At 70.8% G+C, this 57,671-nt stretch carries 44 protein-coding genes (2 of these 44 running past the window's edge); 21 read left to right on the top strand and 23 right to left on the bottom strand.

Going from position 1 to position 57,671, the window contains the following annotated elements; all coding sequences use genetic code 11:
- The 6 genes from HHL10_RS08575 to HHL10_RS08550 all read right to left on the bottom strand — a co-directional run.
- Positions 1-284 carry the 5' end (the start) of a hypothetical protein gene (locus HHL10_RS08575; protein ID WP_169159925.1) on the bottom strand. 853 nt of this gene lie to the left of the window's left edge, so 284 of the gene's 1,137 nt are visible here — the first part of the coding sequence; it begins with the start codon at positions 282-284; the stop codon falls past the left edge of the window.
- 125 nt (positions 285-409) lie between these two features.
- Positions 410-715: a peptidoglycan-binding domain-containing protein gene (locus tag HHL10_RS31325; RefSeq protein ID WP_169159960.1), complete on the bottom strand. Its 306-nt coding sequence runs from the start codon at positions 713-715 to the stop codon at positions 410-412.
- A gap of 244 nt (positions 716-959) precedes the next feature.
- The gene (locus HHL10_RS08565; RefSeq protein WP_310734556.1) at positions 960-1,232 is read right to left on the bottom strand and encodes a hypothetical protein; all 273 of its coding nucleotides are present in this window, start codon (positions 1,230-1,232) and stop codon (positions 960-962) included.
- Positions 1,229-1,720 (bottom strand): GNAT family N-acetyltransferase, encoded by a 492-nt coding sequence (locus HHL10_RS08560; RefSeq protein WP_169159924.1) that lies wholly within the window; start codon positions 1,718-1,720, stop codon positions 1,229-1,231. The genes HHL10_RS08565 and HHL10_RS08560 overlap by 4 nt, the downstream gene beginning before the upstream one ends.
- A 36-nt stretch (positions 1,721-1,756) precedes the next feature.
- Positions 1,757-2,089 carry a chorismate mutase gene (locus tag HHL10_RS08555; protein ID WP_205832952.1) on the bottom strand — a complete coding sequence of 111 codons (333 nt, stop codon included), beginning with the start codon at positions 2,087-2,089 and terminating at the stop codon, positions 1,757-1,759.
- Between the two features lie 29 nt (positions 2,090-2,118).
- Complete coding sequence (locus HHL10_RS08550) at positions 2,119-3,936, bottom strand: serine hydrolase domain-containing protein (protein WP_169159923.1); 1,818 nt, start codon at positions 3,934-3,936, stop codon at positions 2,119-2,121.
- 173 nt (positions 3,937-4,109) lie between these two features.
- Here HHL10_RS08550 and HHL10_RS08545 point away from each other — a divergent pair, with 173 nt between their 5' ends.
- Genes HHL10_RS08545 through HHL10_RS08525 form a run of 5 tightly spaced genes read left to right on the top strand, consistent with a single transcriptional unit; the run spans position 4,110 to position 8,620 of the window.
- Positions 4,110-5,687: a COG3014 family protein gene (locus tag HHL10_RS08545; protein ID WP_169159922.1), complete on the top strand. Its 1,578-nt coding sequence runs from the start codon at positions 4,110-4,112 to the stop codon at positions 5,685-5,687.
- 28 nt (positions 5,688-5,715) lie between these two features.
- Positions 5,716-6,108 carry a YcfL family putative periplasmic lipoprotein gene (locus HHL10_RS08540; protein WP_169159921.1) on the top strand — a complete coding sequence of 131 codons (393 nt, stop codon included), beginning with the start codon at positions 5,716-5,718 and terminating at the stop codon, positions 6,106-6,108.
- Between the two features lie 29 nt (positions 6,109-6,137).
- On the top strand, positions 6,138-6,764 hold the full coding sequence (lpoB, locus tag HHL10_RS08535) for a penicillin-binding protein activator LpoB (protein ID WP_169159920.1): 627 nt from the start codon (positions 6,138-6,140) through the stop codon (positions 6,762-6,764).
- 46 nt (positions 6,765-6,810) lie between these two features.
- Positions 6,811-7,680 carry a hypothetical protein gene (locus tag HHL10_RS08530; RefSeq protein ID WP_169159919.1) on the top strand — a complete coding sequence of 290 codons (870 nt, stop codon included), beginning with the start codon at positions 6,811-6,813 and terminating at the stop codon, positions 7,678-7,680.
- Between the two features lies 1 nt (position 7,681).
- The gene (locus HHL10_RS08525; protein ID WP_169159918.1) at positions 7,682-8,620 is read left to right on the top strand and encodes an alpha/beta hydrolase; all 939 of its coding nucleotides are present in this window, start codon (positions 7,682-7,684) and stop codon (positions 8,618-8,620) included.
- A 1-nt stretch (position 8,621) separates the two neighbouring features.
- Here HHL10_RS08525 and HHL10_RS08520 read toward each other — a convergent pair whose 3' ends face one another.
- Both HHL10_RS08520 and HHL10_RS08515 read right to left on the bottom strand, forming a co-directional pair.
- The gene (locus HHL10_RS08520; protein ID WP_169159917.1) at positions 8,622-9,182 is read right to left on the bottom strand and encodes an IS1096 element passenger TnpR family protein; all 561 of its coding nucleotides are present in this window, start codon (positions 9,180-9,182) and stop codon (positions 8,622-8,624) included.
- A gap of 81 nt (positions 9,183-9,263) precedes the next feature.
- Positions 9,264-10,460 (bottom strand): MFS transporter, encoded by a 1,197-nt coding sequence (locus HHL10_RS08515; RefSeq protein WP_169159916.1) that lies wholly within the window; start codon positions 10,458-10,460, stop codon positions 9,264-9,266.
- Between the two features lie 128 nt (positions 10,461-10,588).
- Here HHL10_RS08515 and HHL10_RS08510 point away from each other — a divergent pair, with 128 nt between their 5' ends.
- The 7 genes from HHL10_RS08510 (at position 10,589) to HHL10_RS08480 (ending at position 20,876) form a co-directional block, all read left to right on the top strand.
- On the top strand, positions 10,589-11,551 hold the full coding sequence (locus HHL10_RS08510; protein WP_169159915.1) for a bifunctional riboflavin kinase/FAD synthetase: 963 nt from the start codon (positions 10,589-10,591) through the stop codon (positions 11,549-11,551).
- Positions 11,552-11,580: 29 nt separating this feature from the next.
- Positions 11,581-12,723 (top strand): J domain-containing protein, encoded by a 1,143-nt coding sequence (locus tag HHL10_RS08505; RefSeq protein ID WP_169159914.1) that lies wholly within the window; start codon positions 11,581-11,583, stop codon positions 12,721-12,723.
- A 264-nt stretch (positions 12,724-12,987) separates the two neighbouring features.
- Positions 12,988-15,861 carry an isoleucine--tRNA ligase gene (gene ileS / locus HHL10_RS08500; RefSeq protein ID WP_169159913.1) on the top strand — a complete coding sequence of 958 codons (2,874 nt, stop codon included), beginning with the start codon at positions 12,988-12,990 and terminating at the stop codon, positions 15,859-15,861.
- Between the two features lies 1 nt (position 15,862).
- Positions 15,863-16,408, top strand: coding sequence for a signal peptidase II (lspA, locus tag HHL10_RS08495; protein WP_169159912.1), 546 nt, complete (start codon positions 15,863-15,865; stop codon positions 16,406-16,408).
- Positions 16,409-16,508: 100 nt separating this feature from the next.
- Positions 16,509-17,639: a TIR domain-containing protein gene (locus tag HHL10_RS08490; protein ID WP_169159911.1), complete on the top strand. Its 1,131-nt coding sequence runs from the start codon at positions 16,509-16,511 to the stop codon at positions 17,637-17,639.
- The gene (locus tag HHL10_RS08485) at positions 17,636-19,825 is read left to right on the top strand and encodes an nSTAND1 domain-containing NTPase (RefSeq protein ID WP_169159910.1); all 2,190 of its coding nucleotides are present in this window, start codon (positions 17,636-17,638) and stop codon (positions 19,823-19,825) included. Before HHL10_RS08490 ends, HHL10_RS08485 begins: the two co-directional genes overlap by 4 nt.
- Before the next feature lie 187 nt (positions 19,826-20,012).
- Positions 20,013-20,876: a DUF2189 domain-containing protein gene (locus HHL10_RS08480; protein WP_169159909.1), complete on the top strand. Its 864-nt coding sequence runs from the start codon at positions 20,013-20,015 to the stop codon at positions 20,874-20,876.
- Here HHL10_RS08480 and HHL10_RS08475 read toward each other — a convergent pair.
- The gene (locus tag HHL10_RS08475) at positions 20,840-21,280 is read right to left on the bottom strand and encodes a GNAT family N-acetyltransferase (RefSeq protein WP_310734554.1); all 441 of its coding nucleotides are present in this window, start codon (positions 21,278-21,280) and stop codon (positions 20,840-20,842) included. The two genes, HHL10_RS08480 and HHL10_RS08475, sit on opposite strands and share 37 nt — an antisense overlap.
- Before the next feature lie 149 nt (positions 21,281-21,429).
- Positions 21,430-22,419: a quinone oxidoreductase family protein gene (locus HHL10_RS08470; RefSeq protein WP_310734553.1), complete on the bottom strand. Its 990-nt coding sequence runs from the start codon at positions 22,417-22,419 to the stop codon at positions 21,430-21,432.
- A gap of 158 nt (positions 22,420-22,577) precedes the next feature.
- Here HHL10_RS08470 and HHL10_RS08465 point away from each other — a divergent pair, with 158 nt between their 5' ends.
- The 5 genes from HHL10_RS08465 to HHL10_RS30970 all read left to right on the top strand — a co-directional run bounded on the left by HHL10_RS08465 (position 22,578) and on the right by HHL10_RS30970 (position 30,934).
- Entirely contained in the window at positions 22,578-22,895 is a 318-nt protein-coding gene (locus HHL10_RS08465) for a putative signal transducing protein (protein WP_169159907.1), read from the top strand.
- Positions 22,895-23,806: a DMT family transporter gene (locus HHL10_RS08460; protein WP_169159957.1), complete on the top strand. Its 912-nt coding sequence runs from the start codon at positions 22,895-22,897 to the stop codon at positions 23,804-23,806. Before HHL10_RS08465 ends, HHL10_RS08460 begins: the two co-directional genes overlap by 1 nt.
- A 190-nt stretch (positions 23,807-23,996) precedes the next feature.
- Positions 23,997-26,105 (top strand): calcium-binding protein, encoded by a 2,109-nt coding sequence (locus tag HHL10_RS31150; protein ID WP_169159906.1) that lies wholly within the window; start codon positions 23,997-23,999, stop codon positions 26,103-26,105.
- 313 nt (positions 26,106-26,418) lie between these two features.
- Positions 26,419-29,310, top strand: coding sequence for a calcium-binding protein (locus HHL10_RS08450; RefSeq protein ID WP_169159905.1), 2,892 nt, complete (start codon positions 26,419-26,421; stop codon positions 29,308-29,310).
- Positions 29,311-29,434: 124 nt separating this feature from the next.
- Entirely contained in the window at positions 29,435-30,934 is a 1,500-nt protein-coding gene (locus HHL10_RS30970; RefSeq protein WP_169159904.1) for a M10 family metallopeptidase, read from the top strand.
- Positions 30,935-31,062: 128 nt separating this feature from the next.
- Here HHL10_RS30970 and HHL10_RS08440 read toward each other — a convergent pair whose 3' ends face one another.
- From HHL10_RS08440 to HHL10_RS08410, 7 genes are all read right to left on the bottom strand, one after another.
- Positions 31,063-32,391 carry an HlyD family type I secretion periplasmic adaptor subunit gene (locus HHL10_RS08440; RefSeq protein WP_169159903.1) on the bottom strand — a complete coding sequence of 443 codons (1,329 nt, stop codon included), beginning with the start codon at positions 32,389-32,391 and terminating at the stop codon, positions 31,063-31,065.
- A gap of 13 nt (positions 32,392-32,404) precedes the next feature.
- Positions 32,405-34,234: a type I secretion system permease/ATPase gene (locus HHL10_RS08435; protein WP_169159902.1), complete on the bottom strand. Its 1,830-nt coding sequence runs from the start codon at positions 34,232-34,234 to the stop codon at positions 32,405-32,407.
- Between the two features lie 495 nt (positions 34,235-34,729).
- Positions 34,730-35,512, bottom strand: coding sequence for an SDR family oxidoreductase (locus HHL10_RS08430; RefSeq protein WP_169159901.1), 783 nt, complete (start codon positions 35,510-35,512; stop codon positions 34,730-34,732).
- On the bottom strand, positions 35,512-36,423 hold the full coding sequence (locus HHL10_RS08425) for a DMT family transporter (protein ID WP_169159900.1): 912 nt from the start codon (positions 36,421-36,423) through the stop codon (positions 35,512-35,514). The genes HHL10_RS08430 and HHL10_RS08425 overlap by 1 nt, the downstream gene beginning before the upstream one ends.
- Before the next feature lie 149 nt (positions 36,424-36,572).
- Positions 36,573-36,794, bottom strand: a complete 222-nt coding sequence (locus tag HHL10_RS08420) for a hypothetical protein (protein WP_169159899.1) — start codon at positions 36,792-36,794, stop codon at positions 36,573-36,575.
- 184 nt (positions 36,795-36,978) lie between these two features.
- Positions 36,979-41,262, bottom strand: a complete 4,284-nt coding sequence (locus HHL10_RS08415) for an OmpA family protein (protein WP_169159898.1) — start codon at positions 41,260-41,262, stop codon at positions 36,979-36,981.
- Positions 41,263-41,280: 18 nt separating this feature from the next.
- Complete coding sequence (locus HHL10_RS08410; protein WP_169159897.1) at positions 41,281-48,627, bottom strand: SdrD B-like domain-containing protein; 7,347 nt, start codon at positions 48,625-48,627, stop codon at positions 41,281-41,283.
- Here HHL10_RS08410 and HHL10_RS08405 point away from each other — a divergent pair.
- Entirely contained in the window at positions 48,610-48,804 is a 195-nt protein-coding gene (locus HHL10_RS08405) for a hypothetical protein (RefSeq protein ID WP_169159896.1), read from the top strand. The genes HHL10_RS08410 and HHL10_RS08405 overlap by 18 nt on opposite strands.
- A 98-nt stretch (positions 48,805-48,902) precedes the next feature.
- Here the strand turns inward: HHL10_RS08405 and HHL10_RS08400 are convergent, their stop codons facing one another.
- The 6 genes from HHL10_RS08400 to HHL10_RS08375 all read right to left on the bottom strand — a co-directional run bounded on the left by HHL10_RS08400 (position 48,903) and on the right by HHL10_RS08375 (position 55,568).
- A complete protein-coding gene (locus HHL10_RS08400) occupies positions 48,903-50,519 on the bottom strand; it encodes a gamma-glutamyltransferase family protein (protein WP_169159895.1) in 1,617 nt (538 codons plus the stop codon).
- 122 nt (positions 50,520-50,641) lie between these two features.
- Entirely contained in the window at positions 50,642-51,559 is a 918-nt protein-coding gene (locus HHL10_RS08395; protein WP_169159894.1) for a DMT family transporter, read from the bottom strand.
- Between the two features lie 226 nt (positions 51,560-51,785).
- Positions 51,786-53,300 (bottom strand): tripartite tricarboxylate transporter permease, encoded by a 1,515-nt coding sequence (locus HHL10_RS08390; protein WP_169159893.1) that lies wholly within the window; start codon positions 53,298-53,300, stop codon positions 51,786-51,788.
- 4 nt (positions 53,301-53,304) lie between these two features.
- A complete protein-coding gene (locus tag HHL10_RS08385) occupies positions 53,305-53,778 on the bottom strand; it encodes a tripartite tricarboxylate transporter TctB family protein (protein ID WP_169159892.1) in 474 nt (157 codons plus the stop codon).
- Between the two features lie 126 nt (positions 53,779-53,904).
- Positions 53,905-54,678: a class I SAM-dependent methyltransferase gene (locus HHL10_RS08380; protein ID WP_169159891.1), complete on the bottom strand. Its 774-nt coding sequence runs from the start codon at positions 54,676-54,678 to the stop codon at positions 53,905-53,907.
- A 119-nt stretch (positions 54,679-54,797) separates the two neighbouring features.
- Positions 54,798-55,568, bottom strand: coding sequence for a TatD family hydrolase (locus tag HHL10_RS08375; protein WP_310734557.1), 771 nt, complete (start codon positions 55,566-55,568; stop codon positions 54,798-54,800).
- On the opposite strand from HHL10_RS08375, the gene HHL10_RS31145 reads away from it, so the two are divergent.
- The 3 genes from HHL10_RS31145 to HHL10_RS08365 form a co-directional block, all read left to right on the top strand.
- Complete coding sequence (locus tag HHL10_RS31145) at positions 55,542-55,664, top strand: hypothetical protein (protein ID WP_310734558.1); 123 nt, start codon at positions 55,542-55,544, stop codon at positions 55,662-55,664. The two genes, HHL10_RS08375 and HHL10_RS31145, sit on opposite strands and share 27 nt — an antisense overlap.
- Positions 55,665-55,710: 46 nt before the next feature.
- Complete coding sequence (locus tag HHL10_RS08370; RefSeq protein ID WP_169159889.1) at positions 55,711-56,721, top strand: S1C family serine protease; 1,011 nt, start codon at positions 55,711-55,713, stop codon at positions 56,719-56,721.
- Between the two features lie 71 nt (positions 56,722-56,792).
- A protein-coding gene (locus HHL10_RS08365; protein WP_235971192.1) for an AAA family ATPase crosses the window boundary here: on the top strand, positions 56,793-57,671 show its 5' portion. The gene runs 129 nt beyond the window's last position; only the first 879 of its 1,008 coding nucleotides appear in the window; it begins with the start codon at positions 56,793-56,795; the stop codon falls past the right edge of the window.

Below are 57,671 nucleotides of genomic sequence, written 5' to 3'. Positions count from 1 at the left end.
TTAGAAGGACTGTCTACTTTTCCAGCTAACTCAGCAGCATATGCAGACAATGCATCGGGGCTCGGCTCAGCACACACCACAGTTCGTGAAACGGTTTCCATTCTCCCTTGATTCACAACTTTATCGCTTCGCTTTGATACAAGCACAGCACGCTGCTTGATGTCGATCATGGCCCCTTTACCGCTGTCAACATCAAGGTCGCGAAAAGCCGTGTTGAAGTTTGCACACCCTGAGATTGTTGCAAAAACCGCAACACACAAAATCCTGATTGACATGCTTTTCATTCGCTTCTCCACATATTTGAAATAAATCACAAGCATCCACCTTACAACCCTCAAACCCGACGCAAGCAGCATTCAAGTTAGCGATATGCACATTAGAAGAATGCCGATACCGGGTTTTCCACTCACTAACTAACCAAGCAATCCCAGTATTTCTTTGGTATTGAGCAGGTTTTCCGCCGCAGCCAGCCAGGGCAACAGGGGGCCTGGGGCGACACCGTCATGCCGCCACACAGTGCAGCCGAAGTTTTAGGACCGACAATCCCACCCATATCCAGTCCGGCGGCGGCTTGAAAATCCTTGACAACCGCGATAGTTCTTCGTCCCCATATGCCGTCCACCTCTCCAGGGATGAATCCCTTGTTAATGAGTGGAAGCTGGATCGCTTTCACGGTGTCACGGTTTATCAGCAAACCTCTACGACTCAAAACCATGCGTTTTCGGCGCAATGACATGATCCATGACGCTTGGCCCGAATTAACCCTAACTGCGATAAAGCGATCAAGCTTGGCACGGAGCGGGCGGCACCCTACCGCTGTACCGATCGGCATACGAGCACCGTACTGACTCGGCCCAGTCTGGGTAATGCGCCTTTCATGAAATTGACAAAAAATTTCGATTGGCCGACAGGACATACCCTGATTTGCTGAGGCGCCAGACTAGTTTAGGATTTACAATTTAGCGTTCATTCAGCATTGGCCAAGCCCTCAATCCCCGTCCACGAAACCCCGCTCCAGCGCCATGGACTCGTCCTCGAAAATCGCCATGGCCGTGCGCATGTTCCGGAATCCCAGGGAACGGTGGAAAGGCTCCCGACCAGCGGAACAGGCTGTTGGAAAAGGCGGTCTTCAATTTCTCGGGTGGTTTGTCGCCCAGCGGCGCGGCACGGTAGAGGTCGGACAGGGTTTGCCAATTCACCTTGTTCAAATCCACGGACCAGGCCAGTGTCATTTGGCGGCCCTTTCCAGCCGCATGGGCACATAAGCAATGCCCATGGTTTCCATGCGCGGGCCGGTGGCTCTGAATCCGAAATGTTCATACACCGGCACGGCCACGGGTGTGGCATTGACAGTGAAGCCCCCGGTATTTCCAGCCGCCTCGGCATGGGCCCGAGCATGCGCCCACAGCGCGCGCGCCAACCCACGGCCCTGGAATTTCTGGTCCACAAAGAGGTGATACAGGTGGCTGCCATCGCGCACCGCCACCACGCCGGTCAGTTCGCCGTCCACCACGCCTTTGAAATACGCGAAATTCGGTGCCTCGATATAGCGGCGGATGGCCTCAGGGCTGATACTGCTCATGAAACCCTCGGCACCCTGGCCGGCAGGGTCAAGGGTGAAGGCACCGGAGAGGCTTTTGATGAGGCGGCTGATGGTGTCGGCGTCCTCAGGCCGGGCGGCCTCAATATGAATATCAGGCTGGAATCTCTTGGTATTCATCGCAGCCAGGCATTGAGCTTTTGAAGAGGTAAGCGTTCAAGCTTTGGAGGCGCCGCTCGCCAACCCCGCATGCTCCCTCAACTCCGCCTCGATGAACCCCGCAATCATCGCCCTGTAAACCTTCTCCACCACCACCGCGTCCGCGCCCAGTTCCTGCGCCAGCCCCGTCACCTTGGCAATCACCTGCTCCACGCGCGCGGGCGCCTTCACGTCGTCGGTGCTTTTCTTGAATCGCGCCGCCTGCTTCACATACCCGCCACGCTCGGCCAGTAAGGCCACGATCTGGCGGTCGAGGCGGTCGATATGGGCGCGCACCTCTTCCAGCGAGGCGCAGTCCGCGACGGCACGGAATTCGTTTTCCATATTCATGCCCACGGGCTTCTCCAATCGGATTCGTTTCAGTCCTCGGCGCGGCGGAAGCGGTAGCCCGAGAAGCTGAAAGCCGGCCCGCCATCGCCGCCGGTGTCGATGCGGCGCACCACCTCGCCCACGTCGGCCAGCGGGCCAAGTAGCAGCGCCTCGGTGTCGGACAGCGGGCGCAGCACGCCCAGCGCGGGCTGGTCCATGAAGCGCGGCACATGCGCCCGCGCCAGCAGGTAACCGCCCTCTTCCAGCACCTCCACCGCTTCCATCAGCAGCGTCTCGCCCGGTGCCGCGTTGGGCACGTAGCGGCCGGCCAAGTGGCGCCACGCCGGCGGCAGCGGCGTGGGCTCGATGCGCTCGCCCGCCAGCAATTCGCTGCCGTTGAGGCGCGCCACCAGCACCTCGCGCCCGGCCAACCGGCGCCGCTCCAGGCCCAGCGCGTCCAGCTCCGGCAGCGACAGCGGGATCAAGCCCAGCAGCGCGTAGCGCGGGTGCAGCGCCCCGTCGGCTCCGGCGAACAGCGCCAATTCCTGGCCATGCAACCGCGCCTGCAACCGCTCGCCGTCGCGGCGCACCCGCACCAGGCCGGCCAGCGTGGTGTAGTCGCCCGGAAAGTCCGCCAGCGCCTGCGCCGGCATCGGCACCTCGGCGGGCCTGGCCGGCGCAGCCGCCTCGGCGCGTCGCAGCCCGGTCTTGACCTGCAGCGCCGCCTCCAGCGCGGCCAGGCCCAGGCGCAATACGAGCTTGCCCGCCGCGGCGTCGTTGGCGGCCACCGCCACGCCTAGCCGGTGCTCCGGCAGCGCCAGCACGTGCGCTCGGTAGTGCAGCGTGGCGCCGCCGTGGTGCGCCAGCCGCCCGGCGCCGGGCACGGGCAGCCATACCGGGCCGTCCAGCATCCAGCCCAGGCCCATGCGCTGCTCCAGGCCCAGCTCGGCGCCCGGGTGCTGCGGACGCAGCATCTCCGCCACCAGCGGGGGCGGCAGCAGCTCCCGGTCGCCGGCGCGCCCGGCGGTGAACAGCAGCATCAGGAAGCGGCCCAGGTCGGAGACGCTGGCATTGAGGCCGCCCGCCGGCAGGTCGCGCAGCTTCGGTTCGCGCGCGGGCCGGCCCTTCTCATGGGGCTGCGCCATCGCCGCCGAGGGCGACAGGCCGAGTTCGAAACTGGCGCCCTCCATGCCCAGCGGCTGCAGCAGCCCCTGGCGCACCCAGGTCTCGAACGGCATCCCGGCGCGGCGCTCCACCGCCGCGCCCAGCAGGTCGAAGCCCAGGTTGGAGTAGGACATCAGCAGCCCCGGCGGCGCGGCCAGGTCCAGGTCGCGCAGGGCGGCCACCGCCGCGCGGAAGTCATCGACCTGATCGCCCCACATGCCGCGCAGCAGGTCGCGCGGCAGGCCGGCGCGGTGCGTCATCAGCAGCCGCGGCGTGATGTCCACGGGGCTCCAGCGCGAGCGGATGGCGACCTCGGGCAGCACCGCCTGGATCGGCGTGTCCAGCGCCAGCCGCCCCTGCGCCACCAGCCGCAGCGCCGCGGCCGTGGTGAAGAGCTTGGACACCGAGCCGACGCGGTAGAGCGTGTCGGCCGTGGCGGCCACCCGGCGCTCGCGGTCGGCCCAGCCCGCGCCCTGGGCCCAGGCGATGCGCTGGTCGTCCACCACGGCCAGGCTCAGCCCCGCCACCCCCTCGGCCTGCAGCTCGCGCGCCATGCGCTCACGCAGGTAGCGCGCCAGGCCCTCGGCATCGCCCTGCGCCAGCGCGGGCGGCGGCTCCGGTGCGCCGGCGCAGCCGGGCAGCAGCGGCGCCAGCGCCAGGGCGGACAGGGACTTGAGGGCGGTGCGGCGTCGGAGCTGAGGCATCGGGGTCGGCGTGGCGATGGAGAGGCTGGCGCGTGGAACGAGCCGGCGCATTCGACCAGCGGGCCGTGCAAGGCTGTTGATCTCACGCAATGTCAATCTTGTTTATCGGACGTTTGTCAAGAAACTTTTGGATTCATTAAGTAAGTTGATGTTCGAAAAACAGGAGGCGAGCGATGGGGGGAAGAACCCGGGTTTCAGGGCTGAGCGTCCTGATGGTGGCGCTGCTGACGGGCTGCGCGGCGATGAAGAGCCATGACGAGCTGGCCGGCAAGGTGCAGAGCGCGCAGCGCGCGGGCGGACCGGCGGCGGCGCTGAAGGAGCTGGAAGCCTCGGCCACCAGCGACGAGGCGCGCGCGGCCCTGCTCTACAACCTGGAGCGCGGCGAGCTGCTGCGCCAGGACCGCCGCTACCAGGACAGCACCGCCGCCTGGCTGCAGGCCGATGCCAAGGTTGCCGAGTGGGAGAACACGGCCAAGACCGATCCGTCCAAGCTGCTGGGCAACGTCGGCGCGGCGCTGATCAGCGAACGGCTCAAGCCCTACGAGGGCCAGGACTACGAGAAGGTCTGGCTCACCACGCGGCTGGCGCTCAACCGCATCGCGCTCAGTGACTGGGACAGCGCGCGCGTGGACATCAAGCGCACCCACGAGCGCGAGGCCGTCATCGCCGAGTTCCGCGCCAAGGACCTGGCCGCCGCCGAGGAGGAGGCCAAGAGCAAGGGCGCGCAGACCAGCTTCAAGACGCTCGACGGCTACCCGGTGGAGTCGCTCAACGACCCCGACGTGCTCAAGCTCAAGAACGGCTACCAGAACGCGCTGAGCCACTACCTGGCCGGCTTCCTGTACGAGGTGCTCAACGAGCCCGGCCTGGCCGCGCCGGGCTACCGCAAGGCCGCCGAGCTGCAGCCCGACACGCCGCTGCTGGAGGAAGGCCTCGCCGGCCTGGACAAGCGCACGAGCTTCACGCACCGGCGCAAGCAGCGCATGACGGACGTGCTGTTCGTCATCGAGTCAGGCGAGGCGCCGGCGCGCAAGCCCAAAGGCTTCACCGTGCCGGTGCCCATCGCCGGGCGCATCAACACCGTGAGCGTGTCCTACCCCGTCATCGAGGCCGCGCGCCAGCCGGGCCCGGCGGAGCTGGGCGTGGGCGAGGCCGCGCTCAAGCCCGCCACGGTGGTGGACATGAACCTGATGGCCCGGCGCGCGCTGGCCGACGAGATGCCCGGCACGGTGCTGCGCGGCGTCACGCGCGCCCTGGCCAAGGGCGTGATGCAGAACGAGGCGCAAAAGCGCGGCGGCGTGCTGCTGGGCGCGCTGGCTGCGGTCGCCGCCGTCGCCACCGAGCAGGCCGACGACCGCATGTGGCGCACGCTGCCGGGCGTGGTCTCGGTGGCCCGCGGCTACCTGCCCGAGGGCGAGCACCGGCTGCTCGTCGACGGCCGCGACTCGGGCGCCACGGTGAAGGTCTCGGGTCAGTACGCGCTGGTGCCGGTGTCGGTGCAGGGCGCGGCGGTGAGCGTGGGCCAGGTCGCCAGCTTCGGCCAGCTGCCGCCGGCGCAGGCCGTGCCAGTGCCGGCCGCGGCCGCCGTGCCGGTGTCGGCGACGCCCAAGGACGCGCGCGGCACCCGCTCGCAGGCCAGGCCGGCGCCCAAGGCGGCGGCGAAGCCCGCTCCCGCCGCCCAGCCGGCCCCGGCGCCCGCCGCGACGCCCGCCGCTCCGGCGGCCCAGCGCTCGGGCCCCTCGCCGGACTGAACCTCTTCTCTTTAGTCCAAGGAAACCCATGATCCACGCACTGCGCGCGGCCGGCCTGTGTGCCGCGCTTTTGCTGACGGCGGCGCTGCCCGCCGTGGCCCAGTCCGATGCCCAGGGCATGTCGCCCGCGATCCTGTCCAAGCTGGCCACGCGCGGCGACCTCAAGAGCGTGCGCGTGGCCGAGATCCGCATGGCCCGGCGCAACGACATGCTGGTGGTCGAGGCCGACTTCCAGAACCCCGAGCGGCGCGACCGCTTCGTCTACTACCGCTTCCGCTGGCTCGACGGCGGCGGCATGCAGGTCGGCGACGGCGAAGGCTGGAAGCAGCTGTCGCTGCTGGGCCAGCAGCTGCAGCCCGTCAAGGCCGTGGCGCCCTCGCCCGCCGCCGCCGACTTCCGCATCGAGTTCAACGTCGAATGAGCCCCTTCAGTCCCGCTCCCCAACGATCCATGAAAGCTTCCGCCCTCACCGCCGCGCGCCGCCTGCCCCTGTGGACGCTGGCCGCCGCCACGCTGCTGGCCGCCGCCGGCTGCAACACCGTGTCCTCGCCCGTGGTGCGCTTCGACCGCCAGACCACCAACTACGGCGACGCCAAGTCCGTCGAGCTCGTCACCAACGAGTTCGGCTCCACCGACCTGCAGATGATCGCGGAGAAGATGACCGGCAGCCTGCTGGAGGCGGGCATCTTCCAGGGCCGCCCCACGGTGACGATCTCCACCGTCAAGAACAAGACCAGCGAGTACATCGACACCACCAACGTCATGAACTCGATCCAGACCGCGCTGGTCAAGTCGGGCAAGGTGCGCTTCACGCGCTCGATCCAGGAGATGCAGGCCGGCGTGGACGAGCTCACGCGCCAGAACCAGAGCGGCCTGTACAAGCAGAACACCACCGCCAAGGTCGGGCAGATGACGGCGGCCAAGTACAGCGTCGAGGGCGAGCTCACCAGCATCGTCAAGCAGAACGCCGCCACCAAGGACGTCTACTACAAGTTCACGCTCAAGCTCTTCGACGTGCAGGAGGGCACCATTGAGTGGCAGGACGAGAAGGAAATCCGCAAGACCACCAAGCGCTGAGCCGCGCCCACCGCCTTTCCCTTCCGACCCGGGGAGCACCCTCCTGATGAAACGCATCCTGTACAGCGCGGCCCTGGCGCTGGCCTGCGGCAGCGCGCTGGCGCAGCCGCGCATCGCCGTCACCGACCTGGCCTACACCCAGGAAGTGGCCGAGTACTTCGAGGCCGGCACACACCAGCAGCGCAGCACGCTCAATGCCAACGCCACCTCGGTGGCGGCCACCGGGCAGAGCAGCGGCGCCTACGTGGCCGGCCGCTACAGCTACGTGCAGCAGCGCGAGCTGGGCTCGTTCTCCAACGACATCCGCAGCGCGCTGCTGCGCGGCACCACCTTCCGCCTGGTGCAGGCCAAGGCCTTCGACGCGGGCGAGCCCCAGCCGACCAAGGCCGAGCAGGTGCTCAACCAGCTGCAGACCGGCCAGATGGCCAAGCCGGTGCGCCAGCCGCAGGTGCACGACATCGTGGCGCGCATCCGCAAGGGCGAGTTCGCCGGCGCGGACTACGTGCTGTTCGGCACGCTCACCAGCCTGCAGTTCCGCGACTCGCTCTCGCCGATCCAGGGCACGAGCAACGCCAGCCACGTCTTCACGCTGGACGTGGTGGCGGACTTCTCGCTGATCCACACGCGCACGCAGGAGATCAAGGCCTCGTTCTCGGCGCAGGGCGCGGGCTCGGACACCAAGCTGCTGTCCAGCCGCGGCGACATCCTGCCGCCCAACCGCGGCCAGGTGATCCGCGACGCCTCGCGCTCGCTGGCGGGCAACGTGTTCAGCCAGTTCTCGGAGCAGATCGGCCTGGCCGAGCCGGGCCTGTCGCGCCAGCTGCGCCCCGGCGCCGACCTGCAGCCCCTGCCCCCGGGCACGGTGCCGCCGGCCGTGCCGGTGCGCAACAGCGAGCCGGTGACGGTGCTGCGCTGACATGCCCCAGCCGCTGCGCCGCCGTGCGCGGCGGCTGCTGGCGGCGCTGGCCCTGGCCGCGCTGCCGCCCGGCGCTGCCACCGCACAGGAGGCGCCGCGCTTCACCGTGCTGCATGGGCAGCCGGACCTCGGCCAGGTACTGGCCCGCCCGGCCCTGCTGCCGCCCGCGCGCTACCGCGTGCTGCTGGTGCCGGGCTCGGGCTGCCACTCCCTCGCTCCCTCGGCCGACCGGCTCGCCGCCGGGCTGCTGCATGCCGAGGTGCTGCTGCTGCAGAAGCCCCATCTCCTTCCGGCCCCTGGGCCGGGCACGGCCGGGTCGCCCTGCCCCGAGGCTTTCATCCGCTCCGACCGCCTGGGCGCCTGGCTGGATCGGGCACGCCAGCTCGCGGCGCAGGCGCTGCAGCGTCAGCCCGCACCGCTGCCGCTGGTGCTGGCGGGGCTGTCCGAAGGCGCCGAATTGCTGCCCGGGCTGGCGGCGGCGTTTCCCGAAGCGACGCTGCTGGTGATGGCCGGCCATGCCGGGCTGGACCCGGCCGTGGCCGGGCGGCTGCAGGCCGAGCGCCTGGACGCTTCCGCCGCCTGGGGTGCGCTGATGGCCCAGGCCGAGGCTTCAGACCCGCCGGACGCCGTGCAGCACGGCCGGCACCTGCGCTACTGGCGCGACCTGCGCCACTGGCGGCTGCGCCAGCCGCTGCTCACCGACCCGCGCCCGCTGCTGCACGCCTGGGGCGGCCGCGACGCGCTGATGCCGCCGCAGGCCTACGCCGAGTTCGCCGACGCGGCCCGGCACCGCGCCGGGGGCTACTGCGCGCTGGCCTTTCCCGATGCGGACCACGAGCTGCGCGCGTCCGGGCGCGACCATCTGCAGAGTGTTTGGGCCTGGCTGGAGCGGCTGGCGCGCGAGGGTGGGCGCTGGCCGGGGGCGTGCTTCCGTCCCTGAGTCAGCGACCTTCGCCGTCCTCGTCTTCGTCCTCCTCATCCCAATCCGCGTACTGCGGCGGGCTGTCGCCGACGCGCTGGATCACCCGGGGATAGGGACCGTCACCGGGCTTCTCGTCCAGGCCGACCACGTTGATCTGGTGCCACCAGTCGTCGCCGAAGTCGAACCAGTAGCCGAAGGCGTCGTCGAGCTTCAGGCCCAGGGCGCCGACCGTGGTGCGCTCCACGTCGCCGGCCGGCTTGCCGGGGCCGGGATCGTTGTCCATCGCCAGGGACAGGACGTAACGCCGGGCCTTGGGGTCCATGGGGCCCTTGCCGCCGACCTGGAACTCGTACATGTGCTCGTCGTCCCGGTCGAAGGCCTCGAAGATGGCCTGGTGCAGCGCTTGCAGCGTCTGGTCGCCGCGGATCTGGAGGGTGCGGGAGATGACCTCGTTCTTTTCCAGGAAGCTGTCCTGGATGGGCCCGCTGATGAGGAACACCTCCAGGGTGTAGAGATGCGCCGGGCCGCCCACGGGCCGCGCGGTGGATTTGCCGGATGTGCCGGATTTGCGGGTTGCCATCTGTCTGCTCCTTTCAACGCCCAGCCACGGGCCTGGGCACCGTGCCGCGATTTCGGCGCGAAGCCAAGGCCGGAACGGCGCTCAGGCCCTGCTCTTCAGCAACGGCCGCAGCAGCACCAACCCCACCACCGGCCCCAGCCCCAGCCAGGGCAGCAGCCGCTCCAGCGGCAGCGTCTGCGCCAGCCGCACGAACAGCTCGATGCTCAGCACCGAGATGGAGAAGCCGATGCAGTTCACCAGCGTCAGCACGCTGCCCACGGCCTCGCGCGGGGCGTTGAGCGCGGTGAGCGCCGAGAACTGGGGCGAGTCCGGCGAGACGGTGAAACCCCAGGCCAGCAGCCACAGCGCGAACACCACGTCGCCGGCGTGCAGCGCCCAGGGCGCCAGCAGGCAGCACGCGCCGCTGCCGGCGATGAAGAAGCCGGCCACCCGCGCGCTGCCCACGCGCCGCACCGCCAGCCCGCCCAGCACCGAGCCGACCGCGCCCAGGCCGATCACGGCAAACGAGCCCCAGGACTGGGCACTGCCCGCCAGCCGCGTGCCGACGATGGCCGGCACCAGCACCCAGAAGGTGTAGAGCTCCCACATGTGACCGAAGTAGCCGCCGACCGAAGCCCGCACCTTCGCGTCGCGCCAGATACAGGCCAGCCCGGTGAAGTGCAGCCCGGCCGGCTTGCGTGCGCCGGGGCCGTCGGGCACCAGCGCGTACAGCAGCAGCCCGCCCGCGGCGGCCAGCGCCGCCACCGCCCACATCACCTGCTGCCAGGGCCAGTGCGTACCCAGGGCGCGCAGCGCGTGCGGCGCGGCCGTGCCCAGCATCAGCGCGCCCACCATCAGCCCCAGCGCGTTGCCCAGCCCGCGCGTGTACCAGCTGGCCGCAATCTTCATGCCCACCGGGTAGATGCCGGCCAGGAAGAAGCCGGTGAGCGCGCGCAGCACCAGCAGCAGCGTCCACGACGGCGGCAGCGTGGCCGCCAGCACCGTGCAGGCCGCGCCGGCCAGCGCGCACAGCAGGAACACCGCCCGCGCCGACCAGCGGTCGGCGATGGCCAGCAGCGCGAACACCAGCGTGCCGGCGATGAAGCCCAGCTGCACCGCAGAAGTGAGGCTGCCCACGGCGGACGCCGGCAGGCCCAGCTCGCGCTGCAGCTCCGGCATCACGGCATTGACGGCGAACCACAAGGACGTGCCGGCGAACTGCGACACGGTGATCACGGGCAGGATGCGCCGCGGCACGGGCGCTTCGGCGGCGGCAAGCAAGGTCGGGGTCGAGGCCATGGGGCGGCAGCTTATGCGGGAAGCGCATGAGCCACGTCGGCGCTACGCCACGCTTGTGCGCTTGCTTGATGCAAGGCATGGCCCTGGCGCCGCGGGGGCGGGCCGGGCCGGGCCGTGATAATCGGGCCATGCGCGTCTTCCGCGGTTTTCACCATCCCGGCATTGCGAGCGCCTGCGCGCTCACCATCGGCAATTTCGACGGCGTCCATCGCGGCCACCAGGCCATGCTGGCGCTGCTGACCAACGAGGCCCGGCACCGCGGGCTGCCCAGCTGCGTGCTGAGCTTCGAGCCGCACCCGCGCGACTTCTTCGCCCGGCGCGCCGGCCAGCCGGAGCTGGCGCCCGCGCGCATCGCCACGCTGCGCGACAAGCTCACCGAGCTGGAGCGCTGCGGCATCGACCAGGCGGTGGTCCTGCGCTTCGACCAGCGCCTGGCCACGCAGTCGCCGCAGGCCTTCGTGGACGAGGTGCTGGTACGGGGCCTGGGCGCGCGCTACGTGCTGGTGGGCGACGACTTCTGCTACGGCGCGCGGCGCGCCGGCAACTACGAGACGCTGGACGCCGCGGGCGAGGCCGCCGGCTTCGACGTGGCGCGCATGCTCAGCTACGAGGTGCACGGGCTGCGCGTCTCCAGCTCCGCGGTGCGCGAGGCGCTGGCCGCGGGCGACATGGAACATGCCGCCACGCTGCTGGGCCGCCCCTACAGCATCAGCGGCCACGTGCTGCATGGCCGCAAGCTCGGCCGCGACCTGGGCTTCCGCACGCTCAACCTGCGCTTCGACCATCCCAAGCCGGCGGCCATGGGCATCTTCGTGGTGCGCGTGCACGGCTTGGCCGACCAGCCCCTGCCCGGCGTCGCCAGCCTGGGCGTGCGGCCCACCGTGGAGGACGCCGGCCGCGTGTTGCTGGAGACGCACTGCCTGGAGTGGCCGCTGGGCCCGGACGCCGGCTACGGGCGCCGCATCAGCGTGGAGCTGCTGCACAAGCTGCACGACGAGCGCCGCTATCCCTCGCTGGAGGCGCTGCGCGCGGGCATCGCCCAGGACGAGGCCGACGCGCGCGCCTGGTTCGCGGCGCATCCGGCGCCCTGAGCTACTGGCTCACCGAAGGCGCCTGATCCATGTCCCGTACCAGTGCCCTGCAAGTGGCCGCCAGCCCCGACGGGCCGGCGCTGACGCCGCAGCAGAAGCGGTTCAACAACCTCATCCGCCAGATCGAGCAGGCGCGGCAGACGCTGGCGGCCTGGCCCGAGGCCATCGCCGCCTACCGGCACTCGCATGCGCAGGTGGTGCAGCCGCTGCTCGATGAGCTGGACGCCGCGGACAGGCAGCGGGCCTTCGCGCTGGACGAACGGCTGGACCGGCCGGGCTGGACCAAGACCGAGCGCGACACGCTCGCCGCCCTGGTGCGCGAAACCGTGCGCCGCCTGCTTGACGGCGGCGACGCGGACCCGGCGCTGAAGGCGCTCTACGACAAGCACTCGGACATCGACTTCGACACCGAGCAGCAGGAAATGGCGCTGGCCCTCAAGAACGCGGCCGAGGCGCTGACCGGGCTGGACCTGGGCGACGACGAGGGCATCCACACCGAGGCGGACGTGTTCGAGCGCGTGCAGCGGGGCTTCAGCGAGCAGGCGCCGGATGAGGAGGCCGAGGATTTCCGGGAGGCGCAGCCCGAGCCTGAGCCGGAAACCCCCTCCGCGCGCCGCAGGCGCGCCGCGCAGCGCAAGCGCGAGGCCCAGGCCGAAGCCCAGGCGCGGCAGGCCACGCAGTCGCTGCGCGAGGTGTTCCGCAAGCTCGCCAGCGCGCTGCACCCGGACCGTGAAACCGACCCCGCGCAGCGCGCGGCCAAGACCGCGCTGATGCAGCAGGCCAACCAGGCCTACCAAAGCGGCGACCTGCTCACCCTGCTGGAGCTGCAGTTGCAGGTGGAGCAGATCGACGCCGGCCACATCGCCCAGGCCGATCCGCAGCGCCTGAAGCACTACAACAAGGTGCTGGCCGAGCAGCTCAGCGAGATCAACGGCGAGTGCGCGCGGGTGGAAAGCGCGTTCCGCTTCGAATTCGGCCTGGAGCCCCGTTTCGGCACCGACCCGCAACGGCTGGGCAAAATCCTGGAGACGCAGGCCAGGGCCCTGCGCGCGGAGTTGGAGCAGATGGCGCTGGAGCTGCGCATGCTGGAGGACAAGGCGCTGGCCAAGCGCTGGCTCCGCCACGAGCGGCAGCGCCTGCGGGACGAGGACTTCGGCTTCGGCTTCTTCTGAAGCCGGCGACCGCGCGCCGGACGCGGCCTCGGAGCCGCCCCTTAAAATCCGGGGATGCCCTCTTGCCTCTTCCTGACGCAGCTGCGCCGCTGGCACGCCTGCACCCGGCGCCAGGCCACGCGCGATCGAATTTAAAGCTCGGCCGTTTCCGCGCCGCGCTCCCCTTGTCCGGATGACGCGCGCGTTCCCCTGCTCCACCGAGCTTCCCGCGGCGGCTCCCGCCGCGCCTCCATTCCAAGCGCCGGCCGAGACGGCGCCACCGCCATGAACGACTCCACCGCTGCCGCCCCCGCCGCCACCGCGGCGCCCACCGACTACCGCGCCACGCTCAACCTGCCCGACACCGCCTTCCCCATGCGCGGCGACCTGCCCAAGCGCGAGCCGGGCTGGGTCAAGGACTGGGAAAGCCAGGGCATCTACAAGCGGCTGCGCGAGGCGCGCTGCGGCGCGCCGCGCTTCGTGCTGCACGACGGCCCGCCGTACGCCAACGGCAAGCTGCACATCGGGCACGCGGTCAACAAGATCCTCAAGGACATGATCGTCAAGTCGAAGCAGCTCGCCGGCTTCGACGCGCTGTACGTGCCGGGCTGGGACTGCCACGGCCTGCCCATCGAGAACCAGATCGAGAAGACCCACGGCCGCGGCCTGCCGCGCGACGAGGTGCAGGCCAGGAGTCGCGCCTACGCCGGCGAGCAGATCGCACAGCAGATGGCCGACTTCAAGCGCCTGGGCGTGCTGGGCGACTGGGAGCATCCCTACCGCACCATGGACCGCGGCAACGAGGCCGGCGAGATCCGCGTGCTGGGCAAGCTCATGGAGCGCGGCTACGTCTACCGCGGCTTGAAGCCCGTGTACTGGTGCTTCGACTGCGGCTCCTCGCTGGCCGAGTTCGAGATCGAGTACGCCGACAAGGCCTCGCCCACCATCGACGTGGCCTTCAAGGCCGCCGACCCGGCCAAGCTCGCCGCCGCCTTCGGCCTGAGCGACCCGGACCTGCCGGCGCTGGAGCAGGACGCCTTCATCGTCATCTGGACCACCACGCCCTGGACCATCCCCGCCAACCAGGCCCTCAACCTCAATCCCGAGCTGCCCTACGCGCTGGTGCGCACGCCGCGCGGGCTGCTGGTGCTGGCCGAGGCGCTGGTGGAGAAGTGCCTGGCGCGCTACGGCCTGGAAGGTGAAGTGGTCGCCACCACCGCCGGCAAGAACCTGGAAGGGCTGCAGTTCCACCATCCCCTGGCGGATGTGGACCCGGGCTACGCGCGCCTGGCGCCCGTGATCCTGGCCGACTACGCCACGGCCGAGGACGGCACCGGCATCGTGCACTCCGCGCCGGCCTACGGCGTGGACGACTTCAACTCCTGCCTCGCGCACGGCATGAAGTCGGACCAGATCCTCAACCCCGTGCAGGGCAACGGCGTGTACGCGGCCGACCTGCCGCTCTTCGGCGGCCAGTTCATCTGGAAGGCCAATCCCCACATCGTCGAGGCGCTGCAGAACGCGGGCCGCCTGCTGGCGACCTCGAAGCTGGAGCACAGCTACCCGCACTGCTGGCGCCACAAGACGCCGGTGATCTACCGCGCCGCGGCGCAGTGGTTCGTGCGCATGGACGAGGGCGAAGGCGTGTGCACCGTCCACAAGGCGCCGGGCACGCTGCGCCAGACGGCGCTGGACGCCATCGACGCCACCAGCTTCTACCCCGAGAACGGCCGGGCGCGGCTGCGCGACATGATCGCCAACCGCCCCGACTGGTGCATCAGCCGCCAGCGCAGCTGGGGCGTGCCGCTGCCCTTCTTCCTGCACAAGGTCACGGGCGAGCTGCACCCGCGCACGCTGGAGTTCGTGGAGCGCGCGGCGCAGCTGGTCGAGGAAGGCAGCATCGAGGCCTGGAGCAAGCTCGACCCGGCCGAGTGGCTGGGCGAAGAGGCGGCCGAGTACGCCAAGAGCACCGACATCCTGGACGTGTGGTTCGATTCGGGCTCAACCTTCTTCCATGTGCTGCGCGGCTCGCACGCCGGCCAGGGCCATGCCAGCGGCCCCGAGGCCGACCTGTACCTCGAAGGCCATGACCAGCACCGCGGCTGGTTCCACAGCTCGCTGCTGATCGCCTGCGCGCTGGAGGGCCGCGCGCCCTACAAGGGGCTGCTCACGCACGGTTTTGCCACCGACGGCGCGGGCCGCAAGATGTCCAAGAGCCTGGGCAACATCGTCGAGCCGCAGTCGGTGAGCAACAAGCTCGGCGCCGAGATCATCCGCCTCTGGTGCGCCTCCACCGACTACTCGGGCGACCTCAACATCGACGACAAGATCCTGGCGCGCGTGGTCGATGCCTACCGCCGCATCCGCAACACGCTGCGCTTCCTGCTGGCCAACGTCTCGGACTTCGACGCCCAGGCCGACGCCGTGCCGCTGGAGGAGCTGCTGGAGGTGGACCGCTACGCCCTCTCCCGCGCCTCGCAGCTGCAAAGTGAAATCCTGGCGCACTTCGACCGCTACGAGTTCCACCCGGTGGTGGCCAAGCTGCAGGTGTACTGCTCGGAGGACCTGGGCGCCTTCTACCTGGACGTGCTCAAGGACCGGCTCTACACCACGGCGCCCAAGTCCCACGCCCGGCGCAGCGCGCAGACCGCGCTGTGGCACATCACCCAGGCCATGCTGCGCTGGATGGCGCCGTTCCTGAGTTTCACCGCTGAGGAAGCCTGGAAGGTCTTTGATGGTGGGCAAACCATCTTCACGGAGACCTACTGGCCCTTCACCCAGGCCAACGAGGCGCTGCTGGCGCGCTGGCAGCGCGTGCACGAGATCCGCGACGCGGTGAACAAGGCCATCGAGGCCGTGCGCAGCGCCGGCGGCGTGGGCTCCTCGCTGCAGGCCAACGTGAGGCTCACCGTCAACGAGGAGGATTTCGGCCTGCTGTCCTCGCTGGGCGAGGACCTGAAGTTCGTGCTGATCGTGTCGGTGGTGGAGCTGGTGCGCGGCGAGGAGCTGGCTATCGAGGTCACGCCGTCGAGCGACACCAAGTGCGAGCGCTGCTGGCACTGGCGCGCCGACGTGGGCGCGGACGATGCGCACCCCACGCTGTGCGGCCGCTGCGTGAGCAACCTCTTCGGCGCGGGCGAGCCGCGCACGGTGGCCTGAGATGGCGGGCGGCAAGGCGAGCGTGAAGCCCGTCAAGCGCGCCCCGGCAGCGGCGCTGGCGTCCTCCTCGGAGGCGCCGAGCCTGTGGCTGTGGCTGGGCCTGGCGCTGCTGGTGATCGTGCTGGACCAGTTCAGCAAGACGCTGATCCTGGGCTGGTTCCAGTACGGCGAGGGCCGCGAGATCACGGGCTTCTTCAACCTCGTGCGCGCGCACAACACCGGCGCGGCCTTCTCGTTCCTGGCCAACGCCGGCGGCTGGCAGCGCTGGCTGTTCACGCTGCTGGGCGTGGTGGCTTCGGGCTTCATCGTGTGGATGCTCAAGAAGCATCCGCTGCAGAAGCTGTTCTGCTTTGCCATCAGCATGATCCTGGGCGGCGCGCTGGGGAACGTGATCGACCGGCTGCTGCACGGCTACGTGGTGGACATGCTGGACTTCCACCTCGGCGGCCGCCACTTCCCGGCCTTCAACCTGGCCGACAGCGCCATCACGCTCGGGGCGATCTGCCTGATCGTGGACGAGCTGCGGCGGGTGCGCGGCGGGAAGTAGGCAGGCCTCGATTGACCGCGGCGAAAGGCGCTTCCTACACTGAAGGCGCCTATCGACCCGCGGCGCCCGCCAGGGCGCAGCATCACTGCTGGAGGCGGCCTTGGCGTACGTCGGAGCTCCTTTCCGTCACGACATCTTCGTCAGCTACAGCCACGGCGCCGACGCATCGGTCGCATCAGAAGGCGAAGATCCTCCACTCAAGCAATGGTCGCTGGCCTTCGTGCGCCAGCTCAAGGAGGAATTGCGGGTCAATCGCGCCCTGCGTGAAACGCTGTCGATCTTCGTCGACTCGCAAGGCCAGGCGGGCCAGCGCCTGGACCGGATGGCGCCGCTGACGGACCAGCTCGATGAGCAGGTTGGCGCATCGGCGCTGTTGATGGTGCTGCTGTCCCCGGACTACCAGGCGTCCCGCTGGTGCCGGCAAGAGCGCGAGTGGTGGTGGGCCCGCCAAGCCGCCACGGGGTTGGCCCCAAGCGGCCGTGTGGCCATGGTGCGCGCGTGGCCGCTGCTGGACCCCTGGCCGGACAACCGTTGGCCGCCCGAGCTGTGCGACAGCGCCGGCGAACCGCTGCCCGGCTATCCGTTCCATGAAACCATCGGCGACGAGGCGCGCCCGCTGGGTTACGCCGAGCGCAGGACTCAGTTCGGACCCGAGGTCGTCAAGGCGGTGATCAAGCTGGCCGGCGAGATCCGACAGAAGCTGGAGACGGTGAAGGCCGATGCCGCGCGCCAGGCCGCCGAGCGCGCCGACCGCGAGAAGCTGGCCAGCGATGGCGGCCAGGCCATCTACCTGCACGGCCGCACCGAATATGCCCAGCTCTGGGACCGCAAGTTCCAGGAGCTGAGCTCCGGAGGCTATGCCGTGTTCCCGGCCGACGGCCCCGACCCCATTGAACGCGATCCGGCCCGGCTGGACACCATCCGCGAACGCCGCATCGCCCTGATGGCCCGATGCGACGCGCTGGTGCTGCTGGGCACCCAGGACGGGTACGCCCTCGACGACGACATGCTCGCCATCGGCAAGCACGACCGCGAGTCGGCACGGGCGCGCTATGCCCGCAGCCTGCCGTGTGCCTGGCTGGACACCGTCGGCCCGCCGATTCTCAACCCGAGGCGGCTGACGAATGCACGCATCCTGCGCTCCGACTGGCTCGACGGCCGCGAGCAGCCCGCGCACGTCGTGGTGAAGCAGTGGCTGGCCGACAAGGCCGCGCAGGGCCAGCAGCCATGAGCGCCTTCCTTCCCGAAGCCGCCCAGGTCGATGAGGCCGGCTTCGCGCTCTCCTTGCCGCCCAGGCCCTATCCCGGCCTGCGGCCCTTCGACTGCAGCGAATGGCCCATCTTCTTCGGTCGTGAGCGCATGGTCGATGCCGTGGTGACGCGGCTGGTGAGGCGCCAGTTCATCGTGGTGCATGGCGACTCGGGCTCGGGCAAGAGCTCGCTGATTCGCGCCGGCGTGCTTCCACGGCTGCACCAGGAGCAAGGCCGGGGCGGCATGCGCTGGCGGACCTGTGTCGCGCTGCCCGGCGGCGGGCCTCTGGACAACCTCGCACGCGCGCTGGCGGCGCTCGATGGCAGCGGCAACGACGAGGCGCAGCTGCTGGCCCTGCACCGCGCGCTGCACCTGGGCCGGCAGGCGCCCGCGGCGCTGGCGGAGCTGCTGCTGGCCGACGACAACGACTACCTATGCATCCTGATCGACCAGTTCGAGGAGCTGTTCGAGGTCGCACGCAGGGCGGACATGCATGCCGAAGCGGAGTTGCTGACCGAGTTGCTGGTGGCCATGGCCGAGGCTCCTCCGCGCGGCCTGTACATCGCCCTGACCATGCGCTCGGAATTCCTGGGCGCCTGTGCCCGCTTCAAGGGACTGGCCGAGGCGGTCAACGTGCACCAGTACCTCCTGCCGCCCATGGAAACCAGCGACATGCTGCGCGCCATTCGCGAGCCGGCGCTGCTGTACGGCGGCAGGATCGACGCCGCGCTGGCCGAGCGGCTGGCGGCAGACGCCGCGGGCATCGACGGGCTGCCCCTGGTACAGCATGCGCTGATGCTGCTGCACCGCGAACATGGCGGCGACGACCCGGGCTGGCTCCTGGCGCCGCAGCACTATCCGGCCGATGGCCTGGGGGCGTTGCTGTCGCGCCATGCCGACGCGGTGGCGCAGGAGGTCAACGCCGCGATTCCCGATCGCCCACGGCTGGTGGAGGACCTGTTCCGCGCGCTCACCACGATCACCGCCGAAGGCCATGCCGTTCGGCGCCGCCAGCCCCTGCAGGCCCTGGCCGACGTCACCGCGACGAGCGTCGCGACCGTGACCCAGGCCGTCGATATCCTGCGTGCCGACGGCGTGTCCTTCCTCACCCCGCGCCCCCCGCAGCCGCTCCAGCCCGGGGACTTCATCGACATCGGCCACGAGGCGCTCATGCGCCACTGGTCCAGGATGGCCGATCCGCGCGACGGCTGGCTCATGCGCGAATTCCGCAACGGCCTGGTGTGGCGTTCGCTGCTGGTGCAGGCCGAGAGCTTCGAGCGCAATCCGGGCAATGTCCTCTCCGAGGCCACCACCGAGGAACGCCGGCGCTGGCTCCAGCGCCGCAACAAGGCCTGGGCCGAGCGCTACGGTGGCGGCTGGGAGCGCGTGCAGGCCTTGATGAACGCCAGCGTGAAGGCCGCCGAGGACAGGCGCGCCGGACAGGCGCAGGCACTGCGCAAGGAAGTCGAAGACCGGCAAAAGATGGAGCGGCTGAGGCGCCAGCTCGGCATCTTGGCGGTCTTTCTGGTCTTGACCACGGTCCTGGGAGGCGTCGCGCTGTATCAGCGCACGCAGGCCTTGGCCAACATGGCTCGCGCCCAATCGGCAGAAGCTGAAGCCCGGATGGCGGGAACCCGCTATCTGGAACTGCTCGAACAAACCCGTGCCAGCTATGCAGCCCTGCAGGCCTCGGTGGCGCGATTGCGCAGCGCTGAAACCGCGGGCTCCGAGGCCGACTTGCGCTACGCCGTCGAGCAAGCTGCCAGCTCACTCGACGGTGCCGCGCAGGAGCTGCGCCAGGCTTCCACGGGCCTGGCCCCGCGCGTCTACATCCACATCGCCAATGAGCGCCAGCGGGCCGCGGCCGAGGCGTTCCGCCTTCAGCTTGGCAAGCTGCAACTGGGTTCGGCCACCGTGGTGGCGCCCGGCGTGCAATTGGTCGAGAAGCAGCAGAACAACGGCGTGCTGCGCTGCTTCCGCGCCAGCGAATGCCGCGACGAGGCGCCGCAACTGCTGCGCTTGATCAACGCCCTGCTGGCCTCGCCCAAGCTGGAGCTGCAGGACCTCAGCGAGCGCTACGACGCCAGCAGCCGGATACGGCCGCGCCACTACGAAGTCTGGTTCGGCAACGAGGACGTGAAGCCGGCCTCGCCCAGCGCCAAGTAGCACGGATCACAGGCGTCCCAGCCAGGCGGCCCCGGGCCCTGGCCGGTTGCCGTGTCCCGCCCGCGGCTCTCACATAGAGTGACATTGCGGCCTGCTTCATTCGATGGCGCCTGCGGGACTACCCCATGCACTGGGTTTTCCCGCCTCCCCTACGCTGCACCGCACCAGCACCCATTGGAGGGAAGCCATGGCATCCGAACCGTTCCACAGCGGCGCCGTGTCGACGCCGGCCACCGAGGCCGCCACCCCGCCCGAGGCACTCGCGGCCGAGCTGCGCACCCTGCGCCTGTCCGACCCGCTGCACTGGCTGGCCCTGGGCTGGCGCGACTTCATCCGCTGTCCCGGCCTGGGCCTGTTCTACGGCGCCGCCTTCGTCGCCATGGGCCATGCGCTGATGTGGGTGTTCCAGGAAGCGCCGGCCTACGTGCTGGCGCTGTCGGCCGGCTTCCTGCTCGTGGGGCCGTTCCTGGCCCTGGGCCTGTACCAGGCCAGCCGCCACCTGGAGCGCGGCGAGCAGCCCGACCTGGGCGACTCGCTGCTGGCCTGGGACACGCGCACCGGCACGCTGGCCCTGTTCGGCGGCGTGCTGCTGGTGCTGGAGATGATCTGGGGCCGCGCCGCGATGGTGGTTTTCGCCGTCAGCTTCGACGGCATGCCCGACTTCAAGGGCTCGCTGCTGATGCTGGCGGACCCCGAGCATATCGGCTTCACCGTCACGTACCTGGCCGTGGGCGCGATCTTCGCGGGGCTGATCTACGGCGTCAGCGTGGTGTCCATCCCCATGATCCTGGACCGCCAGACCGACGCCATCACCGCCGGCCTCACCAGCCTGCGCCTGTGCCTGGCGCAGCCCGGCGTGATGCTCTTCTGGGGCGCGCTGATCACGGGGCTGGTGGTCGTCGCCATGCTGCCCTGGTTCGCCGGGCTACTGGTGGTGGGCCCGTGGCTGGGCCATGCTTCCTGGCATGCCTACCGCGGCGCGGTCATCGCGGCCGAGCCGCCCGCGGCGGCGGATCAGAGCGCGGGGGCGCCGCGCGACATCTCGATGTGAGGGATGTCGTCTTCCAGGTACGTGTCGCCCTCGGCGCGGAAGCCGTGGGCCTCGTAGAAGCGCTGCAGGTGCGCCTGCGCCGAGATGCGCAGGCCGTGCCCGGGATAGATCAGCGCGCTCTCGCGCAGGCCCTGGGCCACCAGCTCGTGGCCCACGCCGCCGCCACGCACCGCCGCTGAAGTGACGACGCGGCCGATCGAGGCCTCGGCGTACTTCATCCCCGGCGGCACCAGCCGCAGCGCCGCCTGCAGTTGCGCTTGCGCGTCGAAACCCAACAGGTGGAAGCACTGCGGGTCGGCACCGTCGGGGTCGAGGTAGACGCAGTTCTGCTCCACCACGAACACCTGCGAGCGCAGCTGCAGCAGCGCGTACAGCGTGGAGGCGTCCAGCCCCGCGAAGGGCACGCAGCGCCAGCGCAGGCGCTGCGCTGTTGAACCCGAGGCTTGCGTTCGCCCTGAGCCCTTCGACAGGCTCAGGACAGGCTCTGTCGAAGGGCTGGCAGGCTGGCCGGGCGGCTGGGCTTCGACGGGCTCAGCCCGAACGGGAGCGTTGCTCATGGCAGCAGCACGCTGCAGCCTGTGGTGCGGCGCGCCTCCAGGTCGCGGTGCGCCTGCGCCGCGTCGGCCAGCGCGTAGCGGCGCTCCACCGGGATCTTCACCGCGCCGGAGCCCACCACCTCGAACAGCTCGTCGGCCATGGCCTGCGTCGCCTCGCGGCTGGCGAGGTGGCTGAACAGCGTGGGGCGGGTCAGGTACAGCGACTTCTTGGCCAGCAGGCCGATGTCCACCGGCGGCACCGGGCCCGAGGAGGCGCCGAACAGCGCCATCAGCCCGAAGGGACGCAGGCACTGCAGCGAGCGCTCGAAGGTGTCGCGTCCCACCGAGTCGTACACCACCTTCACGCCCGCGCCGCCGGTGATCTCGTTGACACGCGCAACGAAATCTTCCTTCGAGTAGTCGATGGCATGCGCCGCGCCGTGGGCCAGCGCCAACTCGCACTTGGCCTGCGAGCCGGCCGTGCCGATGAGCTGCAGCCCCAGCGCCTTGGCCCACTGGCAGGCGATGAGGCCCACGCCGCCGGCCGCGGCATGGAACAGCACGTGGTCGCCCGGCTGCAGCCCCTGCGCGGGCAGCGTGCGGCGCAGCAGGTACTGCACCGTCAGGCCCTTGAGCATCATCGCCGCGCCGGTCTCGAAGTCGATGCCGTCGGGCAGCCGCACCACGTGGGTGGCCGGCATCACGCGCGCGCTGCAGTAGGCGCCCGGGGGCTGGCTGGCATAGGCCACGCAGTCGCCGGGCTCCAGGTGCATCACGCCCGGGCCCACCGCCTCGACGATGCCCGCGCCTTCCATGCCCAGGCCGCCGGGCAGCGGCTGCGGGTAGGTGCCCAGGCGGAAGTAGACGTCGATGTAGTTGATGCCGCATGCATGGTGGCGGATGCGCACCTCGCCCGGGCCGGGCTCGCCCACGGCCACGGCCTGCAGCTCGAGCACCTCGGGGCCGCCAGGGCGGGCAAAGCGGATGGCTTGTTCGTTGGGGATCACAGAGTCTCCGTGGATTGAAGGCCCCGGCCGCGGCGCCGGGGCGGCCGTGCGGGTCCGGTCCCGGGACGCGAGCCGGGGCACGGGCCGGGAAGCGGGCCCGGCGGGGCGGGCCCGTCCAAGCCGGTTATGGTGCCATGCCTCGCTGGTCCGATTTCCTCATGCGCCGACTCACCACCGCTCCCAATCTCGCCATTGCCACCCTGTGGGCCGAACTGCTGAACCAGGCCGGGGTGGAGACCCAGGTCCAGCGCGCCTGGGCCGGCAGCATCGCCGGCGAAATCCCGGTGGACCAGGCGCTGCCCGAGGTCTGGGTGCTCGACGACGCGCGGCTGGAGGAGGCGCGCGCGCTGCTGGAGGCGCAGCGCAACCTGCCCGAGCAGCACTGGGTCTGCGCCGCCTGCGGCGAGCGCGTGGACGGGCCCTTCGGCCAGTGCTGGAACTGCGGCGCGCTGCGCCCGCAAGGGGACGCCCGATGATGCGCATCGCTCCGCGCACCGCCGTGCTGCTGACCGTGCCGCCGCTGCTGTGGGCGGGCAACGCCGTGGTCGGGCGCCTGCTCGTGGGCAGCGTGCCGCCGCTGACGCTGAACTTCCTGCGCTGGCTGCTGGCGGCGCTGCTGCTGCTGCCGCTGGGCTGGCGCGTGCTGCGCGCGCCGGGCACCTTGCGCGGGCGCTGGCCCTACCTGCTGCTCACGGGCACGCTGGGCGTGGGCCTGTACAACGCGCTGCAGTACCTGGCGCTGGTGAGCTCCACGCCCATCAACGTCACGCTCATCGCCTCCAGCATGCCGGTGTGGATGCTGGCCGTGGGCGCCCTCTTCTACCGCGAGCACCCGGGGCCGCGCCAGCTGCTGGGCGCGCTGCTGTCGCTGGCCGGGGTGCTGTTCGTGATCGCGCGCGGCGACGCGCATGCGCTGCTGCAGGTGCGCTTCGTGCGCGGCGACCTGTACGTGATCGTGGCCATCATTTCCTGGGCCTTCTACAGCTGGCTGCTGGCGCGTCCGCCGGCGTCGATGCGCGGCGCGCAGCGCCCGCACTGGCACTGGGCCGAGGCGCTGCTGCTGCAGATCCTGTTCGGGCTGCTGGGCGCGGGCGCGGCCGCGGGGCTGGAGCAGGCCGCGGGCACCCACGCCATCCGCTGGAGCAGCTCCTGGACCCTGGCCGGGCTGGCCTACGTGGTCGTGGGCCCGGCGCTGGTGGCCTTCCGCTGCTGGGGCCTGGGCGTGGCCACGGCCGGGCCGGCGCTGGCGGCCTTCTTCAGCAACCTCACGCCGCTGTTCGCGGCGCTGATGTCGGCGGCGGTGCTGGGCGAGCCGCCAAGGTGGTACCACGGCGTGGCCTTCGCGCTGATCGTGGCGGGCATCGTGGTGTCGGGGCGGCGCGGCTGAGGCGGGAGCGCGGCGGCCGGGCCCACCCGAGGCGGGGATGGCGGCGGCAAACCCCTGGCCGCGCTACCTAGACTGGCCCGGCCCACCGCGGGCCGCCGTCGCGAAGCCCTCCAGGGCGCCGCCGGGCTGCAGCGGCGGGTGTGCATGCGGCCACTCCTGCCGCAGTGAACCCCTCACTTCTGGAGATACCGTGGCAAACATCCTGGGCACCGCCGCCGGCGACACGCTGAACGGCACCACCGGCAACGACACCATCAGCAGCTCCATCGGCAGCGACACCATCTTCTCCAGCGCCGGCAACGACCTCATCAACGCGGGCTATGCCAAGTCCGCCTCCTACTGGCGCTATGGGTACAACGACTACGACACCGTCAACTACAGCAACCTCTGGCAGGCCTATGGCGTGGCCAACGGCAGCGTGCGCATCGTGGTGGACCTGCAAGCCGGCACCGTGCAGAAGACCAACACCGCCGGCACGGTGCTGGGCACCGACACCCTCATTGGCGTGGACACCATCGTCGGCACGGCGGGCAACGACGTGGTCGGTGGCCGCAACCGCTGGGGCGACAACGAGGAGTTCCGGGGCTCCGCAGGCTATGACCTCTACGACGGCCGTGGCGGCCTCGACAGCGTCAACTACGCCGACCTCGGCAGCGTTGCCGTGAACCTGGCCGCCGGCGTCGGACGCAAGCTGGACGCCAGCGGCACGCTGCGGGGCGTGGACACGTTGCGGCAGATCGAGCTCGTTACCGGCACCAACGGCAACGACGCCTTCTACGCCGTGGGCTTCGGCAACACCAGCCCCAACCGCAACTCCGATGGCAACGGCTTCAACATCTACAGCCCGCTAGGCGGCAACGACACCATTAGCGGTAACGGCGCGACGGTGGTCAACTTCAACGGCGCGGGCGGTGCGCTCAACCTGAGCCTTGCCGGACTGACCACCGCCACACAGCAAGCCCGCATCGTTCTCGGCTACACGGACGATCCCAACTCCACTTCAGGCTTCGCCGCAGCCTTGAACACGTTGGCTTCCGGCGTTTCGGCATTGCGCGGCGGCACCTACAACGACACTCTCGTCGGGGGCGGCCGCACCAACACCAACGGCTTCACAACCACCGTGTCGGGCGATGCCAGCTCCGAGCGTTTCCGGGGCAACGCTGGCAACGACTTCATTAACGGCGCCACAGGCCTGGATCGTGCCGAATACAACAACGGGCAGGCGATGTCGCAGGGCGTGGACATACGGCTTGCGCTCGGCTTGGTCACCGGCGACCTTGTCCAGGTCGGCGTGGATACGCTGCGTGGAATCGAATCCGTCACCGGCACCTACCTTGATGACTACTTCAACGCCACGGGTTTCACCTTGAGCAACGCCATAGGTGCCTCGGCCAACAGTGGTGACGGCATCGTCTCCGCGCCTGCGGGTGAGTTCTTGGCTTCGCAGGCCTTCAACGAGTTCCGGGTCACCGGAGGCAACGATCAGGTCGCGGGCAACGGCGCCACCCGCGTGAGCTTCGCCTCCATGGGCATTGAGGAACTCACCGGCACGCTGCCCTCGGTGGTCGGCACGTTCACCAGCGCAACCAGTGGCAGCATTACCTATGGGCAGACCGACGGTGGGCTGGGCAGCGTGCGCTTCAGCGGCGTCTATGCCGTAGAGGGCGGCCTGGGCAACGACTCGGTCGTCGGCGCCATCGGCTTCCAGGAATTCAGCGGTTACTACGGCAACGACACGCTTCGTGGCGGCAACGGCGATGACCGCCTGTTCGGCTATTCCAGCAGCAACAACGTCCCTGCCCTTAATCCGTCTGTCGGCTACACCGACAACGACTGGCTCGATGGCGGCAACGGTGCTGACTTCATACGGGGCGATTTCGGCAACGACGTGCTCATCGGCGGTGCCGGCCAGGACACGCTCGAAGGCGGCTCGGGTAACGACGTGTTCGTCGGTGGTACGGGCAAGGACACACTCACGGGCGGCGCCGGCGCCGACGTGTTCGACTTCGACACGCTGGAGGAATTCAATGGCATTACGGCGTCGGCAGTTGACCGCATCACTGACTTCGTGCATGGCGTCGACCGGCTCGATTTGAGGACGCTGGACGCCAATACCGCCACCGCGGGAGACGACGCCTTCACCACCGTAATCTCTGCCGACGCTACCTTCACCGCGGCAGGCCAGTTGCAATTGATCGCTGGCGTGCTCTACGGCAACGTCGATGCCGACGCGGAAGCGGAGTTCGCCCTGCGGCTCACGGGCGTCACCACGCTGACCATGGTGGACATCGTCGGCTGACACCGCACAGCTTCCTGCCCCGCGACCATGCTGCGCGGGGCAGGACGCGGTAGCACCATACGCTTCCCTGTCCCCGACGCGCCGCGAGCACCACGCAGCCCCGGCGCAGGTTGCCGGCGTATCGCGACCTCAACCCTGCCCCGTTCCTGCCGCACCGGGGTCCGCGCCGCTACCGACCTCCCTACACATATAGTTACGCTAGGCCGCGCCGCACAGGGCAGTTGCAGCCCGGGCGCGGGTGCGCCTGAACTGCACCAGTTACAGGCCACGGCAGCGCCGCGGGCGACGGCAGTCATCAGGGAGGAGGATTTCCATGGCCAAGATTCTGGGCACCGCGTGGGGCGACAACATCGACGGCACCCGCGTCACGATCGGCAACGATGTCATCAGCACCGGCAGCGGCAGCGACTTCGTCATCGCCAGCGCCGGCAGCGACCTGATCAACGCCGGCTACGCCTTCTCCGCCAGCTACTGGCGCTACGGCTACGACGACTACGACACCGTCAGCTACGGCACCGCCGCCATCGGCCGCATCGAGGCCGACCTCCAGCTCGGCACCGTCCGGAAGTACAGCGCCGCCGGCGCGCTGCTGGGCACCGACACCCTGATCGGCGTGGACGCCCTGCTCGGCAGCGCCGGCAACGACGTGATCCGCGGCCGCAACGGCTGGGACAACGAGAACTTCCGCGGCGGGATGGGCAACGACACCCTCGACGGCCGCGGCGGCAGCGACGTGGCCGAGTACTCGGACGCGACCGCCGGCGTCACGGTGCGGCTGGCCGAGGGCATCGTCAGCGGCAACGCCTCGGTGGGCACCGACACGCTGCGCGAGGTCGAGCACATCGTCGGCTCCAACCACGCCGACACCTACACCGCCGTGGGCTTCGGCGGCAGCAGCGCCAACCGCAGCTCCAGCGGCGAGAACCTGTGCGTGTTCACGCCGCTGGGCGGCAACGACACCATCGTCGGCAACGGCGAGACGGTGCTCAACTACTCGGGCGTCGCCGGCGCGCTGTCGCTGAGCCTGGCCGGGCAGGCCTTCGGCGCGGCCGGGGTGGACATCGTCCTGAGCTACGGCGGCCCGATCAACGCCACGTCGCCGGGCCTGGCACCGGTGGTGTCCGGCGTCAGCGGCCTGCGCGGCGGCAACTACGACGACACGCTGGTCGGCGGCGGCCAGGTCAACACCCAGGGCTTCGGCACCGGCGGCACGCTCTCGGGCGACCGGGGCGCCGAGCGCTTCCGCGGCCAGGGCGGCGACGATTTCATCGACGGCCGCAGCGGCCTGGACCGCGTCGAGTACAACACCGGCACGCCGATGACCGAGGGCATCCGGGTGCAGTTGGCGCAGGGCATCGTCACCGGCGATGCCATCGTGGTGGGCACCGACACGCTGCGTGGCATCGAGTCCGTCGTCGGCACCTACCTGGATGACCTGTACGACGCCACCGGCTTCACGCTGGCCAACGCCGCGCTGCGCTCGGCCAACAGCGGCGATTGCATCGTCAGCGCCATGCCCGGCGAGACGCTGGCCTCCACGGCCTTCAACGAATACCGCGCCGTGGGCGGCAACGACCGGGTCATCGGCAACGGCGCCACGCGGCTGAACTTCTCCAGCATGGGCGTCGAGGAGCTCGGCGGCGCGCAGCCCTCGGTGATCGCCACCTTCAGCGCCAACGGCAGCGGCACGGCCGCCTACGGCCTCACCGACGGCGGCCTGGGCACCGTGCGATTCAGCGGCGTGTACGGCGTGCAAGGCGGCGCGGGCAACGACTCGCTCGTGGGCGGCGCGGGCTTCCAGGAGCTGCGCGGTTACTACGGCAACGACACGATCGTGGGCGGCGACGGCGCCGACCGGCTCAGCGGCTACACCGGCAACGAGCCCGGCTCGTTCAACCTGTCCACCACCTACACCGACAACGACTGGCTCGACGGCGGCGCCGGCAACGACCTGCTGCGTGGCGACTTCGGCAACGACACGCTCATCGGCGGCCTGGGCGACGACCGCTTCGAGGGCGGCACCGGCGACGATTCGCTCGCCGGCGGCGAAGGCGACGACTACTTCACCGGCGGCCTGGGCAACGACACCATCGACGGCGGCGCCAACGGCGCCTTCGGCGACAACGTCTCCTACCGCGGCACCGCGGCGGCCGTGAGCGTCAACCTCGCCACCGGCAGCGCCCTGGGCGGCGCGGGCGCGGACCGGCTGCTCAACATCGAGCACGTGGAGGACACCGCCTTCGCCGACACCCTCACCGGCAGCGCCGCCAACAACTGGTTCCGCCTGGGCGGCGGCAACGACACCGTGGACGGCGGCGCCGGCACCGACGTGGTGATGTACGAGGACGCCGGCGCGGCCGTCAGCGTCAACCTCGCCACCGGCGCGGCCAGTGGCGCCACCATCGGCGCCGACAAGCTCACCGGCATCGAGGCCGTGCACGGCAGCGGCTGGGCCGACACCATCACGCTGGGCGCCAGCCCCTACGGCAGCTACGTGTTCGCCCGCGCCGGCAACGACACCGTCACCGGCGGCAGCGGCGGCGACCTGATCTACGGCGGCAGCGGGGCCGACCGCCTCGACGGCGGTGCCGGCATCGACACCGCCAGCTACCTCGAAGGCGCCTACGAGCCCAGCAACGCCAAGCCGCAGACCGGCCTGGGCGTGGTGGCCAGCCTGGCCACCGGCACGGCGCGCGACCTGTGGGGCGACACCGACACGCTGTTCAACATCGAGAACCTGGAGGGCTCGGCCCTGGGCGACGCGCTCACCGGCAACGCGGGCGCCAACGCGCTCAACGGCAACGCCGGCAACGACACCCTTGCCGGTGGCGCGGGCAACGACATCCTCACCGGCGGCGCGGGCCTGGACGTGCTCACCGGCGGCGAGGGCGCGGACCGCTTCGTCTTCGCCACGCTGGGCGACTTCAACGGCATCACCGCCGCCGCCTGCGACCTCGTCAACGACTTCGCGCGCGGCGTGGACCGCATCGACCTCTCGGCGCTGGACGCCAACACCGCCACGGCCGGCGTCAACGATGCCTTCACCGTGATGCTGGCTTCCACGGCGGCCTTCACCGCGGCCGGGCAGCTCAAGGTGGTGGGCTCGGTGCTGTACGGCAACACCGACGCCGATGCCGACGCGGAGTTCGCGCTGCGGCTCACCGGCGTGACCGCGCTGAGCCTGGCGACCGACCTCATCGCCTGAGGCGCCGCGCCCGGGGCCCGTGCCGGCCTCGGGCGCACCGGCGTCTCCAGCCGTTTGAAGGATGGGGCGGCGCACCCGGGCCGGCCTACAAAAGTCGTCCATCCCGCAACAGGAGGACGCAACGATGCCCACCCCGTGGAGCTGGTCCGCCACCAGCCTGTCCCCGTTCAGCAGCCGCAGCGACGTCAACAGCCTCATCGACGGGCTGCGCTGGGCCTCGACGACGATCAGCTACAGCTTTCCCGGGCTGTCGGCCGTCTGGTCCACCGATCCGCGCACGGGCTACGGCCCGCGCACCGACACGTCCCAGGAGCCCTGGTCGCCGGGCTACGACCTGCTCACCAGCGGCGACCGCGCCGCCGTGCGCACCGCGCTGGCGACCTGGGCGAACGTGTCGGGGCTGCGCTTCGCCGAGACGGCTGACACCGCCACCAGCGTGGGCGACCTGCGCTTGGCCTACGCCAGCCTCGGCGATGCCCAGGCCTGGGCCTACCTGCCCGACAACGCCGCCCATGCCGGCGACGTCTGGTTCAACACCGACGGCACTTCCCACGAGGTCGAGTGGACGCCGGGCAGCTACGAGTACGAGACGGTGCTGCACGAGATCGGCCACGCCCTGGGGCTCAAGCATCCCTTCGAGGCCGGCAGCCGCAACGGCACCATCCTCAACCCCGCCCAGGACACGCGCTCGCTCACGCTGATGAGCTACTCGGCGCAGCCCGGCCATGCCGAGACCTGGTTCTCCTTCGAGCCCACGACGCCGATGCTGCTGGACATCGCCGCCATCCAGACCCTGTACGGCGTCAACCGCCAGTTCAACGCCACCAACACCACCTACGCCTTCTCCGGCACCAGCACCTACCACCGGACGATCTGGGACGGCGGCGGCACCGACACGCTGCGCTACGACAGCGCCGGCGGCGGCCTGATCGACCTGCGCGAGGGCCAGGCCAGCCGCCTGGGCGTGGCCGTCAACATCGAGAGCGAGGCCGGCGTGCTGGTGCGCGGCGTGAAGAACGTCTGGATCGCCTACGGGGCCGTCATCGAGAACGCCCAGGGCGGCGGCGGCAGCGACGACATCACCGGCAACGACGTCGCCAACCGGCTCGACGGTGGCGGCGGCAACGACGTGGTGCGCGCCAACGCCGGCAACGACACGCTGCTGGGCGGCTTCGGCAACGACACGCTCGACGGCGGCAGCGGCAACGACAGCCTGGACGGCGGCGCGGGCAGCGACACGCTGCTGGGCGGCCTGGGCAACGACCTGCTCGTGGGTGGCGCCGGGCGCGACGCGCTCGGCGGCGGCGCGGGCAGCGACGTGTTCGACTTCAACGCCCTGGGGGATAGCGGCATCTCGGCTGCGACCTGGGATCTCATCACCGACTTCAGCGCCGCGCAGCTCGACCACATCGACCTGCGCGACCTCGACGCCAATGCCCTGCTCGCCGGCGTCCAGCACTTCAGCGCCCTGCTCGCCGCCAACGCCGCCTTCACCGCGCCGGGCCAGCTGCGCTTCACCAGCGGCGTGCTCTACGCCAACGTCGATGGGGACCGCGACGCGGAATTCGCGCTGCAGCTCACCGGGGTGAGCAGCTTGAAGCTGGGAGATTTGTGGCTGGCGTGAACGCGGTGTGGCGGGGCCGGGCTGCGCCGCATTGTCCAGTTGCGGTTCACAAGCAACTCACACGTGGCTTCTGATCGAGGCCACTGTCATTTCCGAGTTGACAGTCCAACTTGCAGGACCGTTGCGGCTCACTCCGTCATCGACTGGTGCCAGCGCGCGGTGACGGGCTCCATCACGTAGTCCAGGAAGCTGCGCTCGCCCACGCGCACCAGCACGTCCACCGGCATGCCGGCGCGCAGCGGCGAGTTGTGGGTCGGCAGCTTGGCGCGCTCGGACTCGGGGATGGTGATGCGCGTGAGCAGGTAGGGCGTGCCCGAGCGCTGGTCCTCCAGCTTGTCGGCCGAGACCGTGAGCACCTGGCCTTCGAGGTCGGGCAGCCGCACGCGGTCGCTGGAGGAAAAGTGCAGCTGCGCCGGCTGGCCGGGCTTGAGCTTGTTGGCCATGTTCACCGGCAGCTTGGCCTCGACCAGCAGCGCGTTGTCCTGCGGCACGATCTCCATGAGCTTCTCGCCCGGGGCGACCACGCCGCCGATGGTGTGCACCGCCAGCCCCACCACCTGCCCGGCCACCGGCGCGCGCAGCTCGGTCTGCTGCAGCCCGGTGGTGAGCGTGGCCACGCGCGCCTGCAGCGCGGCGGCGTCGTGCACGAGCGTGGCGCGCTCGGTTTCCAGGTCGCGCACCTGCTCGCGCTGGCGGCGATTCAGGCTGGCGCTGGCCTCCTCGATGGCGCGCGCCGTGCGCTTGGCCTCGGACTCGCTCTGCGCGATGTTGGTGCGCAGCTCGGCCAGCGTGCGCTCCAGGTCCAGCAGCCGCAGCTTGGGATAGTTGCCCTCGGCCACCAGCTCCACCAGCGCCTCGTGCTGGCGCTCCATGATGGCCAGCTGCTCGCGGTAGCCCACGGCCAGGCGGCGGTGGCCTTCGAGCTGGGCTTCGAGCTGGGCCCGCGTGGCCTGCAGCTGCTGCACCTCGGCCTGGCGCGCGCCCAGTTGCGCGCGCAGCAGCGACTGCTGCGCCAGCCCGATGGCCTGGAAGCGCGGGTCCGCGGGCGCCGTGGTGGACGCGGGCAGGCTGTCGCGGCCCGCGGAGGCTGCTTCCACGCGCGCCAGCGCGGCATTGGCCAGCGCCAATTGCGCCTGCGCGGCATCGAGCTCGGCTTGCAGCTGGCGCGGGTCGAGCTTGAGCAGCAGCTGGCCGGCCTGCACGCTGTCGCCCTCGGCCACGAGCAGTGACTCGATGCGCCCGCCGCTGACGTGCTGCACGGCCTTGCGCTGGTCGGCCACCGCGACCATGCCCATGCCGGGCACGGCCTGGTCCAGCGGCGCCCACGCCGCCCAGGCCAGGAAGCCGCCGAAGCCCAGCACGCCCACGCCCAGGCCCAGGCGGATCGCCGGCCAGGCGTCGCCGTCACGGCGCGTACGGGGATTGCGCGAGAGCGCGTCGATGAAACGGTTCAGCATGGGATCTCAGCTCTCAAACGGGGGAGCCCTGGCGGGTCGGGGCGGGGCCGGATGCGCCCGGTGCTGCAGTCGGTGCGGCTGCGGCCACCGCCACGGCGCCCGGGGCGGCCTGTGCCGCCGGGGCGGCTGGCGCGGCCTGGGCATTGAGGCTTTGCATCACCTTGTCGCGCGGGCCGAAGGCGGCGAGCTGGCCGTCGCGCAGCAGCAGCAGCTTGTCGGTGAGGCGCAGCAGCGCGGTGCGGTGCGAGATCACCACCACCGTGGCGCCGCGCGCCTTGCAGGCCTGCAGCGCCTGCGCCAGCGCGGCCTCGCCGAGGTCGTCGAGGTTGGCGTTGGGCTCGTCCAGGATCAGCAGCTGCGGGCGCCCGTAGAGCGCGCGCGCCAGGCCCACGCGCTGGCGCTGGCCGCCCGAGAGCGCCGCGCCGCCCGGGCCCACCGGCGTGTCGTAGCCCTGGGGCAGGCGCAGCACCATATCGTGGATGCCCGCGGCCTGGGCCGCGGCCACCACCTCGATGCTGTCGGGCTCGGCCAGGCGCGCGATGTTCTCCGCCACCGTGCCCTCGAACAGCTCCACGTCCTGTGGCAGGAAGCCGATGTGCGGCGCCAGCTCCTCGCGCGGCCAGGTGGCCAGGTCGGCGCCGTCCAGGCGCACCTTGCCCACCTGCGGCGCCCACACCCCGGCCAGCAGCCGCGCCGCGGTGGACTTGCCCGCGCCGCTGGGGCCGATGATGGTGAGCACCTCGCCCGGCTCGGCACTGAAGCTGAGCTGGCGCAGCAGCGCCGTCTGCGAGCCCGGCGCGGCCACCGAGGCCTGCTCCACCGAGAGCTTGCCCTTGGGCGCGGGCAGCGGCATGCGCGGCTCGGCCGGCGGCACCACGGCCAGCAGCTGCTCCAGCCGGGTGTGCGCGTCGCGCGCGGCCACGATCTGGCGCCAGCCCGAGATCAGCATCTCCAGCGGCGACAGCGCGCGGCCCAGCAGGATGGAGGCGGCGATCATCATGCCGCCGGACATGCGCCCTTCCAGCACCAGCAGCGCGCCCAGGCCCAGGCTCAGCGACTGCGACAGGATGCGCACGAACTTCGTCACCGCGCCGATGCGCGCCGCCGCCGCGCTGGTCTCGGCCTGCAGGTCCAGCGCCTGCTCGCCCATGAGCTGCCAGCGCCGCTGCACCGCCGGCAGCATGCCCATGGCCTGGATCACTTCCGCGTTGCGGAAGCTGTTGTTCATGTAGCTGTTGGCGCGGGCGTTGAGGCGGTTGGCCTCCTGCAGCGGGCCGTGCGTGCGGCGCTCGCTCCACCACAGCAGCACCAGCAGCACGATGCAGGCGCCGATCAGGAACATGCCCAGCCAGAAGTCGATCATGAAGCCCGCCACCATGAACACCAGCGCGAAGGGGCCGTCGAACAGCAGGATCAGCCCGGTGCCCGAGATGAACTGGCGCAGCGTGGTGAGGTCGTTCATGGCCGCGCTGGGGTTGCCGCCGCGCGAGCGCGCCACGTCGCTGAAGGCGGCCTCGAACACGCGCGAGGACAGCTTGTGGTCGATGGCGTGGCTGACCTGCTGCAGCACCGCCGAGCGCGAGTACTCCAGCGCGGCATAGATGCCGTAGAGCCCCGCGGCCAGCAGCGTGAGCATGAGCAGCGTCATCTCGTTGCGGCTGCCCAGCACGCGGTCGTAGACCTGCATCATGTACAGCGAGGGCACCAGCAGCAGCAGGCTCAGCAGGAAGCTGAAGGAGCCGGTGGCCAGCATGCTGTGGCGCAGGCCGCGCAGCACCTGCGCGATCTCGCCGGTCGAGGCTGGAGCGGCCGAAGGCGCCGGGGGGGAAACGGGACGGGTCATGGAGTGGGGCTCAGGTCAGGTCCTGCGACTGCGAAGCACGCCGCGGCAGGCGCGGCGGCGCGACATGCGTGTGAGCGGTGAAGCCGGCCGGCACGCCGGCCTGCGGCCACCGCGGGCCGGCTGTGGCAGTTCGGTTGATGGATCAACGGGCACATGAGGGCCGGAACAGCGGCGCGCCCGGGCCCCCGGTCCGCCAAGCGGGCCGGGTGGCTGCCGTGGGCGCCCACGGTTTTGAACGGGTGGATCGGAATTCGCAATGGCGTACTTCCCTGGACCAGCCACGCGCCGCCAGCCGGGCCAGGAATGATCAGCGTCAGGACCGGACCGCCGAAGCGCGGCGAGTGTAAACCTGGGTAACCGCGGCGATTCCGCGGCCAGCCCAGGGTGCCGCCGAATCGGCGCCAAAGTTCACGCCCGGCCCGGCGCCCGGGACACCGTGATATCGGCTGGGCGGCCGATTACCTGACGAAGGATGCAGGCGGCGCTTGACGCGGCTCAGAAGGTGCCCGGATAGGCCCCGCCGTCGATGAGCAGGTTCTGTCCGGTGATGTAACCGGCCTGCGCGCTGCACAGGAAGGCGCAGGCGGCGCCGAACTCCTCGGCCGTGCCGAAGCGCCCGGCCGGGTTCTGGGCGCGCCGGGCCTGGGCGATGTCCTCGATGGAGCGCCCGCTCTGCGCCGCGGCGCCCTGCATCGTCTGCTTCAGCCGGTCGGTGTCGAAGGGGCCGGGCAGCAGGTTGTTGATGGTCACGCCGCGCGCCACCGTCTTGCGCGCCAGCCCGGCCACGAAGCCGGTGAGCCCGCTGCGCGCGCCGTTGGAGAGCCCCAGGATGTCGATGGGCGCCTTCACCGCCGCGGAGGTGATGTTGACGACGCGGCCCCAGCCGCGCGCCATCATCGGGTCCACCACCGCCTTCATCAGCTCGATGGGCGTCAGCATGTTGGCGTCCAGGGCGCGAATCCAGGCCTCGCGGTCCCAGTCGCGGAAGTCGCCCGGCGGCGGCCCGCCGGCGTTGTTGACCAGGATGTCCACCTGCGGGCAGGCCGCCAGCGCCGCCGCGCGGCCCTCGGCCGTGGTGATGTCGCCCGCCACCGTGCGCACCTCCGCGCCCGGCGCCAGGGCGCGCAGCTCGGCGGCCGTGCGCTCCAGCGCCTCGGCGCCGCGCGCGGTGATCACGACATTGACGCCCTCCTGCGCGAGCGCCTGCGCGCAGCCTTTGCCCAGGCCCTTGCTGGCGGCGCACACCAGCGCCCAGCGCCCTTGAATTCCCAGATCCATCACTTCCTCCAGCGGTTGAGCAACGCCACGCCGGCCAGCACCAGCGCCGTTCCCGCCACCAGGCCGATGGAGAACGGCTCGCCCAGCACCAGCACGCCCATGGCGATGGTGGTCAGGGGGCCGATCATCCCCGCTTGCGCCGTCATGGTGGGGCCCACGCGCTCGATGGCCAGCATCAGCATCAGCACCGGCGCGAAGGTGCACACCGTGGCGTTGATCAGCGACAGGCCCACCACCTCCGGCGGCAGCGCCATCACCACGTCCAGCGGGCGCAGCACCAGGAACTGTGCCACGCACAGCAGGCAGGCCACGCTGGTGGCCAGCCCGGTCAGGCGCATGGCGCCCAGGCGCCGCACCTCCTCGCCCGCGTACACCAGGTACAGCGCGTAGCTCACCGCGCTGCCCAGCACCAGCAGCGTGCCCTTGAGCACCTGCGGGCCCGCCAGCTGCACCTCCTGGCCGAAGGCCAGCACCACGCCGGCGTAGCTCACCGCCATCGCGACGAACTGGCGCCAGGTGGCCCGGCGGCCGAACAGCAGCCAGCTCAGCAGCAGCACCAGCGTGGGGTTGAGGTAGAGCACCAGCCGCTCCAGCCCGGCGCTGACGTACTGCAGCCCCATGAAGTCCAGGAAGCTCGACAGGTAGTAGCCGCTGAAGCCCAGCAGCCCCACGGCCAGCCAGTCGCGGCGCGTGAGCGGGCGCTGCCCGCGCCCGGCCCACCAGGCCAGGAACAGGAACAGCGGCAGCGCGAACAGCATGCGCAGCATGATCACCGTCACCGCATCGATGCCGTAGCGGTAGGACAGCTTGACGATGATGGCCTTGCCCGAGAGGGCCGCCGCGCCGGTGGCGGCCAGCAGCAGGCCGGGCCAGGCCCGCTGCGTCCCGGTGCTGGCGGGGGAAGACGGCATCGGCCGAAGGGCGGGGGGCGGCCGCAGGATGGTCACGGCAGGCGTTGGGAGACGGGGACTGGGTTCAGTCGCGGCCATGGGCCAGGCGCTCGGGGCGCCCTGCCCGGCCGGACCGGCTGCGCCGCCTTCCGGCCGGCGCGGCCGGGGCTTCAGATGCTCCGGTGCGCGGCCTTGCGCGCCGCGGGCTTGTGCGCGCCGCGCCGCAGTGCCCGGTGCTTCTTGCCGGCCGGGGAAGCCGACGCGCCGCGAGTCGGCGCCGTGGCCTTGGGCCGGGCGGAGAAAGCGTCCGCCTTGACGGTGTGATGGCCGGGGGCGGCGTGCGCACCCGCGGCCAGCAGCACGGCGGCTGCCAGGGCAATGATGGTTCTCATGGGAGCTCCGACAGGGTCCGGCACGGCTCAGCGCCTGAGCCATTGACACAGAGGGTAACCGATTGCTTCAGCAACGCCTCCCTGCCGTTGGCCGCGCGCGACGCATGGCGTGCACCCGCCGCAGTCCCGCCACGATCGGCCGGGGCGCTCCCGCCCGGGCGGCCGGCCGTCGTGGCGCCGGGCCTCAGAACTTGCCCAGCACGTTGAGGAAGACGCCGCGGCTGCGGTAGCTCAGGTCGGTGAGGTTGTCGGAGAAGTCGGTGAAGTTGTAGCCCGCACCGACCTTCACGTTCTCGTTGACGTGGTAGTAGAGCGCCGTGAGGAAGCCGCTCTTGCGCTCGTCGAGCTCGGCCGCGCGCAGGGTGCGCAGCTCCACCATCCAGTCCCACTGCCGCACGACCTTCCAGTCCACGCGCACGATGGCCAGGTCCGCCGTGCTCTTGAACCAGGCTGCGGCGTCGTCGCGGCTGGGCCGCAGCTCGCCCACGCGGCGCGCGAGCTTGCCGCCGATGCTCCAGCGGGCATCGAGCTCGTAGGTCGCGTCCACCGCCAGCACCTGGCTGCGCTGCTGGTAGTCCACGCCCAGGCCGCTGGCCACCGGCAGCGTGCCGATGCTGGTGGTGCCGCCCGACGCGCCGCTGCCCGCCACCCCCGGCGCGAGCTGCCCGGGCGAGGACAGGTCGTACAGGTAGGTGTACTTGAACAGCATGTTGAGCCGGTCGTTGGCCACCGGGCGCCAGGCGTAGCCCAGCACCGCCTCGGTGTACTTGGCCGCGGCCAGCGCGCCGGTGTTGCTGTCGCTGTCGGCCCAGTTGAGCTTGCCCAGCCAGCGCCCGTCCTCGCCCTGCTTGAGGCTCACGGCGTTCTTGAGCAGCCAGCTGCGGCGCGACTCCAGGCTGGAGGCGTCGCGGCGGGTCTCCAGGCCGCCGGCCCAGCGCAGGCCCTCGCGCACGTAGCCCGCGCTGAAGCCCAGCGCCTCGCGCTTGATCTCGCCGGCGTTCTCCGGCTCGATGCGGCCCTTCTCGGCGCTGAGGCCGAAGGTCCAGCGCTCGTCGGGCGCGTACTGCAGGCCGTAGGCGTGCACCAGCCCGGCCTGCGCCCCGGTGCTGTGGCGCTGCTCGGTGTAGACGCTCAGTCCGTCGGCCACGCGCGACTTGATGCCGCCCACCAGTACGCCGCCGCGCGCGGCCAGCGTCTCGTCGGTGCGGCCGGTGTCGCGCACGTAGGTCAGGTAGACGTTGGAGCGGTCGTCGACCTGGTAGTCGATGCCGGCCTTGCCCGCGCCGCCGCCGTCGCCGCCGGAGACCTGGGCATTGAGGGCCAGCTTGTCGTTGACCTGGTAACGCCCGCCCAGGCCCAGCCGGTCGTTGTCCAGCCGGGTGCCGCTGCGGTTGAGCGTCTTCTGGCCGAAGCCGTAGAGGCTCCAGCCCTGGCCGCTGTCGTGGTCGAGCTGCACCACGGCATCGGTGCGCTCGCCCGTGACCACGCCCACGGTGGGCAGCAGCGGCGAGGTGACCAGCGCGTCGGTGCCCTTGCGGTCAGCGCGCACGCCGGCGCTCAGCGTCCAGCGCTCGTCGAGCCGGCGGCTGGCCTGCACCTCGGCGGCGTCGCTGTCGTAGCCGCGCTCCTCGTCCTTGTGGTCCACCTTCAGGCGCACCTCGGTGCGCTCGCCCACGGGCAGCGTGGCCGTGACGCCGGCCTGGCGCGTCTCGTTGGTGGCGAGCTGGCCCGGCGCGGAGAAGCCCGCGCCGCGCTGCTGCGCGTAGGCCGCCACGCGCCCGCCGGCGGCCAGGTCGAGCTCGGCCAGGTCGGCCTGCCCTTCCACGCGCCAGGCGTTGGCCGCGACGCTGTCGGTGAGCAGCGCGCCGCCGAAGTTGAAGCCGCCGTCCAGCGACTGCAGCGTGGTCGTGCCCGGGCCCTCGCTGCGCGCGGCCTCCAGCTTCAGGTAGCTGGCGTCGCTCTTGCGCAGCAGCAGGTCCACGCCGGCCAGGCGCTGGTCGCCGCCGGTCTGGCGCTGGCGCGCACCGGTGAGGCCCAGGCGCACGTTCTCACTGGCCCACCAGGCCACGCGGCCGCCGGCGGCCAGCGTGTCCAGGGTGCCCAGCGGCGTGTACTCGTAGTCCACCACCAGGTACGTCGGCTGGCCACGGTAGCCGCCCAGGCTGGCCAGCAGCGCGCCGTTGTCGGCGGTGCTGGACAGCGGCGCGCTCAGCAGCAGCCGGCCCTGCAGGTAGTCCACCTCGTAGTCGGTGCCGGGCACCAGCAGCCGGCGCTGCAGCACCAGGCCCGAGTCGCGGTCGCGGATCTCGACATAGGCCTTCTCGGCGCCGCGCGTCACGTCCTGGTGGCGCAGGTAGTACAGCGAGCCGCCCGTGCCGCGGAACTCCTCGCGCGCCGACAGCGTGCCGGGCTCGGCGCCGTAGAGGTCCAGCCGCAGCGCGGCGTCGCCGAAGCTGGTGGACTCCTCGCCCACGTAGCGGCCGTGCAGGCCGTACAGCCCGCGGTTGACCTGCGCCAGCGTGTTGTCCTGGCCCAGCGCGAGCTTGAAGTTGCCCCACATCGCGTGCGAGCGGCCGTCGTCCACGCGCAGGTACATGCGGCCCTGGGTGGGCGCGTCCTCGATGGTGGTGGAGTCGTCGCCGAAGGTGCCCCAGCTGTCCGCCGGGTCGATGCGCCGGAACAGCGAGCCCGGGTCCTTACGGTCGAGGTTCCTGAACAGGTCCTTGAGCGCGCGCTCCTCGGTGTCCACGCTGGCGGTGAGCGCCCAGCGCTCGTCGAGCTGGCCTTTGCCGTAGAAGGCGATGCGGCCCTCGCTCCAGACGTCGTTCTGGTAGCGGTTCTTCTCGCCGGTGACCAGCGCCGCCGGGCCGCTGGTGTGGTTGCGGCCCAGCGTCAGGTCGGCCTGGCCGACCAGGAAGAAGTCCTGCCTGGGCAGCTCGAAGTCGCGGCGGTAGACCTGCTCGCGGCCGTCGGCGTCGATCACGGCGATCTCGCCGCTGCTGACCTGGCGCGGCACGAGCTGCTGCAGCGCGAACTTGCCCTCCAGGTCCACCGGCACGCTGAAGCCCAGCGCGCGCACGCGCTGGTCCTTGCGGATGCCTTCGCCGCTGGCGGTGACGGTGCCACCGCGCACGGGGATGTTGGACACGGCCAGGCGCGAGCTGCCGTAGGCGGCCAGCAGCCGCTGCTCCAGCGTGAGCTCGGGCTCGTTGTCGGCCGCGGCATGGCGCTCGGCCACGCTCAGCGGGATGTCGTCGGTCTGGTCGAAGCGCCCGGCGCGGTCATAGACGCGCAGCCGGTAGAACAGCTTGGACGGCCCCTTCACGCCGGCAGAGAGCAGATCGGCGGGCACGGACCACTGCGCGCGCAGCTCGCCGTCCAGCGGCACGGTGGCCAGCAGCTGCGGCTGCAGCGCGGCGTCGGCGCGGAACACGCGCAGCTCCGCCTTGGCCAGGTACAGCCGGTAGTTGCTGTAGCCGGCGAAGTGCACCGTGTCGCCGGGCACCACGGTGGCGGGCCAGGCGGTGGCGTTGAGCCGGCGCGGCGCGGAGAGGTTGTCGTACTGCAGGCGCAGCCGATCCTGCTCCAGGCGCACGTCGGTACAGCGCTGGTGGTCGGCGCTGCTCATGCCGGCGTTGTCCAGCGGCGCGCCGTCCACGGTGATGCGCAGCGGCACGTCGGCCGGGTCGGGCGGCGTGAGCGCGGCGCACACGGTGCTGTCCACGCGCCGTTCCACCACCTCGGTCACCACTTTCACGGGCGCGGGGTCCTGCCAGTACACGCGCACCTCGACGCGGCGGTTGGCCGGCCAGTTGGCGCGGTCGCGGGCCGGCGTGGCCAGGGGCTCGTCGGGGCCCATGGACGCGGCCAGCGCCGCGCTCTCGGGCAGGCCCAGCTGCTGCGTCAGGTAGCGGCCCACCTGGCGCGCGCGCGCCAGGCCCAGCGCCTGGTTGTCGGGGAAGCGCGCGCGCAGCGGGGGCGAGATGCGCTGCACGTCGGTGTGGCCGACGATCTCGAAGCGCAGGCCGGGACGGCCGCGCACCTGGGCCACGACGGCGTCCAGCCGCGCGCGGTCGTCCTCGCGCAGCAGGTCCTCGCCGCTGGCAAAGCGCGGCGCGTGCCGGTCGCTGCGCTCGACGCCGGCGCCGGCTTCGGCGCGCTGGCGCTCGCTGCGCTGCAGCTGCGGCGCGCGCTCGTCGCCCAGCAGCACGGTGAGCCGGGGCAGCTCGCGCTCGCTCGATTGAGGCAGGTGGTCCACCCCGTCGATCTCGCGGGCGCGCGGGTCGGCGGCGCAGCGGTCGCTGAAGCGGCCACGGGCCTGCTCGGAGCATGGCTCGGTGGCGTCGGCCGCGTGGGCGGCCAGGCCGATGGCCAGGCACGCGCCGGCCACGGCCAGGGGCAGCGCCGCTTGGCGCAGGTAGGAGGTCGTCATGCCGGGAACGGGAAGGAAGGCAATACGGGTCTTCATCGCGGGGTCCTCCACCGGTCAGCGCCGAGTCGGCGAGGTGGAGGCCGGCACGTGCTCGACCTCGACATCCAGGTTGAACAGGGCCAGGCCCTTGGCCCGGCCGTGCGCCTTCCAGCGCTCCAGCAGCGTCTCGCGCAAGGCCTCGGCGCGGGCCTGGCCCAGCGCGGCGTCCTCGCCCTCGGTGGCCTCGTAGGCCACGCGCAGGACGGAGGGCCGCGCCTCCAGCGCCTCGATCACCTGCGCCAGCCGCGCCTCGTGCTCGGGGCGCAGCGCCGTGCCGGCGTCGGCGAAGGCGCGCGACTGCAGCGCCAGCCGCACCACGCGGTGCACCGTCGCGCCGAAGTTCACCTTCACCGCCTTGCCGCGGGTGATGCGCTCGGAGGCCGGGTTCTCGGTCGTGACGCGGTAGCCCGAGGGCAGCGTGCGCTCATCGACCTTGAGCACCAGGTTGGAGCCCGTGTCCTCGCGCGGCACCGCGGCGCAGGCGATGTGGTAGCGCCCTTGCGCGTCGGTGTGCACCAGCAGCCCGTTGACGGTGGCGATGCGCACGTTGGCCAGCCCGGGCTCGCCCTCGTCCTGCACGCCGTTGGCGTTGCGGTCGTCGTAGACCTTGCCGATCACGTCGGTGCAGTCCAGCAGCGCATCGGGCACCACGCGCACGGCGGCGGTGGCGACGTTGGAAACGTCGCCGCCTCCGCGCCGCGCCACCACGCTGTTGACGTACTCACCTTCACTGACGCCTACGCCCACGGCCAGCACCATCTGCAGCTTCTTGGTTTCGCCGACCGCGAAGCGCTGGTTCTCCAGCGTGAGCTGGCGGCCCTGGATAACCGGGCGCACCGGCAGCACCGGCCCGTTGGGCAGGGTCTGCACCGTCAGCGAGCCTTCGAGGTACTTGAAGCCCGGCGGCAGCGTGTCCACCAGCGCCACGCCCAAGAGCGGGCTCGCGCCGGTGTAGCGCGCGGTGATGGTGTAGGGCACCGGCTCGGCCTTCTTGACCGTGACCTTGGACGTGCTCTTGCGCAGCTCGATGAGCCGGCCCACCGGCGCCGACACCGGCTCCACCGGCAGGTGGTTGTTCACCACGTTCTGGGCGCCGTTGTTCAGGCCCGGGAAGTTGAAGCGCAGGAAGTACGGCGCCGTGATGGGCAGCGCCGGCCGCGTCTGCGGCGACACCAGGCAGGGGTCAGTGCGGTCCTGGTCCGCCAGCGTGACGCCGGGGGCCGAGCAGCTGCCCATGTCCAGTGCCGACTCCGCTGGCGGCAGCGCCGTCGAGTTGCGGTAGCCCGCCGGCGGCGTGACGCTGAGCGTGTAGGCGCCCACCGGCGCGTCCGGCAGCAGGAAGAACTGGTAGTCACCGGAGCTGTCCGTCGTCACCGTGTCCACCCCGCCGAGCAGGTGCCGCGCGGGGTCGAAGCCGCTCGGTCCGGCGAAGCGCACGCTGGCGCCCGCCACGGCCCGGCCGGTGGTGCCGTCGTACACCACGCCGCCCGGGTCCAGCGGCAGGTCCTGGTTGACGATGACGTTCTTGCCTTCCGGCAGGTCGTCGCCGAGCACGATCCAGGGCATGCCCGAGCGCGGGGCGTTGGCGCCCTGGTTGAGGTCGGGATCGGTGGGCCACACGCCGCCCACGACGCGGCCGGCCGGGTTGACGAAGCGCAGCTGGTACTTGCCGGCCTCGACGTTGTCCAGGCGGTAGGTGCCGTCCTGCGCGGTGGTGGTGGTGCGGACCACGCGGAAGCCCGAGGCCGCGCAGCGGGTGCTGCCGTCCTCGCAGGCGACCACCTGCACGGTCCAGCCGCCCACCGTGGCCTCGCCGCTGCCGTAGCGGCGGTCGTGGTCGGCGTCGCGCCACACGCGCCCGCTCAGCGTGGCCTGCGAGCGCTGCAGCGTGACGCTGCCGCGGTTGAAGTTGTTGCCCTGGGTCGGGTCGGCGCCGCCGTTGCTGTCCGGCGTGGCCGTGGTCACCAGCGTGGCGGTGTTGGTGAACACCGTGCCCGAAGGCTGGGCGCCGGCGATGCGCACCGGGATGCGCACGCTGGCCGTGCCGCCGGCCGGCATGGTGGTGATGGCGCAGCTCACGCTGGTGCCGCCCGCGCTGCCGCTGCAGCCCGGCGTCGCCGGATCGAAGCTGCCCGCCGTGACGGTGAGCACCGGCGCGCCGGCGAGCTCCATGCCCGCGGGCAGCGTGTCGCTGAAGCGCACCTGCGCCGCGGCCAGGCCGCCGCCATTGCGCAGTTCCACCAGCCAGTCGAACACCTCCATCTGCCGCACGCGGGCCACGGCGGTGGCGGTGCCGCGCGCCACGGCCGTCTTGCTGACGACCTGGACGTCGGCCTGGGTGGCGCGGGCGATCTCGCCGAACAGGTAGCCGGTGGCCGGCTTGTCAGAGCCCAGCCGGATGTCCCCGATGGTGTCGGGAGCCGCGAGCGTGCCGCCTTCCGTGCCGATGGTTTCGGCGCCGTCGTCGTAGCCCTCGGGCTGCGTTTCGGTCAGCGCGTAGGTGCCCGGCAGCAGGCCGTCGAAGCGGAACGTGCCGGTGCCGGCGGCCGTGCCAGCCTGCCTGGAGACCGTGCGGCCCAGGAAATCCGTGCCGCTCAGAGCGACCCGGACGATCTTGCTGTCAGGCAGCCCGGTTTCGCTGCTGTTGCGCTGGCCGTCGCGGTTTGCGTCCAGGTACACCTGGCCGGCCAGCGAAGAGAGCTTCACCTCGCCGAAGAGGTTGTTGGTCGAGCTGCCACCGGCGGCCAGCACGATGTTGCGGATGGTGTTGTCCGTGCGCGACGCCACCGTGCCGGGCGTGCTGCCCGTGCCGCTGACCGTGCCTGCCACCGTGATGCCGGGCTCGAAACCGGTGGGTTGTGCCTCTTCCACCGAGTAGGTAGCTGGCTGGAGGTTGGGGACTTCCCAGTAGCCCGTGTCCGGGTCGCTGGTGACGGTGGCCACGACTTCCGTGCTTTTGCGCAGCGTCAGCGTGGTGCGGATGCCGCGCTCCGCGGGGTCCTTGGAGCCATTGCCATTGAGGTCGTGATAGACGTAGCCCGACACCGTGCCGCCGGTGGTCCGCCGACGCTCGCCGAACAGGTAGCCGGTGGCCGTCTTCTCGGAACCCAGCCGGATGCCCGTGATGGTGTCGGGAGCCGCGAGCGTGCCGCCTTCCGTGCCGATGGCTTCGGCGCCGTCGTCGTAGTCCGCGGGCTGCGTTTCGGCCAGCGCGTAGGTGCCCGGCAGCAGGCCGTCGAAGCGGAACGTGCCCGTGCCGGCGGCCGTGTCGGCCTGCCTGGAGACCGTGCGGCCCAGGAAATCCGTGCCGCTCAAAGCGACCCGGACGACCTTGTTGCCAGGCAGCCCGGTTTCGAGACCGTTGCGCTGGTCGTCGCGGTTCTCGTCCAGGTACACCTGGCCGGCCAGCGAAGAGAGCTTCACCTCGCCGAAGAGGTTGTTGGTCGAGCCGCTGCTGGCGGTCACCACGATGTTCCGGATGACGTCGGCCGTGGAGCCCCTGGGGCCGCTGACCACGCCGGTGCCGGTGGTCGGCACGCTGCCGCCGCCGCTGCCGGCGCGGGTGATGCCGGGCTCGTAGCCGCTGGGCCGCGTCTCGGTCACGGTGTAGGTGCCCGGCGGCACCGACAAGAAGCTCCACAGGCCCGAGGAGTTGCTGGTGGTCGTGAGGGTTGTGAAGGGCTGGCCGTCGGTACGCGTGCCGCTGAGCGTGACCGTCACGCCCGGGATGCCCGGCTCGTTGGCGTCCTTCAGGCCGTTGCCGTTGAGGTCGTGATAGACGTAGCCCGACACGGCCGTCGCGTTCACCGTCACGGAGCCGGTCTTGAAGTTGTTGCCCGCCCGGGGGTCGGTGCCGCCGTTGGTGTCGCCCGAGCCCAGGGTGACCAGGCTGGCGGTGTTGTCGAAGCGCGCGCCGTCAGCCGGGCTGCCCGTCAGGCGCACAGGGATGCGCACCTCGGCCGTGCCGCCGGCCGGCATGGTGGTGACGGTGCAGCTCACGCTGGTACCGCCCGGGCTGCCGGTGCAGCTCGGTGCGGCCGGCTCAAAGGTGCCCGTCCGGACGGTCAACATCGGCGTGCCGTTGAGCACCATGCCCGCAGGCAGCGTGTCGGTGAAGCGCGTGTCCTCGGCGTCCTGACCGTTGTTGCGCAGTTGCACCAGCCAGTCGAAGGTCTGCGACGCGGTCACGAAGGGCAGCGCATCGCTGGTGCCGCTGAGCACAGGGGTCTTGCTCACCACCTCGACATCGGCGGCCAGGCGCACGCCGGTGTCGATCTTCTTGAGATTGTTGCCTTGCGGGTCGTACTGGTTGAGGCCCGTGTCTTTGAAGCCCACCGAGCTGTCCAGCTCGAAGCGCGCCTTGTCCACGCCGCGAAGCCTGATCTGCACCGACATCGAGCTGGTGTCGCCGGGGACCGTGCCGGCACCGGTGCCATTGAGCTCCGGGAACTCACAGATGACCGTGCCGCCGGGCGAGTTGATAAGGACGCCAGGGGTGGTGCAGGTCACGCCCGGGGGCGTGATGAGTTCCTGGAACGTAAGTGCCCGGGCGGTGCTGTTCACCGGCAGCGTCGCCTTGATCGGCAGCTTGGTTGTCAGCACCACCTTCTCGGCCATCGAAGGCCCGTTGTTCGTGGCCCTGAGCGTGTAGATGACGTCCTCGCCGGAGTCGACGGGGTCCTTGTCCTCGAACTGGTCAACAACCAGGTCGTACTGCGGTGGCGTGATGGCCGTGCTCACCAAGGCGGTGTTGTCAACAGGATCGAGTTCGGGCGGCGTGGTGTTGTGGACCTCCACGCGGTTCGTCATCGGCCCCCTGTTGAGCCAGTAGGCCAGCGGGCGGACCTCCACCGTCACCGTCTGCTGCGTGTTGGGCGCCATCGACGGCCACGAGCACTCCAGCTTGCGATTGGCTTCGGTCACCAACGCGCCGGCGGCCGGCTTGGTGGTGCAGTTGCCATTGCTGGGCGCCGAGCCGACCGGGGTGATCGTGGCCGACAGGAACTTCACGTTCAGCGGCAGCGTGTCGGTGACCGTCACGCCATACGCCGGCCCCGGGCTGGTGTCGGCGTTGCTCGCCGTAATGACATAGCGCAGCAGCTGGCCCACGCGCACCGGGTCCGGGTTGGCCACTTTGCGCACCTGCAGATCGGTACGGGCTCTGAGGTAGGCGTAGACGTCGCCCGACGAGTTGTTGCCGGCAATACCGTTGTTGCCCGAGTTGGGGTCGGCCGCACCGGCCGTGGCCTGGGCGTTGACGGAGTTCTTGCGCTGGAAGTTGCCCTCGCTGTCGAGATCGCCTTGCGTATAGGTGTGCAGCACCGAGATCTGCAGGCGCGGGCACGTGCCCGCGCTGGTTGGCGTGCTCTCGGCGCAACGGGGCAGCTCGTCGATGACGCAGTTGCTCAGCATCAGGCTGGTGCCCGACTTGATCAGGGCGCAGTCGTTCATCCGGGCGTTGCCCGGGAGCGTCACCACCGAGTAGCCGCGGTCGTAGACGACGTCGTTGATGATGTCGCTCACCTTCACGCTGCGGGCCTGGGCGGGGCCGTCGTTGACGACCTCCACCTCCCAGACCACGGGTTGGCCCGCGAGCTGCCGGTTGCCGGGCGTCGCGCCGGGTCCGCGCACGCGCTTCTTCACCCGCACGTCCGCCTGTTCCTGCGTGTCGTGGGCGCGGTGCGTCACCGTCGCACAGTTGTTTTCGCCGACCTCGTCTTCCGCAGCGCGGTTCGAGCTCACGCAGACCTCGTTGGTGAACCCGGCGGAAGCGGCCCTGGCATAGCCGGACACCTCCACGGCAGGGCTGTTCTTGCCGAAGTCGATGCCGAACGCCCTGCTCTTGCTGACACAGGTGAGCGTGAACGGACCCTGCTGAGGGAGCGGCGCAGAAGGCGTGCGGGTGCAGTCGTACTTGCCGCCTGTGCCGATGCCCGTGACGACGAAGTTCGCCGGTACGCGGTCAGTGAGCGTCAGCGTGTCGGTGTCGTTGAACCGCTTGGGCCCGCGGTTGGTGGCGGAGAGCGAGTACCTGTACACAGTGCCGACCGGCACGGCGTCCTGCTTCCAGGACGAGGTCTTGTTGGCAACCAGGTCCATGCCGGTGCCGGTCACGGACACGACCACCGAATGGGTTGCGGGCGTCACACCCGGGGCGGACACCGTGGCGGTGTTGGTCACCGACGCGACGGGGGACAGCGCCTTCACCGCCACGCGCAATGCGTCGAGCGCCACGTTGAAATCGGCACTGCCGCTGCTGGCCCCGTAGCTGCAGCTCAGCGTCGCGCCCGCGGCACCTTCCTCGCCGCAGACCTTGGGCACCGTGCAGTTCCAGCGGTTGTGGGTGAACGTCCTGGCCCCGGCCATGCACATGTTCGAGGGCAGCGGGTCGGTGAGCCGGACACCGACGGGGAAGTTGCCCGTGTAACTGGTGGCAAAGCTGTAGTTGAAGGGCTTGTTCGCCTCGACCAGACCGCCGACCGATTGGGACTTCACGAGCTTGAGCTCGGTGCCGGGCAGGACGGCGGTGGCGCCGGTGGCACTGTTGTTGGTCGTATCGGTGTCGCCCACGCTGCCCTTGGCCGCGATGTCGGCGCTGTGGACCAGTGTGGAGCCGCCGCCCGCGCCGATCTGGCCGCTGACCCGGATGGCCATGGTTGCATTCACCGCGAGCTCACCGCGCTCGCAGGTCAACGTGCTGCCGACCAAGGAACAGCCCGAGGGAAGGCTGCCCTCGTCGAGCCGGAAACGGTCGGGCACGTTGTAGGTCAGCGTGGAACGCGACGAGGCCACGGTGCCCCGGTTGACGATGGTGAAGACGACGGGATGCCAACTGCCGGCCGGTGCCGTCGCGGGCGTGCCGACCGTCAGGCGCAAGTCCGCCCCGGCAACCACCGTGGTGGCCAGCCGCTGCGATTGCGAAGTTCCCACCACCCGGGCCTCCGTCCGCAGCACGCCTTCCGTCGTGGCCTGCAGGTTCACCACCAGCTCGACGTACGAGGAGCGCTGGACATTGATGCCGGTGCACACCAGCCGGCCCGTGCCGAGCTGGTTCAGCGTCAGGCCGCTGCAACTCACACCGGCCGGCAAGGGGTCCGTGCCGAGGTAGCGCGCCGCGTCCTGGATGTCGAAGTTCAACGTGACGCCGTTGTGCGCGGCACCGCTGTCATCGCCCACGCGGATCGTGTAGGCGACCCGGCCGTTGACCAGCACCGTGTGCGGGTTGTCTTGAAAGCGCGTCACGGCCAGTTGGGCCTGTGCCGCACCTGCACAGGCCAAGCCCAGCACCAGCAGCCCCAGCAGCCGCATCAGCCACGCGCCCAGGGACGCAAAAGGACGGCACAAATGGCGGTCGAACGTCATCTTGTCTTCTCACGGCCAAGACCGGCCCTGCCCCATGACGAAGCAACCTCGAAGGGATTCAGGGAAGGTCTGCGCGCAACGCCGCCGAGCGGCGCCGCGCAGGGTTTGGTGCGCTGGGCTTTTCAGCTCATGCAGCGCACGGATGCCGTGATGTCGGCAGAAACCGGAAAAACTTAGGGGTTGCCCTTGGTCAAACCATCAAGTTTTTACAATTTTTTTTATTTACGTCACAGTGCGTCATTGACAGCCGCACCTTCAGGAATTAGGCGAACCGCTCAAAAGCCCACCGCCGCACCGTCACGGCGCGGGTCGCTGGCGGCGACATAGCCCTCCCGGGCCGGGTCGCCCAGGCGCCAGATGAACTGCCCGGCGCCGAAGTCCTGGTAGCTGTCCTGGATCAGCTCGATGCGGTGGCCGCGCGCCACCAGTCCCTGCACGGTGTCGGGCGGCATGGCGGCCTCGACGTTGAGCGACAGCCCGGCGTTGAAGCGCCAGCGCGGCGCGTCGCAGGCCGCCTGCGGGTTCTGGCCGTGCTCCAGCATGCGCACCAGGGTCTGCAGCTGCCCCTGCGGCTGCATGTTGGCGCCCATGACGCCGAAGCTCATCACCGGCTGCCCGTTGCGGGTGAGGAAGCCCGGGATGATGGTGTGGAAGGGCCGCTTGCCCGGCGCCACCACGTTGGGGCTGGCCGGATCGAGGCTGAAGGCGTGCCCGCGGTTCTGCAGGCTGAACCCCCAGTCCGGCAGCACCACGCCGGAGCCGAAGCCCAGGTAGTTGCTCTGGATGAAGCTGACCATCATCCCCTGCTCGTCCGCGGCCGTGAGGTAGATGGTGCCGCCGCGCACCGGGTTGCCGGCACCGAAGTCCTGCGCGCGCGCCGGGTCGATGAGTCGGGCACGCTCGGCCAGGTAGGCCGGGGCCAGCAGCTGCTCCACCGTGCATTCCATGCAGTGGGGGTCGGCCACGAAGCGGTAGACGTCGGCGAAGGCCAGCTTCATGGCCTCGATCTGCAGGTGGTGCGCCTCGGCGCTGTCCGGGCCCAGGGCGCGCAGGTCGAACTGCTGCACCATGCCCAGCGCCATCAGCGCCGCCAGGCCCTGGCCGTTGGGCGGGATCTGGTGCAGGCGGTGGCCGCGGTAATCCTGGCCGATGGGCTGCACCCACTCGGGCGCGTAGCCGGCCAGGTCCTCCACGGTGAGCGCGCCGCCGCCCTCGCGCGCCGCCGCCGCCAGCGCCTGCCCGATCTCGCCGCCGTACAGCGCCTGCGCGCCGCTGGTGGCGATGGCGCGCAGCGCCCGCGCCGCGCCCGGCATGGCGAACAGCTCGCCCACCTGCGGCGCCCGGCCCTGCGGCAAGAAGGTGGCGGCAAAGCCCGGCTGCTGCGTCAGCTCGGGCAGCGCCGCGGCGGCGGCCCATTTCTGCTGCACCACCACCGGCACGGCGTAGCCGCGCTCGGCGATGTCGATGGCCGGCGCCAGCACGCGCGCGAAAGGCAGCCGCCCGAAGCGCTGCGACAGCGCCGCCCAGCCCGCCACCGCGCCCGGCACGGTGACGCTGTCCCAGCCGCGCCGCGGCGGCGCGCCGGCATCGGTGCCGTACCTGCGCCTGAAGTAGTCCGGCGTCCAGGCCGCCGGCGCGCGCCCCGAGGCATTGAGGCCGTGCAGCGCGGTGCCGTCCCACAGGATGCAGAAGGCGTCCGAGCCCAGCCCGTTGCTGCAGGGCTCCAGCACCGTCATGGCCGCGGCGGCGGCCACGGCCGCATCGACGGCGTTGCCCCCGGCGGCGAGCATGCGCAGCCCGGCCTGCGCGGCCAGCGGGTGCGAGGTGGCGACCACGTTGCGCGCGAACAGCGGCAACCGCGGCGTGGGATAGGGATTGGCGTAATCGAACATCGGCACGGCTCCTTGGTGGCGGGCGCAGCCCGGGCGGGCAACGCGCGCGCCCATGGTCCATGAAAGCGCCGCCGTGCACGCTCCGATGCCGGCGCGCGGCCCCGGCGGGCGGACCGGCCGTTTCAGCCCTGGCGCACCCTCGTCAGCAGCCACACCCCGGTCAGCACCAGCGCCGTGCCGGCCACCACCGTCGGCGTGAAGGGCTCGTCCAGGATCAGCACGCCCATGAGGATGGTGCTCATCGGGCCGATCATCCCGGTCTGCGCCGTCGCCGCGGAACCGACGCGGGCGATGGCCAGCATCACCATCAGCACCGGCGCGAAGGTGCAGGCCGTGGCGTTGAGCAGCGACAGCCAGTACACCGGCGCCGCCACCTCGGCCAGCGCGCCGATGGGACGCAGCAGCAGGTACTGCGCGATGCACAGCACGCAGGCCACGCTGGTGGCCAGGCCGGTCAGGCGCAGCGCACCCAGGCGCCGCACCTCCTCGCCCGAGTACACCAGGTACAGCGCATAGCTCACCGCGCTGCCCAGCACCAGCACGATGCCCAGCAGCGCCTGCGGCCCGGCAACGTGCATCTCCTGCCCGAAGGCCACCAGCACGCCCGCGTAGCTCACCGCCATGGCGGCGAGCTGGCGCGCATGGGCGCGGCGCTTGAACAGCACCCAGCCCAGCAGCAGCACGAAGGTCGGATTGAGATAGAGCACCAGCCGCTCCAGGCTGGCGCTGACGTACTGCAGCCCCATGAAGTCCAGGAAGCTCGCCAGGTAGTAGCCGCTGAAGCCCAGCAGCGCCACGGCGCGCCAGTCGCGGCGCGTGAGCGGGCGCTGCCCGCGCCCGGCCCACCAGGCCAGCAGCAGGAACAGCGGCAGCGCGAACAGCATGCGCAGCATGATCACCGTCACCGCGTCGGCCCCATGGCGGTAGGCGAGCTTGACGATGATGGCCTTGCCCGAGAAGGCGGTGGCACCGCCGGCGGCCAGCAGCAGCCCGGGCCAGGTGCGCTGCGGCGCCTGGGCGCCGATGCTCAAAGAAGTCATGGCGAGGATTCTAGGAAGCCACCCCCGGCAACCCCTACCGGCCGTAGGGTGACGCAGCGAAGCTCGTCAATCCGGGTTTCCTGGGTGGCGAAAAGAAAAAAGCCCCACTCTTCCGAGTGAGGCTTGAGGCCGGAGCCGCGGTCAGTCGGCCTTGCAGGCCGCACCCTCGCAGAGCTCGGGTCCCGACTGACCGTCCAGCCTCACCTGAGCGAGGCCGGAGCCGCGGTCAGTCGGCGTCCTGGAACGCGACTTCGCGCTTGCTCTTGATGGAGGGCAGCATCACCACCACGATCATCGCCAGCGCCGCCAGCAGCAGCCCGGCCGACAGCGGGCGCGACATGAAGGTGGACCAGTCGCCGCGCGACAGCAGCAGGGCGCGGCGCAGGTTCTCTTCCATCATCGGGCCCAGGATGAAGCCCAGCAGCAGCGGCGCGGGCTCGCAGCCGAGCTTGTAGAACAGGTAACCGACCACGCCGAAGCCGGCGGCCATGTACACGTCGAAGTTGTTGTTGTTGAGCGTGTACAGGCCGATGCAGCAGAAGCTCATGATGGCCGGGAACAGGAAGCGGTAGGGCACCGTCAGCAGCTTGATCCAGATGCCGATGAGCGGCAGGTTCAGGATCACCAGCATCAGGTTGCCGATCCACATCGAGGCGATCAGGCCCCAGAACAGCTCGGGGTTGCTGGTCATGACCTGCGGGCCGGGCTGGATGCCCTTGATGGTCATGGCACCCACCATCAGCGCCATCACGGCGTTGGGCGGGATGCCCAGCGTCAGCATCGGGATGAAGCTGGTCTGCGCGCCGGCGTTGTTGGCGGCCTCGGGGCCGGCCACGCCGCGGATGTTGCCCTGGCCGAAAGGCACCTCGCCGGGACGGCCGCGCGTCTTCTTCTCCACCGTGTAGGCGGCGAAGGACGACAGCAGCGCGCCGCCGCCGGGCAGCACGCCCAGGATCGAGCCCAGCGCCGTGCCGCGCAGCACGGCCGGGAAGGCGTCCTTGAAGTCCTGCTTGGTCGGCCACAGGCCGCTCACGCTCTTGGTGAAGACCTCGCGGTGCTCGGCCGGGCGGCCCAGGTTGGAGATGATCTCGCCGAAGCCGAACACGCCCATGGCGATGGCCACGAAGTTGATGCCGTCGGTCAGCTCGGGGATGTCGAAGCTGTAGCGCGGCACGCCCGAGATCACGTCGGTGTTGATCTGGCCCAGCAGCAGGCCCAGCAGGATCATGGCGATGGCCTTGACCAGCGAGCCCGAGGCCAGCACCACCGCGCCGATGAGGCCCAGCACCATCAGCGAGAAGTACTCGGCCGGGCCGAACTTGAAGGCCAGCTCGGTCAGCGGCGGCGCGAAGGCGGCGATGACGATGGTGCCCACGCAACCGGCGAAGAACGAGCCCAGGCCCGCGGCGGCCAGCGCCGCGCCGGCGCGGCCCTTGCGCGCCATGGTGTAGCCGTCGATGGCCGTGACCACCGAGCTCGACTCGCCGGGCACGTTGATCAGGATGGCGGTGGTGGAGCCGCCGTACTGCGCGCCGTAGTAGATGCCCGCCAGCATGATCAGCGCGGGCGTGGCGTCCAGCGAGTAGATGCTGGGCAGCAGCATCGCGATGGTCGCCACCGGGCCCAGGCCCGGCAGCACGCCGATGAGCGTGCCCAGGATGGCACCGCCCAGGGCCCACAGGATGTTGGTGAACGTGAAGGCGGTCTGGAAGCCCAGCGCCAGGTTGTCGAACAGTTCCATGCGATCAGCCTCCGGTGGCCGCGCCGAAGGCGGGCAGCAGCGGGATGGTGAGGTTCAGGCCGTAGATGAAGATGGCCCAGCTGCCCACGGTCAGGATCACCGCGTTGAGCAGCGCCTCCTTGAGCTTGAACTCCTCACTGGCGCTGGCCGACATCACCACCAGGATGGGCAGCGAGATGAACATGCCCAGGCGCGGCAGCAGCACGCCGAAGAGCACGACGGAGCCGACGATGATGAGCAGCGGCTTCCAGGCGAAAGCGCCGACGGGATCGCCGTCCTCGGTTTCGACGGTCAGCGAGCCGAACAGCACCACCGCGCCCAGCACGGCCATCAGCAGCCCGAGGCCGAAGGGAAAGTAGCCCGGGCCCGGCCGCGCCGCGGCGCCGAAGCTGTAGTTGGTCGCCCCCCAGGCGAAGCCCAGGCCGACGGCGACGAACATCAGCCCGGACCAGAAATCCTTCTGGCTTTTTATCTTCACGAGTTGTCTCCTCTAGACCGAAGTGCGGCGGATTCTAGGAAGCGCCCCCCACCGCTTCGGTGTGGATTCCACGTAAGCGCACGTTCAGTTCGCCGGGCGGTCCGCTCGTGAACCGAGGAAAACCGTTCAGGCCGGCAGGCGCAGCGGCCGCACCAGCCGCAGCCACTTCGGCGCCGGCAGCCCGAAGCGCTCGCGGATGTACTCGGCGCGCGCGATGAGCGTGTCGCGGTCGGGCACGACCACGCCGCGCGCGGCCACGACGATGGTGTTGCCCTCCTTGGTCGGCGCCAGGTGCCAGACCTGGTCCAGCCCGAAGGCCGCGGCGATGCGCGCGGCGCTGCGCTCGAAGCTGGCGTCGCGGCCGAAGAGGTTGACGGTCATGAGCCCGCCGTCGGCCAGCACGCCGCGGCAGCAGGCGTAGAAGGCCTCGTCGTCGAGCACGGGCGCGGCGGCCTCGTGGTCGTAGAGATCGACGTTGAGCACCTGCACCGTGCCCAGGTGCGCCGGATCGGCCACCCAGCGCGCGGCGTCGGCATGCAGCACCGTCAGCCGCGCGTCGTCGTCGGGCAGGTGAAACCACAGCTTGCAGGCGTCGATCACGGTGGCGTTGAGCTCCACCGCGGTGGTGCGCATCTTGAGCACCTGGTGGCTGAAGCGCGTGATGGCCCCGGCGCCCAGGCCCAGCTGCACCGCCTGCCCCTGCGTGAGCTCGGCGGTGGGGCGCCACAGCATCCAGGCCATCATGCGCTGCACGTATTCGAGCTCGATGTGCTGGGGCTTGCGCACGCGCATCGCGCCCTGCACCCATTCCGTGCCCAGGTGCAGGTAACGCACGCCGGCGTACTCGGAGAGGGTGGCGCCGGCCTGCGCCTGTCGTGCCGGGGTCTTCTTGCTGGCCATGGGAGCCTCGTGTCTGCGGTGGTTGTGAAAGGGCCGGGAGTGTGCCCCGGCCGGCGGCCACCCTGCCGCCATCCGGCCCGGCGCGGGCTGTCCGAAGGCCGCGCCGCGCCGGTGAACGTTCAGTCCGGGCGCGCGGCGTCCATCAGGCGCGCCAGCTTCGGCAACGCGGCCCGGGCGTTGGCCGCGGTCACGGCGGCGGTGTGCTCCGGCGTCCAGCCGCGCAGCGCGCCCAGCGTCAGCGCGATGCGCGGCAACTCGGCCGGCTCGTTGCGCGCGCCACCGCCATCGGCGCGCTCGGCGGCGCTGCGGTAGAGCCACTGCGGCGGGATGTCGGGCGCGTCGGTCTCCAGCACCAGCGCCTGCTGCGGCAGCTCGGCGGCCAGGCGCCGGATCTGCAGCGCGCGCTCGAAGGTCATGGCCCCGCCAAAGCCCAGCCGCAGCTCCAGCTCCAGGCAGGCCTGCGCCTGCTGCGCGCTGCCGTTGAACGCATGCGCGATGCCGCCGCGCACGCCGGCGCGGCGCAGGTGCATCAGCACCCGGTCCACGGCGCGGCGGCTGTGCAGCAGCACCGGCAGCGCGTACTCGCGCGCCAGCGCCAGCTGGGCGCTGAACAGCTCCTCCTGCCGCGCACGGTCCAGGCCCGGGACGAAGAAGTCCAGCCCGACCTCCCCCACCGCCACCAGGAGCGGGTCATCCCGGTGCTGCCGCAACGCGTCCCGCACTGCCTGCAGCGCGCCGGGGCCGGCGTCGTGCATGTACAGCGGGTGGATGCCCAACGCGTAGCCCAGCCCGTGGGAATGCGCCAGCGCGCGCACCGCCTCGAAGTTCGCCGGAACCACGGCTGGGAGCACGATTTGCTGGACATGGGCGTCGCGCGCGCGTCGCACCACCGCGTCGCGATCGGCATCGAACTCGGCGGCATCAAGATGGCAGTGAGTGTCAACCCACTGCAAAGCGGCGTAACCCATGCGCCCGATGATGCCTGACGGGGATCGTGCTACCGTGGAACCGCATTGCACGCAGGGGGCGCAGATGAACGGGCGCAGGTCGAACCGGACTCCGCTGTACAGCCACTCCAGCCGGGTAGCCAGCCCGCCTGCCGTGGACCCACCCGAGGTCGCGCCGGGCCAGCCGGCCGCCTCCACCGCCCCGCCTTCTTCGGCCGCCTCTCCTTCCGCCACCGCCGCCCCGGCGCCCACCCAACGGCGCCGCGGCCTGGCCTTGCCGGCCTGGGGCTGGGCGCTGAGCGGGGCGCTGCTGCTGGGCGGCCCGGTGCTGGTGTGGCAGGCCTCGCAGCCCAAGCCGCCCGTGATCACGCAGAAGCACATCGACGCCGCGGTGCGCGAGGCGCTCAAGACGCAGCCCCTGCCCTCGCCGGCGGCCAAGGCCTACGAGAAGATCCGCGGCTCGGTGGTGCGCGTGGTGGGCCTGGACGACGACACCCCGGTGGCCGACGCCGCGCCGGGCAGCGGCAAGAAGCCCGTGGCCGGCGAGTCCCATGGCGGCGAGATCGGCGTGGGCAGCGGCGTGGTGATCGTGGACAGCGGGCTGATCCTGACCAACCTGCACGTGGTCAGCGGCGCCAAGCGCGTGCAGGTGGTGTTCTCCGACGGGCTGGAGTCCGAGGCCACCGTGGTCAACGTCATGCCCGAGAACGACCTGGCGGTGCTGCGCGCGCAGCGCATCCCCGACGACCTGCAGGCCGCCACGCTGCGCTCCACGGCCGACCTGCAGCCCGGCGACCGCGTCACGGCCGTGGGCTTTCCCTTCGGCATCGGGCCCTCGGTGTCCTCGGGCGTGGTGTCCGGGCTCAAGCGCGAGTTCCGCTCGCCCGAGGGCAAGCAGGTGCTCTCCAACCTGATCCAGTTCGACGCCATGGCCAACCCGGGCAGCTCCGGCGGCCCGCTGGTGACGGACGACGGCGAGGTGGTGGGCATCGTCACCGCCATCCTCAATCCGGTGCAGCAGCGCTTCTTCGTGGGCATCGGCTTCGCGGTGCCCATCGAGAACGCCGCCGGCGGCGCGGGGCTGCCGCCGTTCTGAGGGCCGGCGTCCTTGCCTTGCGGCCCCACCGCTTCTTCGTTCCAAACCCACTTCCACACGGGAGGATTCCGATGCACGGCAGCAACAGCGATACCGCGGCCCTGATGGAGCGCGTGCTCTACGAAGTCAAACGCGTGGTGGTCGGGCAGGACCGCTTCCTGGAGCGCGTGCTCGTGGCCATGCTGTCGCAGGGCCACCTGCTGGTGGAGGGCGTGCCGGGCCTGGCCAAGACGCTCACCGTCAAGACCCTGGCGCAGACGCTGCGCGGGCAGTTCAAGCGCATCCAGTTCACGCCCGACCTTGTGCCCGCCGACCTGGTGGGCACGCGCATCTACAACCAGAAGACCGGCGACTTCAGCACCACGCTGGGCCCGGTGTTCACCAACCTGCTGCTGGCCGACGAGATCAACCGCGCGCCGGCCAAGGTGCAGAGCGCGCTGCTGGAGGTGATGCAGGAGCGCCAGGTCACCATCGCCGGCACCACGCACCGCGTGCCCGAGCCCTTCCTGGTGATGGCCACGCAGAACCCCATCGAGACCGAGGGCACCTACCCGCTGCCCGAGGCGCAGGTGGACCGCTTCATGATGAAGGTGCTGGTGGACTACCCGACCGAGGAGGAGGAGTTCGTCATCGTCGAGCGCGTCACCGGTGCGCCGGTGGAGGTGCAGCCGGTGGCCACCACCACGCAGCTGGCGGCGCTGCAGCAGGCTTGCCGCAACCTCTACGTGGACCCGTCGCTGATGCAGTACGCCGTCAAGCTCGTGGCCGCCACGCGCGACCCCGCGCGCGCCGGGTTGGCCGACATGGCGCGCCACATCACCTTCGGCGCCAGCCCGCGCGCCACCATCAGCCTGGTCGAGGGCGCGCGCGCGCTGGCCTTCCTGCGCGGGCGCGGCTACGTGTTGCCCGACGACATGGTGGACATCGCCGGCGACGTGCTGCGCCACCGC

Source organism: Azohydromonas caseinilytica (assembly GCF_012927045.1).
GTDB lineage: Bacteria > Pseudomonadota > Gammaproteobacteria > Burkholderiales > Burkholderiaceae_C > Azohydromonas > Azohydromonas caseinilytica.
The sequence above is the reverse complement of the archived record's forward strand: the minus strand, read 5'-3'. Positions and strand labels throughout refer to the sequence as shown.

What these genes read in the sequence shown, in the direction of transcription:
- HHL10_RS08560 (WP_169159924.1), bottom strand. Translation starts at nt 1,720, where the DNA reads ATGAATACCAAGAGATTCCAGCCTGATATTCATATTGAGGCCGCCCGG.
- HHL10_RS08420 (WP_169159899.1), bottom strand. Translation starts at nt 36,794, where the DNA reads ATGAGAACCATCATTGCCCTGGCAGCCGCCGTGCTGCTGGCCGCGGGT.
- HHL10_RS08545 (WP_169159922.1), top strand. Translation starts at nt 4,110, where the DNA reads ATGGGGGGAAGAACCCGGGTTTCAGGGCTGAGCGTCCTGATGGTGGCG.
- HHL10_RS08415 (WP_169159898.1), bottom strand. Translation starts at nt 41,262, where the DNA reads ATGAAGACCCGTATTGCCTTCCTTCCCGTTCCCGGCATGACGACCTCC.
- HHL10_RS08520 (WP_169159917.1), bottom strand. Translation starts at nt 9,182, where the DNA reads ATGGCAACCCGCAAATCCGGCACATCCGGCAAATCCACCGCGCGGCCC.
- HHL10_RS08480 (WP_169159909.1), top strand. Translation starts at nt 20,013, where the DNA reads ATGGCATCCGAACCGTTCCACAGCGGCGCCGTGTCGACGCCGGCCACC.
- HHL10_RS08510 (WP_169159915.1), top strand. Translation starts at nt 10,589, where the DNA reads ATGCGCGTCTTCCGCGGTTTTCACCATCCCGGCATTGCGAGCGCCTGC.
- HHL10_RS08370 (WP_169159889.1), top strand. Translation starts at nt 55,711, where the DNA reads ATGAACGGGCGCAGGTCGAACCGGACTCCGCTGTACAGCCACTCCAGC.
- HHL10_RS08440 (WP_169159903.1), bottom strand. Translation starts at nt 32,391, where the DNA reads ATGCTGAACCGTTTCATCGACGCGCTCTCGCGCAATCCCCGTACGCGC.
- HHL10_RS08400 (WP_169159895.1), bottom strand. Translation starts at nt 50,519, where the DNA reads ATGTTCGATTACGCCAATCCCTATCCCACGCCGCGGTTGCCGCTGTTC.
- HHL10_RS08380 (WP_169159891.1), bottom strand. Translation starts at nt 54,678, where the DNA reads ATGGCCAGCAAGAAGACCCCGGCACGACAGGCGCAGGCCGGCGCCACC.
- HHL10_RS08515 (WP_169159916.1), bottom strand. Translation starts at nt 10,460, where the DNA reads ATGGCCTCGACCCCGACCTTGCTTGCCGCCGCCGAAGCGCCCGTGCCG.
- HHL10_RS08550 (WP_169159923.1), bottom strand. Translation starts at nt 3,936, where the DNA reads ATGCCTCAGCTCCGACGCCGCACCGCCCTCAAGTCCCTGTCCGCCCTG.
- HHL10_RS08565 (WP_310734556.1), bottom strand. Translation starts at nt 1,232, where the DNA reads ATGACACTGGCCTGGTCCGTGGATTTGAACAAGGTGAATTGGCAAACC.
- HHL10_RS08425 (WP_169159900.1), bottom strand. Translation starts at nt 36,423, where the DNA reads ATGCCGTCTTCCCCCGCCAGCACCGGGACGCAGCGGGCCTGGCCCGGC.
- ileS (WP_169159913.1), top strand. Translation starts at nt 12,988, where the DNA reads ATGAACGACTCCACCGCTGCCGCCCCCGCCGCCACCGCGGCGCCCACC.
- lpoB (WP_169159920.1), top strand. Translation starts at nt 6,138, where the DNA reads ATGAAAGCTTCCGCCCTCACCGCCGCGCGCCGCCTGCCCCTGTGGACG.
- HHL10_RS30970 (WP_169159904.1), top strand. Translation starts at nt 29,435, where the DNA reads ATGCCCACCCCGTGGAGCTGGTCCGCCACCAGCCTGTCCCCGTTCAGC.
- HHL10_RS08525 (WP_169159918.1), top strand. Translation starts at nt 7,682, where the DNA reads ATGCCCCAGCCGCTGCGCCGCCGTGCGCGGCGGCTGCTGGCGGCGCTG.
- HHL10_RS08555 (WP_205832952.1), bottom strand. Translation starts at nt 2,089, where the DNA reads ATGAATATGGAAAACGAATTCCGTGCCGTCGCGGACTGCGCCTCGCTG.
- HHL10_RS31325 (WP_169159960.1), bottom strand. Translation starts at nt 715, where the DNA reads ATGGTTTTGAGTCGTAGAGGTTTGCTGATAAACCGTGACACCGTGAAA.
- HHL10_RS08450 (WP_169159905.1), top strand. Translation starts at nt 26,419, where the DNA reads ATGGCCAAGATTCTGGGCACCGCGTGGGGCGACAACATCGACGGCACC.
- HHL10_RS08435 (WP_169159902.1), bottom strand. Translation starts at nt 34,234, where the DNA reads ATGACCCGTCCCGTTTCCCCCCCGGCGCCTTCGGCCGCTCCAGCCTCG.
- HHL10_RS08540 (WP_169159921.1), top strand. Translation starts at nt 5,716, where the DNA reads ATGATCCACGCACTGCGCGCGGCCGGCCTGTGTGCCGCGCTTTTGCTG.
- HHL10_RS08410 (WP_169159897.1), bottom strand. Translation starts at nt 48,627, where the DNA reads ATGACGTTCGACCGCCATTTGTGCCGTCCTTTTGCGTCCCTGGGCGCG.
- HHL10_RS08460 (WP_169159957.1), top strand. Translation starts at nt 22,895, where the DNA reads ATGCGCATCGCTCCGCGCACCGCCGTGCTGCTGACCGTGCCGCCGCTG.
- HHL10_RS31145 (WP_310734558.1), top strand. Translation starts at nt 55,542, where the DNA reads ATGGGCGTCGCGCGCGCGTCGCACCACCGCGTCGCGATCGGCATCGAA.
- lspA (WP_169159912.1), top strand. Translation starts at nt 15,863, where the DNA reads ATGGCGGGCGGCAAGGCGAGCGTGAAGCCCGTCAAGCGCGCCCCGGCA.
- HHL10_RS08465 (WP_169159907.1), top strand. Translation starts at nt 22,578, where the DNA reads ATGCGCCGACTCACCACCGCTCCCAATCTCGCCATTGCCACCCTGTGG.
- HHL10_RS08485 (WP_169159910.1), top strand. Translation starts at nt 17,636, where the DNA reads ATGAGCGCCTTCCTTCCCGAAGCCGCCCAGGTCGATGAGGCCGGCTTC.
- HHL10_RS08530 (WP_169159919.1), top strand. Translation starts at nt 6,811, where the DNA reads ATGAAACGCATCCTGTACAGCGCGGCCCTGGCGCTGGCCTGCGGCAGC.
- HHL10_RS08405 (WP_169159896.1), top strand. Translation starts at nt 48,610, where the DNA reads ATGGCGGTCGAACGTCATCTTGTCTTCTCACGGCCAAGACCGGCCCTG.
- HHL10_RS08395 (WP_169159894.1), bottom strand. Translation starts at nt 51,559, where the DNA reads ATGACTTCTTTGAGCATCGGCGCCCAGGCGCCGCAGCGCACCTGGCCC.
- HHL10_RS08505 (WP_169159914.1), top strand. Translation starts at nt 11,581, where the DNA reads ATGTCCCGTACCAGTGCCCTGCAAGTGGCCGCCAGCCCCGACGGGCCG.
- HHL10_RS08430 (WP_169159901.1), bottom strand. Translation starts at nt 35,512, where the DNA reads ATGGATCTGGGAATTCAAGGGCGCTGGGCGCTGGTGTGCGCCGCCAGC.
- HHL10_RS08390 (WP_169159893.1), bottom strand. Translation starts at nt 53,300, where the DNA reads ATGGAACTGTTCGACAACCTGGCGCTGGGCTTCCAGACCGCCTTCACG.